This is a genomic window from Mycobacterium tilburgii (genome assembly GCF_902168065.1).
Taxonomy (GTDB): domain Bacteria; phylum Actinomycetota; class Actinomycetes; order Mycobacteriales; family Mycobacteriaceae; genus Mycobacterium; species Mycobacterium tilburgii.
Genome location: NZ_LR655695.1, coordinates 1 through 57671, shown reverse-complemented (window position 1 = coordinate 57671; position 57671 = coordinate 1). Strand labels below are relative to the sequence as shown.

Annotated in this window: 32 protein-coding genes, 1 tRNA gene, 3 rRNA genes and 24 pseudogenes (1 of these 60 running past the window's edge); 45 read left to right on the top strand and 15 right to left on the bottom strand. The window is 65.1% G+C overall.

Annotation, left to right across the window (positions count from 1 at the left end; all coding sequences use genetic code 11):
• The 11 genes from FQ389_RS04620 to FQ389_RS04570 form a co-directional block, all read left to right on the top strand.
• Window positions 1–730, top strand: partial view of a glycosyltransferase family 4 protein gene (locus tag FQ389_RS04620; RefSeq protein ID WP_144206190.1) — the 3' portion only. 488 nt of this gene lie to the left of the window's left edge; only the last 730 of its 1218 coding nucleotides appear in the window; its start codon lies off the left edge, out of view; it ends in the stop codon at window positions 728–730.
• A 226-nt stretch (window positions 731–956) separates the two neighbouring features.
• The gene (locus tag FQ389_RS04615) at window positions 957–1433 is read left to right on the top strand and encodes an ATP synthase subunit I (protein ID WP_144206189.1); all 477 of its coding nucleotides are present in this window, start codon (window positions 957–959) and stop codon (window positions 1431–1433) included.
• Between the two features lies 1 nt (window position 1434).
• Window positions 1435–2184, top strand: a complete 750-nt coding sequence (atpB, locus tag FQ389_RS04610) for a F0F1 ATP synthase subunit A (protein ID WP_407662757.1) — start codon at window positions 1435–1437, stop codon at window positions 2182–2184.
• A 95-nt stretch (window positions 2185–2279) separates the two neighbouring features.
• Window positions 2280–2525, top strand: coding sequence for a F0F1 ATP synthase subunit C (locus tag FQ389_RS04605; protein WP_090609504.1), 246 nt, complete (start codon window positions 2280–2282; stop codon window positions 2523–2525).
• Between the two features lie 9 nt (window positions 2526–2534).
• Window positions 2535–3044, top strand: a complete 510-nt coding sequence (locus FQ389_RS04600; RefSeq protein ID WP_144206187.1) for a F0F1 ATP synthase subunit B — start codon at window positions 2535–2537, stop codon at window positions 3042–3044.
• 6 nt (window positions 3045–3050) lie between these two features.
• Window positions 3051–4391, top strand: a complete 1341-nt coding sequence (locus FQ389_RS04595) for a F0F1 ATP synthase subunit B/delta (RefSeq protein ID WP_144206186.1) — start codon at window positions 3051–3053, stop codon at window positions 4389–4391.
• Between the two features lie 52 nt (window positions 4392–4443).
• Complete coding sequence (gene atpA, locus FQ389_RS04590) at window positions 4444–6096, top strand: F0F1 ATP synthase subunit alpha (RefSeq protein WP_144206185.1); 1653 nt, start codon at window positions 4444–4446, stop codon at window positions 6094–6096.
• Window positions 6097–6102: 6 nt separating this feature from the next.
• Window positions 6103–7011 carry a F0F1 ATP synthase subunit gamma gene (locus FQ389_RS04585; protein ID WP_144206184.1) on the top strand — a complete coding sequence of 303 codons (909 nt, stop codon included), beginning with the start codon at window positions 6103–6105 and terminating at the stop codon, window positions 7009–7011.
• A gap of 31 nt (window positions 7012–7042) precedes the next feature.
• Window positions 7043–8494 (top strand): F0F1 ATP synthase subunit beta, encoded by a 1452-nt coding sequence (gene atpD, locus FQ389_RS04580; protein ID WP_144206183.1) that lies wholly within the window; start codon window positions 7043–7045, stop codon window positions 8492–8494.
• A gap of 29 nt (window positions 8495–8523) precedes the next feature.
• On the top strand, window positions 8524–8889 hold the full coding sequence (locus tag FQ389_RS04575; RefSeq protein ID WP_144206182.1) for a F0F1 ATP synthase subunit epsilon: 366 nt from the start codon (window positions 8524–8526) through the stop codon (window positions 8887–8889).
• A gap of 16 nt (window positions 8890–8905) precedes the next feature.
• Window positions 8906–9349 (top strand): DUF2550 domain-containing protein, encoded by a 444-nt coding sequence (locus FQ389_RS04570; RefSeq protein ID WP_144206181.1) that lies wholly within the window; start codon window positions 8906–8908, stop codon window positions 9347–9349.
• 32 nt (window positions 9350–9381) lie between these two features.
• On the opposite strand, the pseudogene FQ389_RS04565 reads toward FQ389_RS04570, so the two are convergent.
• Window positions 9382–9954, bottom strand: a pseudogene (locus tag FQ389_RS04565) (cob(I)yrinic acid a,c-diamide adenosyltransferase).
• A gap of 70 nt (window positions 9955–10024) precedes the next feature.
• Here FQ389_RS04565 and murA point away from each other — a divergent pair.
• The 4 genes from murA to rrf all read left to right on the top strand — a co-directional run bounded on the left by murA (window position 10025) and on the right by rrf (window position 16796).
• On the top strand, window positions 10025–11278 hold the full coding sequence (gene murA, locus FQ389_RS04560; RefSeq protein WP_144206180.1) for a UDP-N-acetylglucosamine 1-carboxyvinyltransferase: 1254 nt from the start codon (window positions 10025–10027) through the stop codon (window positions 11276–11278).
• A gap of 406 nt (window positions 11279–11684) precedes the next feature.
• Window positions 11685–13203, top strand: a 16S ribosomal RNA gene (locus FQ389_RS04555).
• A gap of 282 nt (window positions 13204–13485) precedes the next feature.
• Window positions 13486–16574: ribosomal RNA gene (locus FQ389_RS04550) — 23S ribosomal RNA — on the top strand.
• 110 nt (window positions 16575–16684) lie between these two features.
• Window positions 16685–16796, top strand: a 5S ribosomal RNA gene (gene rrf / locus FQ389_RS04545).
• Together the 16S, 23S and 5S rRNA genes form the textbook arrangement of a ribosomal RNA operon.
• Window positions 16797–16843: 47 nt before the next feature.
• On the opposite strand, the gene FQ389_RS04540 is transcribed toward rrf, so the two are convergent.
• The 3 genes and pseudogenes from FQ389_RS04540 to FQ389_RS04525 all read right to left on the bottom strand — a co-directional run.
• Window positions 16844–17335 carry a methylated-DNA--[protein]-cysteine S-methyltransferase gene (locus tag FQ389_RS04540; protein ID WP_144206221.1) on the bottom strand — a complete coding sequence of 164 codons (492 nt, stop codon included), beginning with the start codon at window positions 17333–17335 and terminating at the stop codon, window positions 16844–16846.
• A pseudogene (locus FQ389_RS04535) lies at window positions 17332–18817 on the bottom strand (AlkA N-terminal domain-containing protein). Before FQ389_RS04535 ends, FQ389_RS04540 begins: the two are co-directional and overlap by 4 nt.
• A 584-nt stretch (window positions 18818–19401) precedes the next feature.
• A pseudogene (locus FQ389_RS04525) lies at window positions 19402–20252 on the bottom strand (HAMP domain-containing protein); the annotation flags it as partial.
• A 35-nt stretch (window positions 20253–20287) separates the two neighbouring features.
• On the opposite strand from FQ389_RS04525, the gene nucS reads away from it, so the two are divergent.
• Complete coding sequence (gene nucS, locus FQ389_RS04520) at window positions 20288–20959, top strand: endonuclease NucS (RefSeq protein ID WP_144206179.1); 672 nt, start codon at window positions 20288–20290, stop codon at window positions 20957–20959.
• A 22-nt stretch (window positions 20960–20981) separates the two neighbouring features.
• Window positions 20982–21289 (top strand): annotated as a pseudogene (locus FQ389_RS19040) (hypothetical protein).
• A gap of 11 nt (window positions 21290–21300) precedes the next feature.
• On the opposite strand, the pseudogene mce reads toward FQ389_RS19040, so the two are convergent.
• Window positions 21301–21766: pseudogene (gene mce, locus FQ389_RS04510) on the bottom strand (methylmalonyl-CoA epimerase).
• Between the two features lie 78 nt (window positions 21767–21844).
• Here mce and FQ389_RS04505 point away from each other — a divergent pair.
• Window positions 21845–23038 (top strand): acetyl-CoA C-acetyltransferase, encoded by a 1194-nt coding sequence (locus tag FQ389_RS04505; RefSeq protein WP_144206178.1) that lies wholly within the window; start codon window positions 21845–21847, stop codon window positions 23036–23038.
• A gap of 175 nt (window positions 23039–23213) precedes the next feature.
• Complete coding sequence (locus FQ389_RS04500) at window positions 23214–24119, top strand: tetratricopeptide repeat protein (RefSeq protein WP_144206177.1); 906 nt, start codon at window positions 23214–23216, stop codon at window positions 24117–24119.
• 34 nt (window positions 24120–24153) lie between these two features.
• Here the strand turns inward: FQ389_RS04500 and glgB are convergent, their stop codons facing one another.
• Together glgB and FQ389_RS04490 are read right to left on the bottom strand one after the other, a co-directional pair.
• Window positions 24154–26358 carry a 1,4-alpha-glucan branching protein GlgB gene (gene glgB, locus FQ389_RS04495; protein WP_144206176.1) on the bottom strand — a complete coding sequence of 735 codons (2205 nt, stop codon included), beginning with the start codon at window positions 26356–26358 and terminating at the stop codon, window positions 24154–24156.
• 23 nt (window positions 26359–26381) lie between these two features.
• On the bottom strand, window positions 26382–28472 hold the full coding sequence (locus FQ389_RS04490) for an alpha-1,4-glucan--maltose-1-phosphate maltosyltransferase (protein WP_260860490.1): 2091 nt from the start codon (window positions 28470–28472) through the stop codon (window positions 26382–26384).
• Window positions 28473–28700: 228 nt separating this feature from the next.
• Between FQ389_RS04490 and glgP the strand changes: the two genes are divergently transcribed.
• Window positions 28701–31316, top strand: a complete 2616-nt coding sequence (gene glgP, locus FQ389_RS04485) for an alpha-glucan family phosphorylase (protein ID WP_144206174.1) — start codon at window positions 28701–28703, stop codon at window positions 31314–31316.
• 1 nt (window position 31317) lies between these two features.
• Here the strand turns inward: glgP and FQ389_RS04480 are convergent.
• Together FQ389_RS04480 and FQ389_RS04475 are read right to left on the bottom strand one after the other, a co-directional pair.
• Window positions 31318–33301: pseudogene (locus tag FQ389_RS04480) on the bottom strand (ATP-dependent DNA helicase).
• Between the two features lie 91 nt (window positions 33302–33392).
• Complete coding sequence (locus tag FQ389_RS04475) at window positions 33393–34700, bottom strand: nicotinate phosphoribosyltransferase (RefSeq protein ID WP_144206173.1); 1308 nt, start codon at window positions 34698–34700, stop codon at window positions 33393–33395.
• A 56-nt stretch (window positions 34701–34756) separates the two neighbouring features.
• Here FQ389_RS04475 and clpS point away from each other — a divergent pair.
• From clpS to rph, 10 genes and pseudogenes are all read left to right on the top strand, one after another.
• Window positions 34757–35057 (top strand): annotated as a pseudogene (clpS, locus tag FQ389_RS19035) (ATP-dependent Clp protease adapter ClpS).
• Window positions 35058–35081: 24 nt separating this feature from the next.
• Window positions 35082–35670 (top strand): annotated as a pseudogene (aosR, locus tag FQ389_RS04465) (oxidative stress transcriptional regulator AosR).
• 22 nt (window positions 35671–35692) lie between these two features.
• Window positions 35693–36621 (top strand): annotated as a pseudogene (locus FQ389_RS04460) (P1 family peptidase).
• Between the two features lie 78 nt (window positions 36622–36699).
• A pseudogene (locus FQ389_RS17720) lies at window positions 36700–37034 on the top strand (Mov34/MPN/PAD-1 family protein).
• Between the two features lie 21 nt (window positions 37035–37055).
• Window positions 37056–37322 (top strand): annotated as a pseudogene (locus FQ389_RS19030) (MoaD/ThiS family protein); the annotation flags it as partial.
• A pseudogene (locus tag FQ389_RS21550) lies at window positions 37312–38016 on the top strand (PLP-dependent cysteine synthase family protein); the annotation flags it as partial. The pseudogenes FQ389_RS19030 and FQ389_RS21550, both read left to right, overlap by 11 nt.
• Window positions 38013–38465: pseudogene (locus tag FQ389_RS04440) on the top strand (rhomboid family intramembrane serine protease); the annotation flags it as partial. The pseudogenes FQ389_RS21550 and FQ389_RS04440, both read left to right, overlap by 4 nt.
• Before the next feature lie 11 nt (window positions 38466–38476).
• Window positions 38477–39292, top strand: a complete 816-nt coding sequence (gene murI, locus FQ389_RS04435) for a glutamate racemase (protein ID WP_144206169.1) — start codon at window positions 38477–38479, stop codon at window positions 39290–39292.
• 71 nt (window positions 39293–39363) lie between these two features.
• Window positions 39364–40149 (top strand): cyclic nucleotide-degrading phosphodiesterase, encoded by a 786-nt coding sequence (locus tag FQ389_RS04430; RefSeq protein ID WP_144206168.1) that lies wholly within the window; start codon window positions 39364–39366, stop codon window positions 40147–40149.
• 59 nt (window positions 40150–40208) lie between these two features.
• Entirely contained in the window at window positions 40209–40985 is a 777-nt protein-coding gene (rph, locus tag FQ389_RS04425) for a ribonuclease PH (RefSeq protein WP_144206167.1), read from the top strand.
• 11 nt (window positions 40986–40996) lie between these two features.
• Here rph and FQ389_RS04420 read toward each other — a convergent pair.
• Window positions 40997–41432: pseudogene (locus FQ389_RS04420) on the bottom strand (nitroreductase family deazaflavin-dependent oxidoreductase).
• 95 nt (window positions 41433–41527) lie between these two features.
• On the opposite strand from FQ389_RS04420, the gene FQ389_RS04415 reads away from it, so the two are divergent.
• Complete coding sequence (locus FQ389_RS04415; RefSeq protein ID WP_144206166.1) at window positions 41528–42133, top strand: non-canonical purine NTP pyrophosphatase; 606 nt, start codon at window positions 41528–41530, stop codon at window positions 42131–42133.
• Here the strand turns inward: FQ389_RS04415 and FQ389_RS04410 are convergent.
• Window positions 42130–42468: a DUF3817 domain-containing protein gene (locus FQ389_RS04410; protein WP_144206165.1), complete on the bottom strand. Its 339-nt coding sequence runs from the start codon at window positions 42466–42468 to the stop codon at window positions 42130–42132. The two genes, FQ389_RS04415 and FQ389_RS04410, sit on opposite strands and share 4 nt — an antisense overlap.
• Window positions 42465–42857: a hypothetical protein gene (locus FQ389_RS04405; RefSeq protein WP_144206164.1), complete on the bottom strand. Its 393-nt coding sequence runs from the start codon at window positions 42855–42857 to the stop codon at window positions 42465–42467. The genes FQ389_RS04410 and FQ389_RS04405 overlap by 4 nt, the downstream gene beginning before the upstream one ends.
• Window positions 42858–43114: 257 nt before the next feature.
• On the opposite strand from FQ389_RS04405, the pseudogene FQ389_RS19025 reads away from it, so the two are divergent.
• The 6 genes and pseudogenes from FQ389_RS19025 to FQ389_RS19020 form a co-directional block, all read left to right on the top strand.
• Window positions 43115–43346: pseudogene (locus tag FQ389_RS19025) on the top strand (long-chain-fatty acid--ACP ligase MbtM); the annotation flags it as partial.
• Between the two features lie 23 nt (window positions 43347–43369).
• Window positions 43370–43799: pseudogene (locus tag FQ389_RS04395) on the top strand (acyl-CoA dehydrogenase); the annotation flags it as partial.
• Between the two features lie 132 nt (window positions 43800–43931).
• Window positions 43932–44013 (top strand) — tRNA-Leu (locus FQ389_RS04390).
• A 93-nt stretch (window positions 44014–44106) separates the two neighbouring features.
• Window positions 44107–46681 (top strand): annotated as a pseudogene (locus FQ389_RS04385) (ABC transporter ATP-binding protein/permease).
• A pseudogene (locus tag FQ389_RS04380) lies at window positions 46678–47894 on the top strand (ATP-binding cassette domain-containing protein); the annotation flags it as partial. The pseudogenes FQ389_RS04385 and FQ389_RS04380, both read left to right, overlap by 4 nt.
• A pseudogene (locus tag FQ389_RS19020) lies at window positions 47871–48814 on the top strand (phosphotransferase family protein). The pseudogenes FQ389_RS04380 and FQ389_RS19020, both read left to right, overlap by 24 nt.
• A 3-nt stretch (window positions 48815–48817) precedes the next feature.
• On the opposite strand, the gene FQ389_RS04370 reads toward FQ389_RS19020, so the two are convergent.
• Window positions 48818–50668: a fatty acyl-AMP ligase gene (locus FQ389_RS04370; protein ID WP_144206162.1), complete on the bottom strand. Its 1851-nt coding sequence runs from the start codon at window positions 50666–50668 to the stop codon at window positions 48818–48820.
• A gap of 62 nt (window positions 50669–50730) precedes the next feature.
• Here FQ389_RS04370 and FQ389_RS23060 point away from each other — a divergent pair.
• Both FQ389_RS23060 and FQ389_RS04365 read left to right on the top strand, forming a co-directional pair.
• A pseudogene (locus tag FQ389_RS23060) lies at window positions 50731–50905 on the top strand (DUF7064 domain-containing protein); the annotation flags it as partial.
• Window positions 50875–51328, top strand: a pseudogene (locus tag FQ389_RS04365) (gluconokinase); the annotation flags it as partial. The pseudogenes FQ389_RS23060 and FQ389_RS04365, both read left to right, overlap by 31 nt.
• Before the next feature lie 65 nt (window positions 51329–51393).
• On the opposite strand, the pseudogene FQ389_RS04360 reads toward FQ389_RS04365, so the two are convergent.
• Window positions 51394–52173, bottom strand: a pseudogene (locus tag FQ389_RS04360) (DoxX family protein).
• Window positions 52174–52250: 77 nt separating this feature from the next.
• On the opposite strand from FQ389_RS04360, the gene pncA reads away from it, so the two are divergent.
• The 4 genes and pseudogenes from pncA (at window position 52251) to FQ389_RS19015 (ending at window position 54348) form a co-directional block, all read left to right on the top strand.
• Window positions 52251–52811, top strand: a complete 561-nt coding sequence (gene pncA, locus FQ389_RS04355; protein WP_144206161.1) for a pyrazinamidase PncA — start codon at window positions 52251–52253, stop codon at window positions 52809–52811.
• A pseudogene (locus FQ389_RS04350) lies at window positions 52811–53579 on the top strand (nuclear transport factor 2 family protein). Before pncA ends, FQ389_RS04350 begins: the two are co-directional and overlap by 1 nt.
• 327 nt (window positions 53580–53906) lie before the next feature.
• Window positions 53907–54179 (top strand): hypothetical protein, encoded by a 273-nt coding sequence (locus tag FQ389_RS04345; protein WP_144206160.1) that lies wholly within the window; start codon window positions 53907–53909, stop codon window positions 54177–54179.
• Window positions 54180–54216: 37 nt separating this feature from the next.
• Window positions 54217–54348, top strand: a complete 132-nt coding sequence (locus FQ389_RS19015) for a hypothetical protein (protein WP_260860489.1) — start codon at window positions 54217–54219, stop codon at window positions 54346–54348.
• Here FQ389_RS19015 and FQ389_RS04340 read toward each other — a convergent pair.
• Window positions 54345–54702 (bottom strand): annotated as a pseudogene (locus tag FQ389_RS04340) (DoxX family protein). The gene FQ389_RS19015 and the pseudogene FQ389_RS04340 sit on opposite strands and share 4 nt — an antisense overlap.
• A gap of 779 nt (window positions 54703–55481) precedes the next feature.
• On the opposite strand from FQ389_RS04340, the gene FQ389_RS04330 reads away from it, so the two are divergent.
• Together FQ389_RS04330 and FQ389_RS04325 are read left to right on the top strand one after the other, a co-directional pair.
• Complete coding sequence (locus FQ389_RS04330) at window positions 55482–56810, top strand: ABC transporter substrate-binding protein (protein ID WP_144206159.1); 1329 nt, start codon at window positions 55482–55484, stop codon at window positions 56808–56810.
• A partial coding sequence (locus FQ389_RS04325) for a carbohydrate ABC transporter permease (protein WP_144206158.1) occupies window positions 56807–57671 on the top strand: 865 nt, incomplete at its 3' end. The genes FQ389_RS04330 and FQ389_RS04325, both read left to right, overlap by 4 nt.

The window sequence follows — 57671 nt, the reverse complement described above, 5'->3', positions numbered from 1 at the left end:
CCCGTTCGGGGGGGTGGGCACCATCGTGCTGGATCAAGCGTCGTCGATCCTGCTCACGCTGGCCCTGACGGTTTCGATCGTCAACGCGATGAACTTCGTCGACGGGCTCGACGGACTGGCCGCCGGGTTGGGCCTCATCACCGCGATGGCAATCTGCGTTTTCTCCGTCGGATTGCTGCGCGACCACGGCGGCGACGTTCTGTTCTATCCGCCCGCCGTGATCTCGGTCGTGCTGGCCGGGGCGTGTTTGGGTTTCCTGCCGCACAACTTTCACAAGGCCAAGATCTTCATGGGCGACTCCGGATCGATGCTGATCGGATTGATGCTGGCGGCCGCATCCACCACCGCGGCCGGCCCGATCTCGCAAAACGCCTACGGCGCCCGCGACGTCTTTGCCTTGTTGTCACCGTTCCTGCTGGTCGTCGCCGTGATGTTCGTGCCGATGCTCGATCTGTTGCTGGCCATCGTCCGGCGCACCCGGGCGGGCCGCAGCGCGTTCAGCCCCGACAAGATGCATTTGCATCACCGGTTGCTGCAGATCGGTCATTCGCACCGCCGAGTGGTGCTGCTGATCTATCTGTGGGTGGGCATCGTTGCCTTCGGCGCCGCCGGCACGATCTTTTTCAACCCGCGCGACACCGGCGCGGTGATGCTCGGCGCGATCGTCGTCGCCGGGGTTGCGACAGCAATCCCGCTTTTGCGGCGGCGCGACTACTACGACGCGGAGTAGTAGTACCGCTGACATTGTGGTACGGTGCTGCTAGAACCCTAAAAAGAATCTTGAGGGTTGCTCGCCAATCGGGGTTGCCAGATCGTTTACCGGCAGCATCGATTGACGACCGAGCGAGGGAGCTACCCCTTAAAGTGATTCGGTTGTGACGTGCGATACGCTCGGCGGGCCACCGATCAGTCGGTCGGAAAATTCCCGCTCCATCAATCCGGATTGAGGTGCTGCAGTGACGACACCAGCGCAGGACGCGCCGTTGGTGTTTCCCTCTGTTGCTTTCCGTCCAATCCGGCTCCTTGCGATCAGCGCCATCATCACCGCGATGGCGATCGCCGCTGCGGGATTCGCCGGTCACCTGATGGTCGGGGTCTTCTTCGGTGTCGGGTTGCTCCTGGGTTTGCTCAACGCGCTACTGGTGCGTCGCTCGGTGGCATCGATCACCGCGAAAGAGCATCCGCTGAAAAGTTCGATGGCGATCAACTCGGCAACCCGGCTCGCGATCATCACCGTAATCGGTCTGATCATCGCCTACATTTTCCGGCCCGCCGGCCTGGGCGTGGTGTTCGGCCTGGCACTCTTTCAGGTGGTGCTGGTGCTGTCGACCGCGCTGCCGGTATGGAAAAAGCTGCGCGCCGGCGATGGGGCGGAGCCGGTAAGCGCGCACACCCCGGAAGGCACGGCAAAAGGGAACAGCGACGATGACTGACATGTCGTTTTTGACTGAAGGCACGATCGAGGTCGGCAAGCACAGCCACGCCACCTGGTTCGGGCTGACCGTCAACACCGACACGATCCTGTCGACCGCGATCGCCGCGGTCATCGTGATCGCCCTGGCCTTCTTCCTCCGCGCAAAGATCACTTCCACCGGTGTGCCCAGCGGCGTTCAGTTGTTCTGGGAGGCGATCACCGTCCAGATGCGCGATCAAATCGAGAGCGCCGTGGGGATGCGCATCGCCCCCTGCGTGCTGCCGCTGGCCGTCACCATCTTCGTGTTCATCCTGATCTCCAACTGGCTGTCGGTGCTGCCGCTGCAGTACACCGACGCGTCCGGGCACACCACCGAGCTGCTGAAATCGGCGGCCGCGGACATCAATTACGTGCTGGCACTGGCCTTGTTCGTGTTCGTCTGCTATCACGTGGCCGGCATCTGGCGCCGTGGCATCGTCGGACACCCGGTGGCGGTGCTGAAGGGTCACGTGGCGTTCCTGGCACCGATCAACCTGGTCGAAGAACTCGCCAAGCCGATCTCGTTGTCGCTCCGACTTTTCGGCAACATCTTCGCCGGTGGCATCCTGGTCGCGCTGATCGCGCTGTTCCCGGCGTACATCATGTGGGCGCCCAACGCGATCTGGAAATCCTTCGACTTGTTCGTCGGTGCGATCCAAGCGTTCATCTTCTCCATCTTGACCATCTTGTACTTCAGCCAGGCCATGGAGATCGAGGAACACCATGACTGAAATCCGCATCAATCGGCCCACGAATCTGCTCGAGCCACACACCATTACAGGAACCTGGTAGACCCCTACCAGATATAAGGAGGATAAGAATGGCCCTGGACCCCCAAGTAGCTGCCGCTGCTCTTATCGGCGGTGGAATCATTATGGGCGGTGGCGCGATCGGTGCCGGTATCGGTGACGGTATTGCCGGTAACGCGCTTGTTGCGGGCATCGCCCGGCAGCCGGAGGCACAAGGCCGGTTGTTCACGCCGTTCTTCATCACTGTCGGTCTGGTTGAGGCGGCCTACTTCATCAATCTGGCCTTCATGGCGCTGTTCGTATTCGCAACCCCTGTCGGCTAGTTCGCTGTGATGGGAGATGCGAGCCGCAGCGTTCTGGCATCCAGCCAGTTAGCAGCAGAGGGGGGCAACAACTTCCTTGTCCCGAACGGCACGTTCTTTTTCGTGCTGGCGATCTTCCTGATCGTGCTGATCCTGATCGGCACGATCGTCGTCCCGCCGGTCATGAAGGTGCTGCGCGAACGCGACGCGATGGTCGCCAAGACCGCCGCCGACACGAGGAGGGCGAACGAGCAATTCGAGGCCTCCGAGGCGGACTACGAAAACGCCATGCGGGAAGCCCGTGTTCAGGCGTCAGCCCTACGGGACAACGTCCGCGCGGAAGGTCGCAGGGTCGTCGAAAACGCACGCACCAGGGCCGAGCAGCAGGTCGCATCGACGGTGCAGAAGACCGTCGAGCAATTAAAGCGGGAAAGGGATGCCGTGGAGCTGGATCTGCGTGCCAATGTGGCTTCCATGTCAGCGACCTTGGCCAGTCGCGTCCTCGGTGTCGACGTCACAACCACTGCCGCAACAAGGTAACTATCAATGTCGACGTTTATCGGGCAGCTGATCGGGTCCGCAGCCATCGTGTTCCTGGTGGTGCGTTATGTCGTACCGCAGGTACGCAATTTGATGACGGCACGCCAAAACACCGTGCGCCAGCAGTTGGAGGATGCGGCGAAGGCCGCCGACCGATTGACGGAATCGACCGCGGCGCACAGTAAGGCGATCCAAGCCGCCGAATCGGAAGCCAAACAGTTGGTCAAAGAGGCCCAAACCGCCGCTGAGCGCATCACCGAGCAACTGGCTGCCCAGGCCGAAATCGAGTCGGCACGCATCATCGGGCAGGGATCGCGGCAGGTCAAACTGCTGCGCACGCAGCTGACCCGACAGCTGCGCCTGGAGCTGGGACAAGAATCTGTGCGTCAGGCAACGGAATTAGTGCGCAATTACGTCGCCGACCCCGACCAACAGGCGTCCACCGTCGATCGTTTTCTGGACGAACTCGACGAGATGGCACCGGCATCGGCCGACGTCCAATACCCGCTGCGCTCCAAGCTGCGTTCGTCGAGCCGGATGGCGCTGGCCAACCTCACCGAAAAATTCCGCGACGTCGCCAAAGACCTTGACGCGAAAGCGCTTTCCACGCTGTCGGCCGAACTGGTGTCGGTAGGACGGCTGTTGGGGCAAGAAGCGGTCGTGACCCGGTACCTGACCGTGCCGGCCGAAGACGCGTCACCGCGAGTGCGGCTGATCAGGAGCCTGGTGTCGGACAAAGTCGGGGACGACGCGCTCGGGATGCTGCGAGTGGCCGTCTCGGAGCGTTGGTCGGCCAACAATGACCTGATCGATGCGATCGAGCACGTGTCGCGACAGGCCCTGCTCGAGATCGCCGAACGCGACTGCACGGTCGACGAGGTCGAAGACCAGCTGTTCCGATTTTCCCGCGTTCTCGACGCCCAGCCCCGTCTCGCCATTCTATTGGGCGACTACGTCGTTCCGGCCGAGCAGCGGATGACCTTGCTGCGCAACGTACTCGAGAGCGCGAGCGCCACGGTCAACCCGATCGTGCTGGCACTGCTGAGCCAGACCATCGAGCTGTTGCGCGGTCAGTCTGCCGAGGAAGCCGTCCAGTTTCTGGCCGAAGTTGTGGTGGCCCGCCGCGGTGAGGTCATCGCCCAAGTCAGCGCGGCGGCAGAGCTCAGCGCCGCCCAGCGCACTCGCCTCACCGAGGTCCTTGGTCGCATATACGGGCATCCGGTCACCGTGCACCTGCAGGTCGACCCTGAGCTACTCGGTGGGCTGCTGATCTCCGTGGCCGACGAGGTGATCGACGGGACGCTCTCGTCGCGCCTCGCCGCGGCCGAGGCGCAAGTGCCCGAGTGACCACCAACCCGATCCCCGCGAACGACAGAATCAAGTAGGAAGACGAAAAGCCATGGCCGAGTTGACAATCTCCGCTGATGACATCCAGAGCGCAATCGAGGAGTACGTAAGCTCTTTTACTTCCGACACCTCCCGCGAAGAGGTCGGCACCGTCGTGGACGCCGGAGACGGCATCGCGCATGTCGATGGCCTGCCGGGGGTCATGACCCAGGAGCTGCTCGGATTTGGCGGCGGCATCCTGGGTGTCGCGCTCAACCTCGACGAGCACGGCGTCGGCGCGGTGATCCTCGGTGACTTCGAGAAGATCGAAGAAGGCCAACAGGTCAAGCGCACCGGTGAAGTCCTCTCAGTGCCCGTCGGCGACGCTTTCCTGGGCCGGGTGGTGAACCCGCTGGGTGAGCCCATCGACGGCCAGGGCGACATCGAGACCGACACTCGCCGTGCGCTAGAGATCCAGGCCCCGTCGGTGGTGCAGCGGCAAAGCGTCAGCGAGCCACTGCAGACCGGCATCAAGGCCATCGACGCCATGACCCCGATCGGCCGTGGCCAGCGTCAGCTGATCATCGGCGACCGCAAGACCGGCAAGACCGCGGTGTGCGTCGACACGATCCTCAACCAGCGCAAAAACTGGGAGACCGGCGATCCCAAGAAGCAGGTGCGCTGCGTCTATGTGGCGGTCGGGCAGAAGGGGACCACGATCGCTTCCGTCCGCCGCGCGCTGGAAGAGGGTGGGGCGATGGATTACACCACCATCGTGGCCGCACCGGCGTCCGACTCGGCCGGCTTCAAATGGCTTGCGCCGTACACGGGTTCGGCGATCGCCCAGCACTGGATGTACGACGGCAAGCACGTGCTGATCGTCTTCGACGACCTGTCCAAGCAAGCCGAGGCGTACCGCGCGATCTCGCTGCTGCTGCGCCGTCCGCCGGGTCGCGAGGCCTACCCGGGCGACGTGTTCTATCTGCACTCGCGGCTGCTGGAGCGCTGCGCGAAGCTGTCCGACGAGCTCGGCGGCGGTTCGATCACCGGCCTGCCGATCATCGAGACCAAGGCCAACGACATCTCGGCCTACATCCCCACCAACGTCATCTCGATCACCGACGGGCAGTGCTTCTTGGAGTCCGACCTGTTCAACCAAGGCGTGCGGCCGGCCATCAACGTCGGTGTCTCGGTGTCCCGGGTCGGTGGTGCCGCACAGATCAAGGCCATGAAGGAGGTCGCCGGTTCGCTGCGGCTCGACCTGTCCCAGTATCGCGAGCTGGAGGGGTTCGCCGCTTTCGCTTCCGACCTGGACGCCACCTCCAAGGCGCAGCTGGACCGCGGTGCGCGGCTGGTGGAGCTGCTCAAGCAGCCGCAGTACCAGCCGCTTCCCGTTGAGGAGCAAGTGGTTTCGATCTTCCTGGGCACGGGCGGCCACCTGGACTCGGTGCCCGTCGAGGACGTCAGCCGCTTCGAGTCGGAGTTGCTGGATCACATGCGGGCCTCGGAGGGGAGCCTGCTGGCCGGAATCCGGGACAGCGGAAAGCTTTCCGAAGAGGCCCAGGCGCAACTCGAAGACATCATCAGCAAGTTCAAGAAGGGTTTCGTCGCCAGCGATGGCGGATCGGTGGTCCCGGACGAGCATGTCGAGGCGCTCGACGAAGACGACTTGGCCAAGGAGTCGGTCAAGGTCAAGAAGCCGGCGCCTGAAGACAAGAAAAAGTAAGACTCGATGGCTGCCACACTTCGTGAATTGCGCGGACGGATCCGCTCCGCCGGTGCGATAAAGAAGATCACCAAAGCCCAAGAGCTGATTGCGACCTCGCGTATCGGAAAGGCCCAGGCCCGGCTACATGCCGCCCGCCCATACACCGAAGAGGTCACCAACATGTTGACCACGCTGTCCAGCGAGGCGGCGTTGGATCACCCGTTGCTCGTCGAACGGCCGGAACCGAAGCGGGCCGCCGTGCTTGTGGTGTCCTCGGACCGCGGTCTGTGTGGCGCCTACAATTCCAGCGTCTTCCGTCGCGCCGAGGAGCTGTTCTCCCTGCTGCGGGAGGAAGGCAAGACCCCGGTGCTGTACGTCGTTGGTCGTAAGGCGTTGGCCTACTACAGCTTCAGAAACTGGACCATTACCGAATCCTGGACTGGTTTCTCCGAACAGCCCACGGCCGAGAAGGCCGCCGAGGTGGCGTCCACCCTGGTCGACACGTTCATCCCCGGCAGCAAAGGCGCCCAGGAGGGATCAGACGAGGCGGGCGTCGACGAATTGCACATCGTCTACACCGAATTCAAGTCGATGTTGTCCCAGGCAACGACTGCCCACCGGATGGCGCCGATGGTGGTGGAGTACACCGGCGAGCCCGAGACACTACACACCCTGTACTCGTTCGAGCCGGATGCGACGACTCTGTTCGACGCCCTGTTGCCGAGGTATGTGACCACCCGGGTGTACACGGCGCTGCTCGAGTCCGCGGCATCGGAGCTGGCGTCGCGCCGGCGGGCGATGAAGTCGGCCACCGACAACGCCGACGACCTGATCAAGGCATTGACGCTCATGGCGAACTGCGAGCGGCAGGCCCAGATCACCCAAGCGATCAGTGAAATCGTCGGCGGCGCAAACGCGCTCGCGGACGCCTGAGCCAGATAGCACCACGAGGAAGCGAAGAAAAATGACTGCGACTGCCGAAAAGAGCACCAAGTCGACAAGCGCCGACACCAGCGGCCGCGTGGTACGGATCACCGGGCCGGTCGTCGACGTCGAGTTCCCGCGCGGCTCCGTCCCGGAGTTGTTCAACGCGCTGCACGCCGAGATCACCTTCGAGGAGCTCAAGAAGACGCTCACGCTCGAGGTCGCCCAGCACCTCGGCGACAACCTGGTGCGCACCATCTCGCTGCAGCCCACCGACGGCCTGGTACGCGGTGTAGAGGTCACCGACACCGGTGCCTCGATCTCGGTGCCGGTCGGCCAGGAAGTCAAGGGGCACGTCTTCAACGCCCTCGGCCACTGCCTGGACAAGCCGGGCTACGGCGACGACTTCGAGCACTGGTCGATTCACCGCAAGCCACCGGCGTTCGAAGAGCTGGAACCGCGGACCGAGATGCTCGAGACCGGCCTGAAGGTCGTCGACCTGCTCACCCCGTACGTGCGCGGCGGCAAGATCGCACTGTTCGGCGGTGCCGGCGTGGGCAAGACGGTGCTCATCCAGGAGATGATCAACCGTATTGCCCGTAACTTTGGTGGTACGTCGGTGTTCGCTGGCGTGGGGGAGCGCACTCGTGAGGGCAACGACCTGTGGGTCGAGCTTCAGGAAGCCAACGTGCTCAAGGACACGGCGCTGGTGTTCGGTCAGATGGACGAGCCGCCCGGTACCCGTATGCGGGTGGCGCTGTCCGCGCTGACCATGGCGGAGTGGTTCCGTGACGAGGCCGGCCAGGACGTGTTGTTGTTCATCGACAACATCTTCCGGTTCACCCAGGCCGGGTCCGAGGTTTCGACGCTGCTCGGCCGTATGCCGTCGGCGGTGGGTTACCAGCCCACTCTGGCAGACGAGATGGGCGAGCTGCAGGAGCGCATCACTTCGACGCGAGGCAAGTCGATCACCTCCATGCAGGCGGTCTACGTGCCCGCCGACGACTACACCGACCCGGCACCGGCGACCACGTTCGCGCACCTGGACGCCACCACCGAGCTGTCGCGTTCGGTGTTCTCCAAGGGCATCTTCCCGGCGGTGGACCCGCTGGCCTCCAGCTCGACCATCCTCGACCCCAGCGTCGTCGGCGACGAACACTACCGGGTGGCGCAAGAGGTCATCCGAATCCTGCAGCGGTACGAGGACCTTCAAGACATCATCGCGATCCTCGGGATCGACGAGCTGTCGGAAGAGGACAAGCAACTGGTCAACCGAGCCCGGCGCATCGAGCGATTCCTGTCGCAGAACATGATGGCGGCCGAGCAGTTCACCGGGCAGCCCGGCTCGACCGTCCCGCTCAAAGAGACCATCGAGTCGTTCGATCGTCTGACCAAGGGTGAGTTCGACCACGTGCCCGAGCAGGCGTTCTTCCTGATCGGTGGTCTTGACGACCTGGCCAAGAAGGCCGAGAGTCTTGGCGCCAAGCTCTAGCTTGCGGTGGTACCGAAAGGGTTTGTGGCATGGCTGAATTGAACGTCGAAATCGTCGCTGTCGATCGCAAGATCTGGTCGGGCGAGGCAACGTTCGTGTTCACCCGCACCATCGTGGGTGAGATCGGTATCCTGCCGGGGCACATTCCGTTGGTGGCACAGTTGGTCGACGACGCCATGGTGCGGGTCGAACGGGAAGGACAAAACGACCTACGGGTCGCGGTCGACGGCGGGTTCCTGTCGGTGACCGAGGAGGGCGTCACCGTTCTCGCCGAATCCGCGGAGTTCGAGTCGGAGATCAACGAGGCCGCCGCGCGGCAGGACGCCGAATCCGACGACCCCCGTATCGCCGTTCGCGGCCGTGCGAGACTGCGCGCCGTCGGCGCGATCGACTAGCAGCTCGGGCAAGGCGATGAGCGCGCCCATGATCGCCATGGTCGTGCTCGTCGTCGTGCTGGGTGCGGCGGTTCTCGGGTTGAGTTATCGGCTGTGGAAACTGCGCCAGGGGGGAACCGCCGCAATCATGCGGGATTTCCCCGCGGTGGGCGGTCACGGGTGGCGGCATGGCGTGATCCGGTACCGGGGTGGGGAAGCGGCCTTCTACCGGCTGTCCAGCCTGCGCCTGTGGCCCGACCGCCGATTGAGCCGTCGCGGTGTCGAGATCGTGGCCCGCCGCGCACCCCGCGGCGACGAGTTTGACATCATGACCGATGAGATCGTGGTGCTGGAGCTGCGCGATACCACGCAGGAACGCAGGACCGGCTACGAGATCGCCCTCGATCAAGGTGCGTTGACGGCGTTCTTGTCGTGGCTGGAATCGCGTCCGTCACCGCGGGCACGCCGTCGCAGCTTCTGACCAAAAGCGTGCCTGCTCAACCGATTAACGCGTCAGTCGGCGGCGCCGTCGGCCGGCTTCCACAGCACATCGCCGTCGGGGTTGGCTGCGCGCGACAGGATAAAAAGCAGATCCGACAGCCGGTTCAGGTATTTCGCCGGCAGCGCATTGACGGTCCGGCGCGGAATCCACGGCCGCCCAAGCGGATCGCTCGGCCCGGCGCATCACCGTGCGCGCCATGTGCAGTAGGGTCGAAAGCGGCGAACCTCCCGGCAGCACAAAAGAATTCAGCGGCGGCAGCGGCTCGTTATATTTGTCACACCAACCTTCGAGGCGGTCGATGCAGGGCTGGGTGACGCGCAGGGGGATACTTCGGGTTCTCGACGACCGGGGTGGACAGGTCGGCGCCGGCGTCGAACAAATCGTTTTGAACCTGTCGCAGTACCGCCGTGATCTCGTGATCGGGCCGGCCCGGCGATGGCGACGCCGATCGCGGAGTTGGCCTCGTCACAATCGGCGTAGGCGACCAGGCGAGGGTCGTTCTTGGAGACTCGCGAGAAGTCGCTCAGCCCTGCGGCTCCGTCATCACCGGTCCGGGTGTAGATGCGGGTCAGATGCACTGTCATGACCAAACCGTACTCGGCCAACAGCCTTAGCTGACTGACAAGCCGATAGCGTTTCACTAGACTGTCACGGGTGGCTGAGCGATTCGTGGTGACCGGAGGCAACCGGTTGTCCGGCGAAGTCGCAGTGGGGGGCGCCAAGAACAGCGTGCTCAAGCTGATGGCTGCGACCCTGTTGGCCGAAGGCACCAGCACCATCACCAACTGTCCGGACATCCTCGATGTGCCGTTGATGGCCGAGGTGCTGCGGGGCCTGGGTGCCACGGTCGAGCTCGACGGCGACGTCGCCCGGATCACCTCACCCGACGAACCCAAGTACGACGCCGACTTTGCTGCCGTGCGCCAGTTCCGGGCTTCGGTGTGTGTGCTGGGCCCGTTGGTCGGCCGATGCAAAAAGGCCCGGGTCGCGCTGCCCGGCGGCGACGCGATCGGGTCGCGCCCGCTGGACATGCACCAAGCGGGCCTGCGGCAGCTGGGCGCGACGTGCAACATCAAGCACGGATGCGTCGTCGCGCACGCGGATACGTTGCGCGGCGCGGAGATTCAGTTGGAGTTCCCGTCGGTGGGGGCTACCGAGAACATCTTGATGGCGGCCGTCGTGGCGAAGGGGGTCACCACCATCCACAACGCGGCGCGCGAACCCGACGTCGTCGACCTGTGCACGATGCTCAACCAGATGGGTGCCCGGATCGAAGGCGCCGGTTCGCCGACCATGACCATCGCCGGGGTCGACCGGCTCTATCCCACCGAACACCGGGTGATCGGCGACCGCATCGTGGCCGCGACCTGGGGGATCGCCGCCGCCATCACGCGCGGGGACATCTCGGTGACCGGAATCGATCCGTCGCACCTGCAAGTGGTGCTGCACAAGCTGCACGACGCGGGCGCCACCGTCACCCAGACCGACAACAGTTTCCGGGTCAGCCAGTACGAGCGTCCGAAGGCGATGAACGTTGCCACACTGCCGTTTCCCGGTTTCCCGACGGATTTGCAGCCTATGGCGATCGCGCTGGCCTCGATCTCCGACGGCACCTCGATGATCACCGAGAACGTGTTCGAGGCGCGGTTTCGATTCGTCGAAGAAATGATCCGGCTCGGCGCCGGCGCGCGTACCGACGGGCATCACGCCGTCGTGCGTGGGCTGCCCCAATTGTCCAGTGCGCCGGTGTGGTGTTCGGATATCCGCGCCGGCGCCGGACTGGTGTTGGCGGGCCTCGTGGCCGATGGTGACACCGAGGTTCACGACGTCTTTCACATCGATCGCGGCTACCCGTTGTTCGTCGAAAACCTGGCGATTTTGGGAGCGCAGATCGAGCGGGTACAGTAACCAAAGCCAGTGCCCCACAGGCGCGGTCGCCACTCCAAGGAGACCGAGACCGGGGCTCGACTCCCTCGCCGGATTGGTACTAGACCGACACGGCTGTCCTCGCAGCGATCACCTCGATCGCAAAAACTGAGGGTTGACGACTCCGCCGGATTTGTATTAGACTAGCACGGTTACTTCCTAAGAGGGTGAAAACAAGCTATAGAGTGTTGGTTGAGAACTCAATAGTGTGTTTGGTGTTTTTGTTTGTTGTTGTTTGGCCATACTTTTAACACTCCCCGTGTGTGGGTATGGTCATTTTTGATGCCAGTTAATTGTTTTGATACCAGTTAATTGGTGGTGTTTTTATTTTAGTAGGTCAGGTTATCTCTGATTCGAAAATCACCTCAGTTTTATCGAGGAGGGTTTTTGTTTGGAGAGTTTGATCCTGGCTCAGGACGAACGCTGGCGGCGTGCTTAACACATGCAAGTCGAACGGAAAGATCCCTTCGGGGATACTCGAGTGGCGAACGGGTGAGTAACACGTGGGTAATCTGCCCTGCACTTCGGGATAAGCCTGGGAAACTGGGTCTAATACCGGATATGACCACGAAGCGCATGCCTTGTGGTGGAAAGCTTTTGCGGTGTGGGATGGGCCCGCGGCCTATCAGCTTGTTGGTGGGGTGACGGCCTACCAAGGCGACGACGGGTAGCCGGCCTGAGAGGGTGTCCGGCCACACTGGGACTGAGATACGGCCCAGACTCCTACGGGAGGCAGCAGTGGGGAATATTGCACAATGGGCGCAAGCCTGATGCAGCGACGCCGCGTGGGGGATGACGGCCTTCGGGTTGTAAACCTCTTTCAGCAGGGACGAAGCGCAAGTGACGGTACCTGCAGAAGAAGCACCGGCCAACTACGTGCCAGCAGCCGCGGTAATACGTAGGGTGCGAGCGTTGTCCGGAATTACTGGGCGTAAAGAGCTCGTAGGTGGTTTGTCGCGTTGTTCGTGAAAACCGGGGGCTTAACTCTCGGCTTGCGGGCGATACGGGCAAACTGGAGTACTGCAGGGGAGACTGGAATTCCTGGTGTAGCGGTGGAATGCGCAGATATCAGGAGGAACACCGGTGGCGAAGGCGGGTCTCTGGGCAGTAACTGACGCTGAGGAGCGAAAGCGTGGGGAGCGAACAGGATTAGATACCCTGGTAGTCCACGCCGTAAACGGTGGGTACTAGGTGTGGGTTTCCTTCCTTGGAATCCGTGCCGTAGCTAACGCATTAAGTACCCCGCCTGGGGAGTACGGTCGCAAGGCTAAAACTCAAAGGAATTGACGGGGGCCCGCACAAGCGGCGGAGCATGTGGATTAATTCGATGCAACGCGAAGAACCTTACCTGGGTTTGACATGCACAGGACGCCGGCAGAGATGCTCGGTTCCCTTGTGGCCTGTGTGCAGGTGGTGCATGGCTGTCGTCAGCTCGTGTCGTGAGATGTTGGGTTAAGTCCCGCAACGAGCGCAACCCTTGTCTCATGTTGCCAGCGGGTAATGCCGGGGACTCGTGAGAGACTGCCGGGGTCAACTCGGAGGAAGGTGGGGATGACGTCAAGTCATCATGCCCCTTATGTCCAGGGCTTCACACATGCTACAATGGCCGGTACAAAGGGCTGCGATGCCGCAAGGCTAAGCGAATCCTTTAAAGCCGGTCTCAGTTCGGATCGGGGTCTGCAACTCGACCCCGTGAAGTCGGAGTCGCTAGTAATCGCAGATCAGCAACGCTGCGGTGAATACGTTCCCGGGCCTTGTACACACCGCCCGTCACGTCATGAAAGTCGGTAACACCCGAAGCCAGTGGCCTAACCGTTTGGAGGGAGCTGTCGAAGGTGGGATCGGCGATTGGGACGAAGTCGTAACAAGGTAGCCGTACCGGAAGGTGCGGCTGGATCACCTCCTTTCTAAGGAGCACCACGAGAAACACCCCAATTGGTGGGGTGTGGGCCGTGAGGGGGTTCTCGTCTGTAGTGGACGAGGGCCGGGTGCACAACAACAGGCAATCGCCAGACACACTATTGGGCCCTGAGACAACACTCGGCCGGCTTGGTCGACGGGGTGTCCCTCCATCTTGGTGGTGGGGTGTGGTGTTTGAGTATTGGATAGTGGTTGCGAGCATCTAAATGAACGCGTCGCCGGCAACGGTTACGTGTTCGTTTTGTGTAATTTTTCTTTTGGTTTTGTGTTCGTAAGTGTTTAAGGGCACATGGTGGATGCCTTGGCATCGAGAGCCGATGAAGGACGTGGGAGGCTGCGATATGCCTCGGGGAGCTGTCAACCGAGCGTTGATCCGAGGATCTCCGAATGGGGAAACCTAGCACGAGTTATGTCGTGTTACCCGTATCTGAATATATAGGGTGCGGGAGGGAACGCGGGGAAGTGAAACATCTCAGTACCCGTAGGAAGAGAAAACAAAAGTGATTCCGCTAGTAGTGGCGAGCGAACGTGGAACATGGCTAAACCGCACGCATGCGATACCGGGTAGGGGTTGTGTGTGCGGGGTTGTGGGAATGATACGTCTCAGTTCTACCTGGCTGAGGAACAGTCAAAAAGTGTCGTGGTTAGCGGAAATGGCCTGGGATGGTCTGCCGCAGACGGTGAGAGCCCGGTACGCGAAAATCCGGCACCTGTCTTGTATCAACTCCCGAGTAGCAGCGGGCTCGTGGAATCTGCTGTGAATCTGCCGGGACCACCCGGTAAGCCTAAATACTTCTCGATGACCGATAGCGGATTAGTACCGTGAGGGAATGGTGAAAAGTACCCCGGGAGGGGAGTGAAATAGTACCTGAAACCGTGTGCCTACAATCCGTCAGAGCCTCCTTGTGGGGTGATGGCGTGCCTTTTGAAGAATGAGCCTGCGAGTCAGGGACATGTCGCAAGGTTAACCCGTGTGGGGTAGCCGCAGCGAAAGCGAGTCTGAATAGGGCGCTTGAGTGGCATGTTCTGGACCCGAAGCGGAGTGATCTACCCATGGCCAGGGTGAAGCGCGGGTAAGACCGCGTGGAGGCCCGAACCCACTTAGGTTGAAGACTGAGGGGATGAGCTGTGGGTAGGGGTGAAAGGCCAATCAAACTCCGTGATAGCTGGTTCTCCCCGAAATGCATTTAGGTGCAGCGTTACGTGTTTCACCACGGAGGTAGAGCTACTGGATGGTTGATGGGCCCTACTAGGTTACTGACGTCAGCCAAACTCCGAATGCCGTGGTGTATAGCGTGGCAGTGAGACGGCGGGGGATAAGCTCCGTGCGTCGAGAGGGAAACAGCCCAGATCGCCGACTAAGGCCCCTAAGCGTGTGCTAAGTGGAAAAGGATGTGGAGTCGCAGAGACAACCAGGAGGTTGGCTTAGAAGCAGCCACCCTTGAAAGAGTGCGTAATAGCTCACTGGTCAAGTGATTGTGCGCCGATAATGTAGCGGGACTCAAGTACACCGCCGAAGTCGCGGCAACCGCAAGGTTGGGTAGGGGAGCGTCCCCCATGCAGTGAAGCTGTCGGGTAACCGATGGTGGAGTTTGGGGGAGTGAGAATGCAGGCATGAGTAGCGATAAGGCAAGTGAGAACCTTGCCCGCCGAAAGACCAAGGGTTCCTGGGCCAGGCCAGTCCGCCCAGGGTGAGTCGGGACCTAAGGCGAGGCCGACAGGCGTAGTCGATGGACAACGGGTTGATATTCCCGTACCCGTGTATGAGCGTCCCCGACGAATCCATTCTGCTAACCACCCAAATGGTGGTCTATCAATCCCATCGGGGTGCGAGGATCACTGGCTGCGTGGGACCCGGGTGGGTAGTAGTCAAGCAATGGGGTGACGCAGGAAGGTAGCCGTACCAGTCAGTGGTAATACTGGGGCAAGCCCGTAGGGAGAGCGATAGGCAAATCCGTCGCTCATGTTCCTGAGAGGTGATGCATAGCCGATTGAGGCGAATTTCGGTGATCCTCAGCTGCCAAGAAAAGCCTCTAGCGAGCGCATGCATGGCCCGTACCCCAAACCAACACAGGTGGTCAGGTAGAGAATACCAAGGCGTACGAGATAACTATGGTTAAGGAACTCGGCAAAATGCCCCCGTAACCTCGGGAGAAGGGGGGCCGGCTTATCGTGAACAGCCTTGCGCTGGGAGCGGGAACCGGCCGCAGAAACCAGTGGGAAGCGACTGTTTACTAAAAACACAGGTCCGTGCGAAGTCGCAAGACGATGTATACGGACTGACGCCTGCCCGGTGCTGGAAGGTTAAGAGGACCCGTTAACTCGTAAGGGTGAAGCGGAGAATTTAAGCCCCAGTAAACGGCGGTGGTAACTATAACCATCCTAAGGTAGCGAAATTCCTTGTCGGGTAAGTTCCGACCTGCACGAATGGCGTAACGACTTCCCAACTGTCTCAACCATAGACTCGGCGAAATTGCACTACGAGTAAAGATGCTCGTTACGCGCGGCAGGACGAAAAGACCCCGGGACCTTCACTACAACTTGGTATTGGTGTTCGGTACTGTTTGTGTAGGATAGGTGGGAGACTGTGAAGCTCGGACGCCAGTTCGAGTGGAGTCGTTGTTGAAATACCACTCTGACCGTATTGGACACCTAACTTCGAACCCTTATCGGGTTCAGGGACAGTGCCTGGCGGGTAGTTTAACTGGGGCGGTTGCCTCCTAAAATGTAACGGAGGCGCCCAAAGGTTCCCTCAACCTGGACGGCAATCAGGTGTTGAGTGTAAATGCACAAGGGAGCTTGACTGCGAGACCTACAAGTCAAGCAGGGACGAAAGTCGGGATTAGTGATCCGGCACCCCCGAGTGGGAGGGGTGTCGCTCAACGGATAAAAGGTACCCCGGGGATAACAGGCTGATCTTCCCCAAGAGTCCATATCGACGGGATGGTTTGGCACCTCGATGTCGGCTCGTCGCATCCTGGGGCTGGAGCAGGTCCCAAGGGTTGGGCTGTTCGCCCATTAAAGCGGCACGCGAGCTGGGTTTAGAACGTCGTGAGACAGTTCGGTCTCTATCCGCCGCGCGCGTCAGAAACTTGAGGAAACCTGTCCCTAGTACGAGAGGACCGGGACGGACGAACCTCTAGTACACCAGTTGTCCCACCAGGGGCACTGCTGGATAGCTACGTTCGGACAGGATAACCGCTGAAAGCATCTAAGCGGGAAACCTTCTCCAAGATCAGGTTTCTCACCCTTATTAGAGGGATAAGGCCCCCCGCAGACCACGGGATTGATAGGTCAGACCTGGAAGCTCAGCAATGAGTGCAGGGAACTGGCACTAACCGGCCGAAAACTTACCAACACAACTCGCAACCACTATGCTTTTCGCAACTTGATTGTCTTGATTGTCGCGCAGTATATCACATCCCCCACCAGAACAACTAATGAATATAGTGTTCCGTATATCAGAGTTACGGCGGCCACAGCGACAGGGAAACGCCCGGTCCCATTCCGAACCCGGAAGCTAAGCCTGTCAGCGCCAATGATACTGCCCTTCGGGTGGAAAAGTAGGACACCGCCGAAACATATGCAAAAACATCCCCTGCAAGGGGGGTGTTTTTGCATTCTCGGTTAATCGAAAAGAGTCAAATTTTGGCGCTGTTTTTCCAATTCCAGCAGCGTCCGCTTTCGGCCGAGGCCACCACCGAATCCGGTAAGGCTGCCATTCGCGCCGATGACCCGATGACACGGAACGACAATCGCGATCGGATTGTGTCCGTTGGCCAATCCCACCGCCCGAGTGGCGCCGGGTGCGCCGATCTGCGCGGCGATCTCGCCATAGGAGCGGGTTTCCCCGTACGGAATGGTGAGCAGCGCATGCCACACTCGCCGCTGAAATTCGGTGCCGCGCAAATCGAGTTCGACGTCGAAATGCGTTAATTCGCCGGCGAAATATGCCGTGAGCTGATCGGCGGCCTTCTCGAATGCCTTCGGGTCCTGTGACCAATCGGCCCGGCTGGGTTCGTAGGTCTGATCAACCATTCGAAGGTTCGTCAAGACGTCGTCGTAGCCGGCCAGGGTCAGCAGGCCGATCGGGCTGTCGACGGTGCGGTACTGGATCATGCGACCTCCTGTGGCGGCCAGTGGTTTACCGGATGCTTGACGGGTGGTCCACAGGTGCTGTGGTGGCATACGCGCGCCAGGGCCGCCAATTTGCGCTGTATTCCATCAGTTTCCGCTGATTCGCCGGCAAGCTCAACCCTTGGGCGGCCAGTTGCAATCCCAGCTGGCCGGGAAGGCGTTCGGATCACCAAGCCCCACGCATCGCGATGACCTCGGCGGTCCACGGGCCGACGCCCGGCAACGTCAGCAGTTGGCACCGGGCCCGGCCCCAATCGCTGCCGACGTCCAGCACCACGCTGCTGTCGATGAGCCCCTCGATCAGCGAGCTCAGGGTCCGCTGCGCCTTGGGCACCGCCAAGTGGACGGGATCGATCTCGGCCAGCTGCTCGACGACGGGAAAGGTATGCGTCAGTGCACCTTCGGGATCGGCGATCGGTTGTCCATACGCCCTCACCAGTCGACCGACGTGGGTGCGTGCGGCCTTCGTCGACACCTGCTGGCCCAGCACCGCGCGCACGGCCAATTCGGCCTCGTCGACCGTGCGAGGGATGCGTTGCACAGGGGTCTTGACCACCACGGGCTCCAGCAGCGGGTCGCGGCTGAGCGCATTGACAGTCGCCTCGGGATCTGCGTCGAGATCGAGCAGCCGGCGACACCGCGCGATCGCGGTGGTGAGATCGCGAAAGCCGTCGAGTACGAGCATGCAGCGGACGTGGTCGACCGGCCGGGGTCAACGCGACCAACGCATTGCCGCTGGGAAGCCGAAGGCTGCGCCGATAGGCCCCGTCGCGGACCTCCCTCGCATCCGGGTGCCGCGCCGGCCGCCAGGTGGCCGAAGACCCCCTCGTACGCGAACGGTCTCCGTACGGGCAGCCGAAGGCTCACCGTCCCAGGCGAACTCGTGGGTGACCCGGATCGGAACGCTGCTCGGCGGCGCAACTCGGTGGGGGTGTTTTCGAATACCAGGCGCACGGTGTCGTTGAATTGGCGAATGCTGGAGAACCCGGCGGCGAAGGCGACATCACAGAACGGCAAGGTCGGTCGTCTCGATCAGCAGCCGGGCCGTCTGGCTCCGTTGGGCTCGGGCCAGTGCGAGCGGCCCGGCCCCGACCTCGGCCTGCAACAGCCGCTCCAGCTGCCGGGTGGCGTACCCGAGGTGGGCTGCCAATCCGCTCACCCCGTCGCGGTCCACTGTGCCGTCGGCGATGAGCCGCATGACTCGCGCGACGACGTCGCCGCGCACATTCCACTCGGGCGACCTCGGCGACGCGTCGGGTCGACACCGTTTGCAGGCCCGGAAGCCGGCGCGTTGCGCGGCCGCCGCGGTCGGGTAAAACCGTACGTTGCGCGCGAACGGCGGGTGCACGGGGCAGCTGGGCTGGCAGTAGATCCCGGTGGTCAGGACCGCGGTGACGAACCAGCCGTCGAACCGGGCGTCCTTGGATTGGACGCCCGGTAGCAGCGTTCGAAGTCGTCGTGCACGCCTCCACAGTTACACCTGATCCCCGACAAGACTGGCGGAAATGCGACATGACCGTGGCGAGTCGGGGCTCGTGCCGTCAGAAAACGGCGTGGATTGAGTCGCAGGCCCCGGTTTGGCGGAGGCGGATTTGACGGCCGCTGCCAGACTTATCGCGTCGGCGACCCGCACCGCTTCGACTCCCAGGCACCCAGCCGATCCGACGATTGCCCGGCTCGAACATGGCCGCGGCCTTGGGCCCGGGACGTTTTGCACCGACGATCGGGTGTTCTTCGCTGAGCGCCCGACTGATCGAGCCGCCGGCCAGGTGCAGATGGTCATGAGACGCAGCAGATTCCAGCAGGGGATGCGGGCGGATTGCCCTATCCGGCAGGTAGTGTGGCTGCGCGGGCCGATCGCTGCTTGCGACCCGCAACGAATGCCCATCGACGCCAAGCGATTCCGTCAGCTGCTCGAGAGCCGCCGCCACATCCTCGTGCGGGGCGGTTAGGGGTCGGCGCCCACTTGCCGCGGTCGCGGACTGACATGGCCGAAGCGACCAAGTCTCGCGCGGCACGGGACAACGGTCGCGCCGAATTCCAGATCATTCTCGGACGCGTTCGCGCTCCCGCAGGCCGTCGACCATCGCGTTGAAGCCACGCTGCAGTTCGCCCAACTCGGTGCCGTCGAACACCACCAGGTCGCCGCGCAGGCCTCCTGCTCGACGCATTTGAGCGCCGCCCGCACCACCCTGCACCGGGGTCGCGGTCAGCCAGGACAGGATCCACATCAGCACGAAGCCAAAGATCAGCGTCACGCAGCAAACTCGGTGAACAGGTAGCACGCGGTGGCCACCAGGATGCCGCAGATGCTGACCGAGAAGCCCACGATCGGTATGAACAGCGTGTTGACCAGCCCATAGAGGATCGTCAACAGCGTCGTTCCCACTCCCCAGAGCACCAGCATCCCGATGGCGAGCCAGAACGGTACCAGGAAGGTGTTGCGTTCGTCGTCGAGGGTGGGCTCGCGCTCTTCGATCGCCCACCGCAGTGCGGTCACGGTCCGGCGCGTGATCCAGTAGGTGCCCAGCGCCAGCGCGACCGCGATGTACGCCGGCGCGACGGCAAACGTGATCCACCCCCCCGGCGCGTCGCTGAAGACGCTGGGCGAGGGCAACGCGACGGCCAGCAACAGCACCGCGACACCGATCCCGATCAGGTTCGCCGCGAGGATGAACACGGTGAGGATGGTCTGGATCCGCACCCGGCGACGGGCCTGGCTCTTGGTGACCCGGCCCAGCAAAAACGAGCCGTACGCCGGCGTCTCCGGCAGCCGGCCGCTCTGCCGAGTTACCGCCTCGAGCATCCGGCCCAAACGTTGGGCCAAAGTCTTGTTGGCCGACGTCCACTTGTTGGCCGACGTCCACTTGTTGGCCGACGCCGTCGTTTTCTCCGACATGCCTAATTTGTCGGCCACGCTCTAAGGTGAGTCGGGTGCGTTTAGTGATTGCTCAGTGCACCGTCGACTACGTTGGTCGCCTCACAGCGCATCTGCCGTCGGCACGCAGGCTGCTGCTGTTCAAGGCCGACGAATCGGTCAGCGTGCACGCCGACGACCACGCCTACAAACCGCTGAACTGGATGAGCCCACCCTGCTGGCTGACCGAGAAACTCAGCGGCGAGACGCCGGTGTGGGTCGTCGAGAACAAGGCGGGCGAACAACTGCGCATCGCGGTCGAGAAGATCGAGCACGACTCCAGCCACGAACTCGGTGTCGACCCCGGGCTGGTCAAGGACGGTGTCGAGGCACACCTGCAGGCGTTGCTCGCCGAACATATCCACTTGTTGGGTGAGAGCTACACGCTGGTGCGGCGCGAGTACATGACGGCGATCGGTCCGGTCGATCTGTTGTGCCGCGACGAATTGGGCAATTCGGTTGCGGTCGAGATCAAGCGGCGCGGCGAGATCGACGGGGTGGAGCAACTCACCCGGTACCTGGAATTGTTGAATCGCGACAGCGTCCTGGCCCCGGTCAAAGGCGTGTTCGCGGCGCAGCAGATTAAACCTCAGGCGCGAACTTTAGCCACCGACCGCGGAATACGTTGTCTGACATTGGATTACGACAAGATGCGGGGAATGGACAACGATGAGTACCGGCTGTTCTGACGCGCCGGACTAAACTCGTCGCATGGCTCGGCGTCGCACACCGCCCCGCCAGCAGCAACCGCCCGCGCTGTCGCCGGTACTGCAACGGGTGGAGATGGGGCCCGACCGGCACGAGTACGAAGTGCGCCCCGTTCGCGGCGGCATGCCGTCAAAACTTATCGCTGTACCGGATGTGACCACGAAATCCGTTCCGGCACTGCGCATCTTGTGGTGTGGCCGGCAGACTCGGCCGGGGGTGCTTCGCAAACTAGGGAAGCCGGCCGTCGGCACTGGCATACGCCGTGCTGGGCGAATCGGGCAAACCGTGGCCCGACCAGAAAGTGGTCGTGATCGGTGAGCGGCTAGAGGGCCGGCTCGACCAGCTCCATCAGCACGCCGCCGGCGTCCTTGGGGGGTGAAGTTGATCCGGGAGTTCGCTGTGCCGCGCCGCGGCGCCTCGTAGACCAGCCGAATGCCCTTCTCGCGCAGCTGCTCGCAAAGGGCGTCCAGATCGCTGACCCGAACCGCCATCTGCTGGATGCCCGGGCCGCGCTTGTCCAGGAACTTCGCGATTGCCGATGATTCGTCGATTGGCGCCATCAACTGGATCTGCGCGGTGCCCGGCTCGCCGTCCTGCACGGCGATCATGGCTTCGCGGATTCCCTGGTCCTCGTTGATCTCTTCGTGCACCAGAACCATGCCCAGCGTGTCGTGATACCAGGCGATGGCCGCATCGAGGTCGGCGAAGGCGATGCCGACGTGATCGACCGCAGTCATTAGCGAGGTGGCCAGGATCTGACGGGCGTCAACTTGATCGGTCGTCATCACATAACGGTAACCTGACGGCAAAGATCGCGCTTCCCGGGGAGGCCGCAACAGCCGTCCACCCGTCGCTAGGAGGTTGTTATGACGACATCGGTAATCGTTGCCGGAGCCCGGACACCGATAGGCAAGCTAATGGGTTCGCTGAAGGGCTTCAGCGCCACCGATCTGGGCGGTATCGCCATCAAGGGCGCCCTGGAAAAGGCCTTCCCTAATGTCGAGGCGCCCGGGTCGTTGGTCGAGTACGTGATCATGGGCCAGGTGCTGACCGCCGGCGCGGGTCAGATGCCCGCCCGCCAGTCGGCGGTCGCGGCCGGCATCGGCTGGGATGTTCCGGCCTTGTCCATCAATAAGATGTGCCTGTCCGGCATCGACGCGATCGCTCTCGCTGACCAGCTGATCCGGGCGGGCGAGTTCGACGTCGTGGTGGCCGGCGGTCAGGAGTCCATGACGAAGGCGCCCCACCTGCTGATGGGCAGCCGGGCCGGCTACAAATACGGGGACGTGACGGTGCTCGACCACATGGTCTACGACGGCCTACACGACGTGTTCACCGACCAACCGATGGGCGCCCTGACCGAACAACGCAACGACGTCGACAAGTTCACCCGACAGGAGCAAGACGAATATGCCGCCGCGTCGCATCAAAAGGCCGCCGCGGCGTGGAAGGACGGTGTCTTCACCGACGAGGTGGTGCCGGTGAATATCCCGCAGCGCAAAGGTGATCCGTTGCAGTTCTGCGAGGACGAGGGCATCCGGGCAAACACCACCCCCGAATCATTGGGCGGTCTCAAACCCGCGTTCCGCAAGGACGGCACCATCACCGCCGGTTCCGCATCGCAAATCTCCGACGGGGCCGCTGCGGTCGTAGTGATGCACAAGGCCAAGGCGCAGGAGCTGGGTTTGTCCTGGCTCGCCGAAATCGGTGCGCACGGTGTTGTCGCGGGGCCGGATTCGACCCTGCAGTCGCAGCCGGCCAACGCGATCAAGAAGGCCCTCGGTCGGGAGGGCATCTCGGTTGATCAGCTCGACGTCGTCGAGATCAACGAGGCGTTCGCGGCGGTGGCGCTGGCCTCCACACGCGCACTCGGTGTCGACTCGGGCATCGTCAACGTCAACGGCGGCGCCATCGCGGTCGGTCACCCGATCGGCATGTCGGGGGCTCGGATCACGATGCACGTGGCCCTGGAACTGGCGCGCCGCGGCAAGGGTTACGGAGTAGCGGCGCTGTGCGGTGCCGGCGGCCAGGGCGACGCCCTGATCCTGCGTGCCGGGTAACCGATTCTGACCACCGGTCAGCGTTGCTGGAATGGGGTCTAGGGGGGTCCGCTGTGATTTTGCTCTCATGAGTCGGCAACGCCTCCTGCTGTCTCCTCCGGAGGCCCATTTCCGGTTCCGGCAATGCCCGGAGCGGGGTGGCTCCCCGGTTGCCGCGCATGACAGACTTGTCGGCGTGACGCGTCCAAGATCTTCGATTGGTCCCGCGCTGGCTGGAGCGGTCGACCTGTCCGGTCTTAAGCAACGTGTTCAGCAGAGCTCCCCGACCGGCGGCTCCCCGGGAGCGGCGGGGCCGGGCACCACAGAGGTCAACGAGGCCAATTTCGAAGCGGAGGTGTTGATCCGCTCCGACGAGGTGCCCGTCGTCGTTGCCTTGTGGTCGCCGCGCAGCGAAGCCTGCGTGCAACTGGTCGACACGTTGTCCGCGCTGGCCGCCGAGGGCGGTGGAAAGTGGTCGTTGGCGACGGTGAATGCCGATGTCGCGCCGAGGGTGGCGCAGATTTTCGGTGTCGAGGCGGTTCCCACTGTCGTGGCCTTGGCCGCCGGCCAGCCGCTGTCCAGCTTCCAAGGCGTGCAGCCGGCCGACCAGCTGCGCCGCTGGGTGGACCAGCTGCTGTCAGCGACGGCCGGAAAGCTCAAGGGCGCAACGGGTTCTGAGGACGACGCGGAGGTCGCCCCCCAGTTGGCGCAGGCCCGCCAGCAGCTCGAGGCCGGCGATTTCGACGCGGCCAAGCAGTCCTATCAGGCGTGGCTGACCACCAACCCGGACAGCGTCGAGGGCAAGGCCGCGATCCGTCAGATCGGCTTCCTCACCCGCGCCACTGCGCAACGTCCCGACGCGGTGGCTGTCGCGGACGCGGCTCCCGGCGACATCGAAGCCGCCCTCGCGGCGGCCGACGTGCAAATCCTCAGCCAGGATGTGACCGCGGCGTTCGACCGGCTGATTGCCTTGGTGCGCAGCACATCTGGCGATGAGCGCACCAGGGCTCGTACCCGCTTGATCGAGTTGTTCGAGTTGTTCGATCCCGCCGATCCCGAGGTGGTGGCCGGCCGGCGGAACCTCGCCAACGCGTTGTACTAGTCGCCTCCGCGTGCTGCTACGCGGGTAGGTCGGTTTACTCGGGCTCCAGCCAGAGGGCCGAATTGGGCGGCAACACCAACAGTGCCGACGCGGGACGGCCATGCCACGGGTCCTCGGTGGCGTCCACCCCGCCGAGGTTGCCGATCCCCGAACCGTTGTAGTCGGTCGCGTCGGTGTTGAGCACCTCGCGCCAGCGGCCCGCGCTGGGCAGGCCGAGTCGATAGCCGCTGTGCTCGGACCCCGCGAAATTGAACACGCACGCCATCACGGAGCCGTCCGTACCATAGCGCAGGAAGCTCAGCACGTTGTTACCCGAGTCGTTGGCGTCGATCCAAGAATAGCCGTCGGGGATGGTGTCCTGACTCCAGAGCGCGAGACGGCTGCGATAGATGGAGTTGATGTCGCGCACGAACCGCAGCACCCCGTTGGAGAAGCCCTGCTCGTCGAGCTGCCACCAGTCCAGCCCGCGCTGCTCCGACCACTCGGCCCGCTGCCCGAATTCCTGTCCCATGAACAGCAATTGCTTGCCGGGGTGGGCCCACTGGTAGGCGAGCAGGCTGCGAAGCCCGGCCGCCTTCACATGATCGTTGCCCGGCATGCGACTCCACAGCGTGCCCTTGCCGTGAACCACCTCGTCATGGCTGATCGGCAGCACGTAGTTCTCGCTGAACGCGTACAACATCGAGAACGTCATCTCGTGGTGGTGGTAGCTGCGGTAGATCGGGTCGCGGCTGATGTAGTCGAGCGTGTCGTGCATCCAGCCCATGTTCCACTTCATCGAAAAACCCAGGCCGCCAAGGTTCGTCGGCCGGGTCACGCCGGGCCACGAGGTGGATTCCTCGGCGATCGTGACGATGCCCGGAGCGGCCTTGTGGGCGGTGGCGTTCAGCTCCTGCAGGAACTGCACCGCTTCCAGGTTTTCCCGGCCGCCGTAGATGTTCGGTGTCCAGCTGCCGTCGGGGCGCGAATAATCCAGATACAGGATCGACGCCACGGCGTCCACCCGTAGCCCGTCGACGTGGAATTCCTCGAGCCAGAACAGCGCGTTGGCCACCAGGAAGTTGCGGACCTCGCGGCGGCCGAAGTCGAAAACATAAGTGCCCCAGTCGAGTTGCTCGCCGCGTTTGGGGTCAGAGTGTTCGTAGAGCGGGGTGCCGTCGAACCGGCCCAGCGCCCAGGCGTCCTTGGGGAAGTGCGCGGGTACCCAGTCGACGATGACGCCGATGCCGGCCCGGTGCAGTGCATCTACGAACGCCCGGAACTCGTCGGGAGTGCCGAATCGCGACGTCGGCGCGTAGTACGACGTGACCTGGTAGCCCCAGGACCCAGCGAATGGGTGCTCGGCGACGGGCAGCAGTTCGACGTGAGTGAAGCCCTGCCCGACAACGTAATTCGTCAGTTCCTCAGCGAGCTGGCGATAGTTGAGGCCGGGACGCCAGGAACCGAGATGGACCTCGTAGGTGCTCATCGGCTCGAAGACCGGATTGAGCTGCGCCCGCCGGGTCATCCACTCGCCGTCGGTCCAGGTGTAGGAACTCTGCGTCACGCGTGATGCGGTGTGGTGCGGCACTTCGGTGGCGAAGGCCATCGGGTCCGCTCGTTCGGTGACGACGTCGTCGGCGCCATGCACGCGGAACTTGTACAGCCCGTCCGCCGGGAACCCGGGCCAAAACAGCTCCCACACGCCGCTGGAGCCGAGCACCCGCATCGGCGCCTCGTTGCCAGTCCAGCCGTTGAACTCGCCGATCAGGTTGACGCCCTTGGCGTTGGGTGCCCAGACCGCGAACGACACGCCTTTGACGACGCCGTCGGCGGTGGTGAACGAACGATGATGAGCGCCAAGCACTTCCCATAGCCGCTCATGGCGGCCCTCGGAGAACAGGTGCAGGTCGATTTCGCCGAGCGTGGGCAGGAAGCGGTAGGGATCGGCGGTGACGAAGGCGCTGGTGACGTAATCCACCCGGAGCCGGTAGTCGATCAGGTTCGTGAACGGCAACGCCACGGCGAACAGGCCCGACTCGACATGGCGCAATGGGTGTTCGTCGTCCCCAACGAGCGCGACCACTTCCCGCGCATGCGGGCGGTAGGCGCGGATGACCGTGTGGTCGCCGTACTCATGCGCACCCAGGATACTGTGCGGATTGTAGTGGGTGCCCGACAGCAGGCGGGCCAGGTCACCCGGGTCCGGCGCGAGGTGTGTCCTGGCGATTTGTTCGGTTTGGCTCTCGGCTCGACTCATGCTTGCTTCCCCTCTCGGGCCCTCTACTTCCTGCGCAGCAACGTGTTTCGCGACTCCGGCGGTATGAGGGGCATGTTGATGATGTGGGCGACCGCCTGCCCGGGGTCGAGCCGAACGTAATTCGACTGCCCCCACTGGAATTCCTGGCCGGTAATCTCATCGCGCACCCAGAACCGCTCATAGGGCTCCATACCCAATGCTGCCATGTCTAACCACAGCGTTGCTTCCTCGGGGCTGAACGCGTTGAGCGTCACCACCACCAGCACGCAGTCTCCTGTGGCCGGGTCGAACTTGCTGTACGCCAGCATCGCGTCGTTGTCGACGTCGTGGAAGTGGATGGTGCGCAGCTGTTGCAGGGCGGGGTGCAGTCGGCGAATCTGGTTGAGCTGCTTTATGAACGGCTCGAGTGATCTGCCTTCGGCGAGGGCACCGGCGAAATCGCGCGGACGAAGTTCGTACTTCTCCGAGTCGAAATATTCCTCGTCGCCCTCCCGCACCGCCCGGTGTTCGAACAGCTCGTAGCCCGAGTAGACGCCCCAGGCCGGCCCCATCGTCGCGGCGAGCACCGCGCGGATGGCGAACATTCCGGGGCCGTTGTGCTGCAGGATCGCGTGCAGAATGTCCGGGGTGTTCACGAACAGGTTCGGGCGCCGGAAGTCGGCGAGCACGGCGATGTCGTTGCCGAACTCGGTAAGCTCCCATTTGGCGGTCCGCCAGGTGAAGTAGCTGTACGACTGAGTGAAACCGAGTTTGGCCAGGCCGTACTGCCGGACCGGCGGGGTGAACGCCTCGGACAGGAAAAGCACGTCGGGATCGGCGTCCTTGACCTGGCCGATCAGCCATTCCCACAATTTCGGCGGTTTGGTGTGCGGGTTGTCCACTCGAAAGAACTTGACGCCGTGGTCGATCCAGTGCCGGACCACCCGCAGCACCTCGTCGTAGAGGTTGGCGGGGTCGTTGTCGAAGTTCAGCGGATAGATGTCCTGGTACTTCTTCGGCGGGTTTTCCGCGTAGGCGATGGTGCCGTCCGGCAACTCGGTGAACCACTGCCGATGGTCGCGCGCCCACGGGTGATCCGGCGCGCACTGCAGCGCCAGATCCAGCGCGACTTCCAGCCCCAGCTCACGCGCGGCGGCCACGAAGTCGTCGAAGTCGTCGATGGTGCCGAGGTCGGGGTGAACGGCGTCGTGGCCGCCCTCGTCACTGCCGATCGCCCAGGGCGAACCCACATCGCCGGGCGCGGCGGTAGGGGAGTTGTTGCGCCCCTTGCGGTGCACCTTACCGATCGGATGAATGGGAGGCAGATACACGACGTCGAATCCCATGTCGGCGATGCGCGGAAGTTGCGCCGCCGCCGTCGCGAGGGTACCGTGCACGGGTTTTCCATCGGCGTCCCAGCCTCCGGTCGACCGGGGAAACATCTCGTACCACGCACCGAAGCGGGCCAGCGGCCGATCGACCCAGACGCCGTGATGCTCGCCGCGGGTTACGATGTCGCGCAACGGGTAAACGACCAGCAGCTCCTCGATTTCCGGCGCCAGCGCCAGCGCAGCACGGGTCACCGGATCGCCGGGCGCCCGCAGGGCTACGGCCGCCGCCAGTAACGGCTCGCGGACGGCGCGCGGCACGCCGGTCGCGGCGCGCTCGAACAAGTCCGCGCCGACCAGCAGGTCGTTGCTCAGTTCCTTTTCGCCCTGACCGGCGTTCAGTTTGGCGACCAGTCCGTGCCGCCAGGTGTGAATCGGATCGCCCCAACCGTCCACCCGGAAGCTCCACAGCCCGACCCGGTCGGGCGTGAACTGGCCATGGAAGACGTACGGTTCCGGACCCATCGTCATCGGCAGCTTCAGCGGTTTGACTCGCTCGCTGGCCTTCGGCCCGGGCAGGGACGCCAGCTTTTCGGGCGCCTGCACCGCGGTGATTTGCCGCGTGTCGGTGACCTGCGGGTAGCGCGGACCCAGATAGCGAACCACCAGCGTCGCGGCGACGGCGTCGTGCCCCTCACGCCACACCGCCGCGCGCACCGGCACCGTCTCGCCAACCACCGCCTTGGCGGGGTACGTGCCGCAGGAGACTACCGGCTGAACGTCATCGATCTCGACACGACCGGGCACCACCACTCCGTTCCGTCCGATTGGGTGCTGGCAAACCGCGGATTGTGCTGCACGCGGCGTGCCTTTCGTCTGGAGAAACTTCGTTTCGTGGGGAAATTCCTGTTCGGGGCCGCGTCTTTGCGGCCCCGATATCTACCCGTACCCAGCCTAGTGTCTGGTCACACCCGCGTGACGGCGAACGGTCGACGTCGGATGCGAGCTCGGCGATCCGCAGTAAGGTAGTCATGCGTGAAAGCCCTCCGTCGCTTTACCGTCCGCGCCCATCTGCCCGAGCGTCTCGCCGCACTCGAACGGTTGTCCATCAATCTGCGGTGGTCCTGGGACAAACCGACGCAGGACCTGTTTGCCAGCATCGACTCCGACTTGTGGGCGCGCTGTGGCAACGATCCGGTGGCGTTGTTGGGGGAGGTCAACCCCGCTCGCCTCGACGAGCTGGCGATCGACGACGACTTTCTGCGGTGGCTCGACGAGTTGTCCGCCGAGTTGAACGACTACCTGAGCCAGCCGCGGTGGTACCAGCAACAGCAGGACGCCGGCGTCTCCATGCCGACCGGGATCGCGTACTTCTCGATGGAGTTCGGTGTCGCCGAGGTGCTGCCCAACTACTCCGGTGGCCTGGGCATCCTGGCAGGCGACCACCTCAAGTCGGCGTCCGATCTGGGTATACCGCTGATCGCGGTCGGCCTGTACTACAGGTCCGGCTACTTCCGGCAGTCGCTGACCGCCGAGGGCTGGCAGCATGAGACCTATCCCTCGCTGGACCCGCAGGGGCTGCCGCTGCGGCTGCTCACCGACGCCACCGGGGCGCCCGCCTTGGTTGAGCTGACGCTGCCCGACGCGGCGCGCTTGTCCGCGCGAATCTGGGTAGCCCAAGTGGGGCGGGTTCCGCTGCTGCTGCTGGATTCCGACGTCCCCGAGAATGAACACGAACTGCGCAACGTCACCGACCGGTTGTACGGCGGCGATCAGGAACACCGGATGCGGCAGGAGATCTTGGCCGGCATCGGCGGGGTGCGGGCGATTCGCGCGTTCACCGCCATCGAAGGTCTGCCGGCTCCCGAGGTGTTCCACATGAACGAGGGACACGCCGGGTTTCTCGGCGTGGAACGCATCCGCGAGCTGATGACCGACGCCGGCCTGGATTTCGAGACCGCCCTGACGGTGGTGCGGTCCAGCACGGTGTTCACCACGCACACGCCGGTGCCCGCCGGTATCGACCGTTTCCCGGTCGAGATGGTGCGGCGCTATTTCGACGACCACCTGAGCGAGAATTCCAAGGAGCGGATGCCGGCGTTGCTGCCGGGGGTGCCGATCGAGCGGGTGCTCGCGCTCGGCGCCGAGGACGACCCGACAAAATTCAACATGGCGCACATGGGGTTGCGGCTGGCGCAACGGGCGAACGGTGTTTCGCTGCTGCACGGCCGGGTCAGCCGGGCCATGTTCAACGAGCTGTGGCCGGGATTCGACCGTGCCGAGGTGCCGATCGGGTCGATCACCAACGGCGTGCACGCGCGGACCTGGGCGGCGCCGCAGTGGTTGCAGCTGGGCCGTGAGCTGGTCGGGCCGGACGACGCGGCATTTAGCGATCCGGGTGTGTGGCTGCGACTGCGTGAAGTCGACGCTGGGCATCTGTGGTGGATCCGCTCGCAGCTGAGGTCGCTGTTGGTGGACGACGTCCGACGCCGGCTGCGCCGCTCGTGGCTCGAACGTGGCGCGTCGGACGCTGAATTAGGTTGGATCGCAACAGCATTAGATCCCAATGTGCTCACCGTCGGCTTCGCGCGACGGGTGCCGACCTACAAGCGGCTGACGCTGATGCTCAGCGACCCCGACCGGCTGGAACGACTGCTGCTCGACGAGGAGCGACCGATCCAGCTGATCGTCGCCGGAAAGTCACACCCCGCCGACGACGGTGGCAAGGCCCTGATCCAGCAGGTGGTTCGGTTTGCGGACCGGCCCGAGGTGCGCCACCGCATCGCGTTCCTGCCTGACTACGACATGTCCATGGCCCGGCTGCTGTATTGGGGTTGCGATGTCTGGCTCAACAACCCGCTGCGGCCGCTGGAGGCGTGCGGCACGTCGGGCATGAAGAGCGCGCTCAACGGGGGGTTGAACCTGTCCATCCGCGACGGCTGGTGGGACGAGTGGTATGACGGCGAAAACGGTTGGGAGATACCGTCGGCCGACGGCGTCAATGACGAGTCGCGTCGCGACGAGCTGGAGTCCAGCGCCCTGTACGGTCTGCTCGAGCAGGCGGTGGCGCCGAAGTTCTACGAGCGCGGCGAACAGGGCGTGCCGCCACGCTGGATCGAGATGGTGCGGCACACCCTGCAGGCGCTCGGGCCGAAGGTGCTCGCCTCCCGCATGGTGCGCGACTACGTCGAGCAGTACTACGCGCCGGCGGCCCAATCCCTGCGCAACACCATCACCGACGCGGGCGAAGGTCCTTTCAGCGCGGCCCGCGAGCTCGCCGACTACCGGCGACGCGCCGAACGGGCGTGGCCCAAGGTGCAGATCACCGACGTCGATTCCACCGGTCTGCCCGACGCGCCGGTGCTGGGCTCGAAGCTCACCCTCACGGCAACGGTGCAACTGGCCGGCCTGACGCCCGACGAGGTCACCGTGGAGGCGGTGGTGGGCAAGGTCGATGACGCCGACGCGCTGATGGATCCGGTCACCGTCGAAATGTCCTACACCGGCGCCGCCGACAACGGCAACCAGGTGTTCTCGACCACGACCTCGCTGCCGGTCGCCGGCTCGGTCGGATACACCGTGCGGGTGCTGCCGCATCACCCGATGTTGGCGTCCGCCAGCGAACTCGGCCTGGTCGCGCTGGCCCGATAGGTCAGGCCGTCGGCCCGTCGGGAGCGGTCCGCAGCCGCTGCAGCGCGGCACGGACCTGGGCGGCATCGGTGGTCTGCCAGAACGGCGGCAGCGACGCGCGCAGGTAGCCGCCTTAACCGGCGGTAACCATCCGCCGCCACCACGCCGCGGTCGGTCACCCGGCACAGCAGCCGCCCCGAACCCTGGGCGAGCAGCAGCGCCGCGTGGCTGGCCGCGACAGCCATGAAGCCGTTGCCGCCGCGGGCCGCGACCGCGCGTTGCCGAGCACTCAGCAGCGGGTCGTCGGGCCGCGGGAACGGAATCCGGTCAATCAACACCAGCGACAGCGACGGGCCGGGCACGTCGACGCCCTGCCACAGCGACAGCGACAGCGTGCCGAACAGTGCCGTCTCCGGGGCATCGCTGAACTGCTCCACCAACGCCGAGGTGCTGTCGTCGCCCTGACACAGCACCGGCGTGGCCAGCCGCTCGCGCATGGCCTCGGTCGCGGCCCGAGCGGCGCGCATCGACGAGAACAGCCCCAGCGTGCGCTCGCCGGTCGCGGTGATCAGTTCGGCGATCTCGGTCAGCTGCTCGGCCGACCCGGTGCCGTCCCGGCCCGGCGGCTGCAGATGCTTGGCCACGTACAGGATGCCGACCTTGGTGGTGTGGAATGGCGAGCCCGCGCCAGGACGGGTACTCGATGCTGTCGTCCGGCCCGGTCAAACCCCAGGCCGAGGCCATCGCGTCGAACGACCCGTCGACGGTCAGGGTGGCGGAGGGTCAACACGGTCGTAGCTTGCGAAAATACTTGATAGCGCAGCAGGCCCGCCACCGTCAGTGGCGCGACCCGCAGCACGGGCCGTGGCGAGCCTCGATTGTCTTCATGGTCGAGCCAGACCACATCGGTGCGATCGGGGATTGCGGGCCCGAACGACGTCAGCATCCGCGACGTGGTATCGGTGATTTCGGTCAGTGCCGCAACGGCTTCCGCGCGCGGCGGCCTTGGCGTCGCTGGTGGTGTCGATGTTCGACCGCGCCGCGCCGGCCACGTCGCGCAGTGCGGTCAGGTAGGTCGCCAGCTCGGCGTCGAGGCTGTCGATGCGCCCGGGGGTGGTGTCATGGATCGTCGCGGCGAAGTTGGCCGTCGTCGCCTCCAGCCGCGTGACGAGCTCGGGATTGACCAGTCGGGCGATCCGCCGGGTGGCGACACCCAGGGTTGTTGCCGTCAACTCCTCGGTGGCCACCGAGGTCACCCGGTTGACCAGCTCGTGTGCCTCGTCGACCACCAGTAGCGAATGTTCGGGCAGCACCGTCAATTCGGCGACGGCGTCGATGGCCAGCAGGGCGTGATTGGTCACGACGATATCGGAAACACCGGCCCGGGCGCGGGCGCGTTTAGAGAAGCACTCCGAGACGAACGGGCAGCTGGACACGCCGAGGCATTCCCGCGCGGACACGCTGACTTGCGCCCAGGAGCGTTCCGGCACACCGGGTTTGAGGTCGTCTCGGTCGCCCGAGTCGGTGGTCGAGGCCCAGGCGGTGAGCCGCTGCACGTCGCGGCCCAGCGCGCTGGCGGCCATCGGATTGAAGAGTTCCTCTTGTGGGCGATCCCCGTCGAGATCCGGATCCTCGCTGGCGCCGTTATGAATTTTGTTCAGGCACAGTTAGTTTCGTCGTACCTTCAGCAACGCTAATCGCGGCCGGCGGGGCAGCGCATCGGCAAGTTAATAGGCCAGCCGCGGCAGGTCGCGGTTGACGAGTTGGCGCTGCAAGGCGATCGTCGCCGTCGACACCACGACCGGCGACTCGTCGGTGATCGCGTGCACGATCGCGGGGATCAGATACGCCAACGACTTTCCGGTTCCGGTACCGGCTTGCACGGCGAGGTGTTCACCCGTTTCGAAAGCGCGCGCGAACGCAGCGGCCATCCCCTGCTGGCCGCTGCGTTCGCTGCCGCCGAGCGTGGCCACCGCGATGGCCAGCAGCTCGGGCACGGACTTCACATCCGCGGCGGTGACGTCCGGCGTGATGACTCCTTGCTTCGGCCCGAATTCGGCTGGGTGCCGGATAGCTCCAAGTTAGCCGAATCGGGCGTCAAACCGGAACGTGCACGGTCGGAATCGCGGGGTCACCGTGCGCCAGTTTCAACCCTTCCCATGGCAGGCTGTGCAGCCCGGCGGCCACCAGCTCCCGCGCGGCAGTCAGCGCCGCGGCGCCCGTCTCGGTTACCACCTCGCCGTCGCGGACCAGCGGCACGGTCAGCACCCGGAACGGTTCGGTCATCGACGGCGGCCGGCCGGCCGGATGCACCACCTCTTCGGTGATCGTGCCGGTGGGCCGGGACAGTCGCAGCGCCTCCTTGTGGCCGCCCTGGGATTCCTTGTGGCTGCTGCGTTTCTGCACCGGGATGCCGTCCACCTCCACCAGCTTGTAGACCATCCCCGCGGTCGGAGCACCCGACCCGGTGACCACCGATGTGCCGGCGCCGTAACTGTCCACCGGTTCGGCGCGCAGCGCGGCGATGGAGAATTCGTCGAGGTCGCCGGAGACCACGATGCGGGTGCCGGTGGCGCCCAGCCGGTCGAGTTGTTCACGCACTTGGCGCGCCAGCACCCCGAGCTCGCCGGAGTCCAGCCGCACCGCCTCCAGGGGAGCCCCACCGGCGGCCACCGCGTTGGCCACCCCGGTCGTCACGTCGTAGGTGTCCACCAGCAGCGTGGTCCCCACGCCGAGTACGTCGACCTGGGCTCGGAACGCGGCCAGCTCGTCGGGTCCCGCCTCGTCGGTGTGCAGCATCGTGAAGGCGTGCGCGGCCGTGCCCTCGGCCGGCACCCCGTAGCGCCGTTGCGCCTCGAGGTTCGATGACGCGGCGAAACCGGCGATGTAGGCCGCGCGGGCCGCGGCGACGGCGGCGCGTTCGTGGGTCCGTCGCGAACCCATCTCGATCAGTGGTCGCCCGCCAGCCGCACTGACCATGCGCGCCGCCGCCGACGCGACCGCCGAGTCGTGATTGAAGATCGACAACGCCAGCGTTTCGAGCACCACGCATTCGGCGAAGCTGCCGCGCACCGTCAGCACCGGAGAACCCGGGAAATACAGCTCGCCCTCCGCGTAACCGTCGATGTCGCCGCGGAACCGGAAATCGCGCAGAAAACACACCGTGGCGGGGTCGAGGAAGCCGGCCAATAACCGGCAGGCGTCATCATCGAACCTGAACTGCGGCAACGCTTCCAGCAAACGCCCGGTTCCGGCCACCACGCCGTAGCGCCGGCCCTCGGGGAGCCGGCGGGCGAATAATTTGAAGGTGGTCCGACGCTCGGCGGCGCCGTCCCGCAGCGCCGCGGCCAGCATCGTCAACTCATACTTGTCGGTCAACAGCCCAGCGGTGGCAGGCTCGTTCATTCCGCAACGGTAACGTTTTCCGGAGCGACACCGATCTCTCGCTATCCAGCGAGGCCATGGCTGTTGCGTCAGCACCCACCAAACCCGGGACCACAGGGCAGCGTGAGTCCTATCCGGTAGAGGTCACGCCAGTTCCTGGGTCACAGTCGTCTGGGACGACCCGGTCAATTTGATGACCTATGTGACGTATTCCAGAAGCTGTTCGGCTACAGCGAGCAGTACGCGACCAAGTTGGTGCTGCAGGTGCACAACGAAGGCAAGGCGGTGGTGTCGGCTGGAAGCTGGGAGTCCATGGAGGCCGACGTGTCCAAGCTGCATGCCGACGGTCTCTGGGCGACGTTGCAGCAAGACCGATGAGGTTCGAGGACACCGGGAAGTCTTGTGCGTAAATGGAAACGGGGCGATACCGCCGACGGACCCCGTTTTCGTTCCTCGTTGGCCCCGCATGAAGCGGACCTGCTGAACAATCTCGTCACCGCGATGATGGGTTTGCTCGACGAGCACGAATCCTACTCGTCTGCAGACGAACTCGTAGATATCACCGGCATCAAGACCGGACACTCCGAGTCTCCCCCCGACCCGACACTGCGCCGGCTGCTGCCCGACTTCTACCGGCCACAGGAAGGCGCCGGCTCGGGAACCGAGACGCCCGAAGGACTCAACGCCGCACTGCGCGGTCTGCACGAGCCGGAGATCATCGACGCCAAACGTGGTGCAGCACAAGAACTGTTGGACACCGTGCCGGGTGGCGGCGGAGGGTTCGAGCTGACCGAAGAGCAGGCGAACGCGTGGGTGTCGGCCGTCAACGACGTCCGGCTGGCGCTGGGCTTCATGCTCGACATCGGGCCTGGACGGGCCGGAACGGCTGCCCGCCGACCACCCGATGGCCACGCATTTCGATGTGTACCAATGGCTGACCGTGCTGCAGGAATATCTGGTGCTGGCGTTGATGGGCAAGCCCGCAGGATGACGCGCTCACCGACGTCGGCGGCATCCGGGTTGGCTGCTACCAGCGGCGGACCCCGAAGCGGCGCTGGGCGTCGGGTGGGCCACCGGCGTCACCGTTGTGCTGACACCTCCAGGCACCGTCGGAGCCGTGGATTGCCGCGGCGGCGCCCCGGGCACCTGCGAGACTGACCTGCTCGACCCGGCCAACACGGTCCGGTTCATCGACGCGGTGGTGCTGGCCGGCGGCAGCGCGTACGGGTTGGCGGCCGCTGACGGCGTCATGAGCTGGCTGGAGGACCGCGGCCGCGGCGTGGCGCTGACCCGGCGACGTGGTGCCGATCGTGCCGGGTGCGGTGATCTTCGACCTGCCGGTCGGCGTCTGGAATTGCCGGCCGACGGCGGAGTTCGGTTACGCCGCGTGTGAGACCGCCGGCACCGAGGTGGCGGTCGGCACGGTTGGTGCGGGGGTGGGGGCGCGGACCGGCGTGCTCAAGGGCGGCGTCGGGACGTCGTCGACGGTCCTGCCCTCAGGGGTCACGGTCGGCGCCGTGGTCATCGTGAACTGCGCCGGCGACGTCGTCGACCGCAACACCGGTCTGCCGTGGATGGCTGAACTGGTGCAGGAGTTCGGGCTGAGGTCACCGCCGCGCGACCAGATCGACGCGCTCGGGCAGCTGGCGCGCGACAAACCGCAACCGCTGAACACGACCATCGCGGTGGTGGCCACCGACGCGGCGTTGAGCTCGACGGCGACACCGTCTTCGCGTTGGCCACTGGCGCCGTCGAGGTACCACCGCCGGCGGATGCGCTCGCCGGGATGGCCCCGGAGACGCGCCTGGTCGCGGAGGTGGGCGCCGCCGCCGACTGCCTGGCCCGCGCCGCGCTGGGCGGCGTGCTGGCGGCCGAATCGATCGCGGGGATCCCGACCTACCGGGGTGCGGTGCCGGGCGCGTTCGCGCGAGGGAGCGACTGACGTGCTGGTGATCCGGGCCGATCTCCTCGACGCGATCGTGGCCACGCGCGCCGTGACCACCCGGATGAGGCGTGCGGCATCCTGGCCGGCCCCGAAGGGTCCGATCGTCCCGAACGCCACGTCCCGATGACCAACGCGGAACGCTCGCCGACGTTTTCCGCTTCGACTCCCAGGAGCAGCTCCGCGTGTGGCAGGCGATGGAAAAGTCGGGCGACGCCGCCGTCGTCATCTACCACTCCCACACCGCGACCGAGGCCTACCCGAGCCGCACCGACGTGCAACTGGCCGGCGAGCCGGCCGCGCACTACGTGCTGGTGTCCACCCGCGACCCGGACCGCGACGAGGTCCGTAGCTACCGCATCGTCGACGGTGAGGTCGTCGAAGAGCCCATCAACATTGTCGAGCAGTACTGATTCCTCCGAAAGAGGGCACTCGTGACCGTCACTGTCTCCGTCCCGACCATCCTGCATCCCCACACCGGCGGCGAGAAGCGCGTTTCGGCAACCGGGCAGACCTTGGCCGCCGTGAGCAGCGACCTGGAAACCCACTACGCGGGCATCTCCAAGCGGTTGATCGATGATGGCAAGCTGCACCGCTTCGTCAACATTTACCTCAACGACGACGTGCGCTTCTCCGGCGGATTGGACACCGCGGTCGCCGACGGCGACTCGATCACCATCCTGCCTGCCGGCGATGGCGGCGCTGCTGAAAGACTACCGGCTGATCTGCGTGCTGCCGGAGAACACGTCGGCGGAGCGGCGTCAGCTGCTCGAGCTCTACGGCGCGCAGATCATCTTCTCGCCGGCCGAGGGCGGCTCCAACACTGCCTGTGGCCACGGCCAAAGAGCTGGCCGTGGCCAATCCCCTCGTGGGTGATGCTGTACCAGTACGGCAACCCCGCCAACACCGACGCGCACCATAACGGCACCGGCCCCGAGCTGCTGGCCGACCTCCCCGCGATCACCCACTTCGTCACGGGTCTGGGCACCACGGGCACGCTGATGGGCACCGGCCGGTTTCTGCGGTCGAAGGTGCCCGGCGTCAAGATCGTGGCCGCCGAGCCCCGCTACGGCGAGGGCGTGTACGCGCTGCGCAACATCGACGATGGATTGTCCCGGAGCTCTACGACCCCGAGGTGTTGACGACCCGTTACTCGGTGGGCTCGCTGGACGCCGTCCGGCGGACCCGGGAGCTGGTGGACTCCGAAGGCATCTTCGCGGGCATCTCGACCGGCGCGGTGCTGCACGCCGTCCTAGGCCTGGCCGGCAAGGCGCTCGCGGTCGGCAACCGCGCCGACATTGCCTTCGTGGTCGCCGACGCCGGCTGGAAGTACCTGTCTACCGCGGTAGCCTGGACGACACCGAGAACGTGTTAGAAGGGCAGCTGTGGGCATGAGCAGGCCGAGCGGATATCCCGCCGTGCCGGAGCCGAAGAAGCGGCCGGGGTGGATGATCGGCGGCGCCACGGTGCTGTGCTTTGTGGCGCTGCTGTGGGTCATCGAGCTGTGGGACAGCCTGACCGATCATCGCCTCGACAACAACGGCATCCGACCGCTGGAGACCGACGGCCTGTGGGGCATCCTCGTCGTGCCATTACTCCACGCGAACTGGGGTCACCTGATAGCCAACACCGTTCCCGCTTTGGTGCTCGGATTCCTGATGGCGCTCGCCGGCTTGGCAAGGTTCATCGCCGCCACGGTCATCGTCTGGATCCTGGGTGGCTTCGGCACCTGGCAGATCATCGTCGGCATCATCGTGCTGTTCGTCTACGGCAGCGTCATGTTCGGTATGCTGCCCGGCGCTCCCGGCGTGTCTTGGCAGGGCCACCTGTGTGGCGTCATCGCCCGGTTGACCACATGAGCTCACCCATGGCGCCCGTCGGGGTCTTCGACTCCGGCGTCGGCGGGCTGACGGTGGCCTGCGCGATCATCGACCAGCTGCCCGACGAGGACATCGTCTACGTTGGCGACACCGGGAACGGTCCCTATGGCCCGCTCACCATCCCCGAGGTCCGCGCGCACGCGCTGGCCATCGGCGACGACCTGGTCGGGCGCGGGGTCAAGGCCTTGGTGATCGCCTGCAATACGGCCTCGGCCGCGTGCTTGCGCGATGCCCGCGAACGGTACGACGTGCCGGTGGTCGAGGTGATCCTGCCCGCGGTGCGCCGCGCGGTCGCGACCACCCGCACCGGGCGCATCGGTGTCATCGGAACCCAGGCGACCATCGCCTCGCGCGCCTACCAGGACGCGTTCGTCGCCGCCCGTGACACCGAGATCACCGCCGTGGCCTGCCCACGCTTCGTCGACTTCGTCGAACGCGGGGTCACCAGCGGACGTCAGGTGCTGGGGCTCGCGGAGGGTTATCTGGAGCCGCTGCAGCGCGCCGAGGTCGACACGCTGGTGCTCGGCTGCACGCACTACCCGCTGCTCTCCGGGTTGATTCAGCTGGCGATGGGCGACAATGTGACGCTGGTCTCGAGCGCCGAGGAAACGGCGAAAGAAGTGCTGCGGGTGCTCACCGAGCGGGATTTGCTGCGCCCCCATGACGCCGCTCCCGCGACGCGCGTCTTCGAAGCTACGGGCGACCCCGAAGCCTTCACCAAATTGGCGGCGCGGTTCCTGGGGCCCGCGGTCGGTGGAGTCCGGTCGGTGCACCACTCACCCGTCGGCTAGCCCGTGGGGAGATTCTCATCACATCAATGCGTTAATATTTTTCTCATGGGCGTTCCGGGCATGGCACAGTAGTGTCCGTGCGAATAACCGTGCTCGGCTGCTCCGGCAGCGTGGTGGGTCCGGATTCGCCTGCGTCGGGATATTTGCTTCGCGCCCCCGACACCCCGCCTCTGGTTCTCGACTTCGGCGGGGGTGTGCTAGGGGCTCTGCAGCGCTATGCGGACCCGGTATCGGTGCATGTGCTGTTGTCTCATCTGCACGCCGACCACTGCCTGGACATACCGGGTCTGTTTGTGTGGCGGCGTTACCACCCTTCGGCCCGTCCGGTCGGCAAGGCCATGCTGTACGGCCCGAGCGACACCTGGTCTCGGTTGGGCGCCGCGTCTTCGCCGTACGGCGGTGAGATCGACGATTGCTCGGACATTTTCGATGTCCACCACTGGGTCGACGGCGAACCGGTCGCCATCGGTTCGCTCAATGTGACGCCGCGGGTGGTGGCACACCCCACCGAGTCGTACGGCCTGCGCATCACCGACGCCGGGGGGGCGTCATTCGTCTACAGTGGCGACACCGGGGTTTGCGACCAGCTCGTGGATCTGGCGCGCGATGCCGACGTGTTCCTCTGCGAGGCGTCCTGGACGCACGCGCCGGGTCGCCCGCCGGCCCTGCACTTGTCGGGCACCGAAGCCGGCCGGACCGCGGCCGCGGCCGGTGTTCGCGAGCTGTTGCTCACGCATATCCCGCCGTGGACGTCGCGCGAGGACGTGATCAGCGAGGCCAAGGCCGAGTTCGACGGCCCGGTGCACGCGGTGGTGTGCGGCGAGACGTTCGACGTGCGGCATTCCGAGCGAGTCTGATTCCACCGGCCCGCTGCCTGCCGCCCCGCCGGGCCGGGTTGAGTGGCTAGGGTGATTGGGTGTCAAGGCGAGAAGACGGTCGCAACGACGACGAGCTTCGTCCAGTGGTCATCACCCGCGGCTTCACCGAAAACCCCGCGGGTTCGGTGCTGATCGCGTTCGGGCAAACCAAAGTCCTGTGCACCGCCAGCGTCACCGAGGGGGTGCCGCGCTGGCGCAAGGGATCGGGCCTGGGCTGGCTGACCGCGGAGTACGCGATGCTGCCGTCGGCGACCCACACCCGGTCCGACCGTGAATCGGTGCGGGGCCGGTTGTCGGGACGCACCCAAGAGATCAGCCGGCTGGTCGGCCGGTCGCTGCGTGCGTGCATCGACCTGACGGCGTTGGGGGAGAACACAATCGCCGTCGACTGTGATGTGCTACAGGCCGACGGGGGCACCCGCACCGCGGCGATCACGGGTGCCTATGTGGCGCTGGCCGACGCGGTGACCTACCTGGCGGCGGCGGGCAAGCTGTCGGACCCGCGACCGTTGTCCTGCGCCATCGCCGCGGTCAGCGTCGGCGTGGTCGACGGCAGGATCCGGGTGGACCTGCCGTACGAGGAGGATTCGCGCGCCGAGGTCGACATGAACGTCGTCGCTACCGACACCGGAACGCTGGTCGAGATCCAGGGCACCGGTGAGGGTGCGACTTTCCCACGCTCGACGCTGGACAAGCTGCTCGACATGGCACTCGGGGCGTGCGACACGCTGTTCGCCGCCCAGAGTGCGGCGCTGGAGGCGCCCTACCCGGGCGTGCTTCCGGACGGGCCGCCGCCAAAGGCCTTCGGTAGCTGACCGGACCCGGCTCACTCCACGACGAAGACGGGGATTGTCCGCTCGGTGAGCGACTGCAGGTGGGTGTAGTTGGGGTAGGCCTCAATGCCCCTGCGCCACCACGTTTCTCGCTCTTCCCCGAAGACCTCCCGAGCGGTGCCTTCGAAGACCCGCTCACAGTCCTGCACCGAGACGTCGGCGTTGGCCCGCAGATTCGCGACTCACGCCGGGTCCTTGGGGGCTCCTCCGGTCGAGCCGATCATCGCGTACTGCCCGTTGTGCTCCACCTGCATCAGCGGGACATACCGCTTCAGGCCCGTCTTTGCCCCGGTCACGGTGAACAAAGACGATCGGGCGGTTCGTCAGCCGCTCGTCGGCTTCGCCAATCCCTTCCGTGGTGCCCTGTGCCGGAATTCGTTCGGTGTGTTCGCGCACCCAATCGGTGGTGCTGAATGCGGTTTCGGCCATGAGCGGGAAAACATCCGGGCGTCCCGTCGCATTCCCGCCCCCGAAATCTCGCCGACGAAACGGGTACACATGAGCCGAACATTCGGGGGCGATCGGTGACTCGACTGCTGGTCGCTAGCCGCAACCCCAAGAAGCTGGCCGAATTGCGCCGGGTGCTCGACGGCGCCGGCTTGTCGGCGCTGACCCTAGTATCCCTGGACGACGTCGCGGCTTTCGACGAGGCGCCGGAAACCGGTGCGACGTTTGAGGACAACGCGTTGGCCAAAGCGCGCGACGGGTTCGCCGCGACGGGGTTGGCCACGATGGCTGACGACTCCGGTTTGGAGGTGGCCGCGCTCAACGCCATGCCGGGCGTGCTGTCGGCGCGCTGGGCAGGTACTCACGGCGACAATGCCGCCAACACCGCGCTGCTGCTGGCTCAGTTGCGGGATGTGCCCGACGAGCGCCGTGCGGCGGCGTTCGTGTCGGCCTGCGCGCTGGTCTCGGCGAACGGAGAAGTCGTCGTCCGGGGCGAATGGCCGGGCATGATCGCCCGTGAGCCGCGCGGTGACGGCGGGTTCGGCTATGACCCGGTGTTCGTTCCCGACGGCGATGCCCGCACCGCGGCGCAACTGAGCCCGCACGAGAAGGACGCGGCTTCACATCGCGGCCGCGCACTGGCCCTACTGCTGCCTGCCCTGCGGGAGCTGGCCCGCGCCTAGAGCCCGAACCGGGCCTTGATGTCCTTGGTCTGGAAATGCTCGACGATGATGCCCGCCAACGGGATCGTGCCGGCCAGCAGCACGCCGATCGTCTTGCCGATCGGCCAGCGCACCTTGATCGCCAAGTTGAATGCCGTGAGCACGTAGATGAAATACACCCAGCCGTGCACCACCTCGATCCACCGGATTTCATGATGGAACGCGAGATGCGAGACGATCTCGTAGCACAGGGCGATCAGCCACAGACCCGTCGTCCACGCCATGGTCCGGTAGCCGAGGAAGGCAGGGCGGATCCGGTCGGCGGATACCGCTCCGGAGGGCTCGGGTGTGGTCATGCGGTGCTCCTGTTCTGTTTTTCGGCGTCTGCGGCGGCGAGCTGGGCCAGGTAAGCGTTGTACTCCCGCAGCGTGGGATCGTCGGGCGGTGGCGGTGCGGGCTTGGGCCGTTCGGGAAGCAACCCGGCCGGGATCTCGGTGGCCGCGCCGGTGTGGCGCGGCTGCGGCGGAGCCTCTTCGTAGCGGACGAAGTTGCGGTAGGCGTAGAGGCAAAACCATGCGAACAGCGGCCACTGCAGGGCGTAGCTGAGGTTCTGGAGGGTGCCGGACGGCGACTGGAAACGGGTCCATTGCCACCAGCCCAGGGCCAGGCAGTTGCAGGCCGCGACGATTGCCAGCACGATCAACGCGGGCCGGTGATGGCGCCAATGATGGGGCTGACTGGACACCCCTCGACGGTACCGCGAGGCTCGAGCGCTAATAGCAGCGACGGGCTCACGTGGCGAAATTCGCTGTTAAATAGGCTAGCCTACCTTTACTAGCAATATGTATGGTCGGTCCGTTGCACCCATTGGAATTACGGTCTAGGATTTGGTGACGGCGGCGCGCACCACCCGATCGGCCTCGGGACTGTCCCGGGCCGAAACCGTCAACCATGCCGTTCTGCAGGGCACGGCGGGATCACCGTTGATCTCGGCGCCCTGCGGGTGGCGAACCGGTCGACTGCAAGGGATTCGGACGCTTCGCCGAAGCGATGGCGCCGTTTAGGTTCGACGCGGGGGCGCTCGCCCCGTGCTATAGCCTCGCCGAGTCCACCTGCGCGGTGACCCTGCCCGCCCCCGGCGGCGGACTGCCGTTCGCCACCGTCGCGGACGACGGTTTCCCAGCACGACTACGCCGTGCTGGGAAACGCGATGCTGGACATGGAGATTCGGGTGTTGGCTCGAGCTGGTGGACTGACGTGACCACGATAGGCCACACCGTCTTCGACGCTGACCACCGCGCTTTTCTCGGCGAGGTCTGCGACGAGCGCGTCACAGTGGGACAACGGAAGACGAAGCGCAGCAACGCTTTCCACGGTAAATGATCGAATATCTGTGGGCCGGTGGTGTCTTCGCCGCCATGTGGACGGACCGGACCCAGCCCGATGTCGGCAAGCTCGTCGAACTCGCGCTTGCGTAGGGTCGGCTGTCCTCCGCCGGGATCGGGGTGGGGGGTGAGCCTGCACGACTCGACCATCGCGATGCTGCGCCGGTTCGGCAAGTCCGATTACCTCAACGAGATTTGCGAGCGAGCGAGCGATTCGCGGTGAGGCGGTGCTGTGCGTCGGCGCCTCCGAGGAATCCGGCGGCTCGGATTTGCGGATCGTTGACACCAAAGGCCGATCACGCCGCCCCCAGGCCCCGGTCGACCAGCGTCAGATCCGTGGTGGCCGCGTGCCGAGCAACGCCCAGGTCTGACGGTCGCGCTGCCGTGCTGGCAGCCGGATTCGCGGCCCGGGCGTTAAGATCGCAGGGCCCCAGGCGCGAGTGGCGGAATTGGTAGACGCGCTGGATTTAGGTTCCAGTGTCTTCGGACGTGGGGGTTCGAATCCCCCCTTGCGCACCCTCACCCTCGACCCGCTCCCGACCATCAGACATGGTTAGGCAACCTTAGTCGAGGCGTGGCGGAGCTCTCCGCCGCCGGAGAGGACCGTTGATGGCACGCGGGTTCCAGGGCGCGATACTGCGCGGGTTCGGGGCACGCGATCACCTCGCAACGGTGCTCGAAACCGTGCGGGTCGCACCACATTTCGTGCGGATTTGGATGGAATCGGCGACGCAGTTCGAAGATGCCGAGGCCGAGCCCGCGGCGTGGCTGCGGTTCTGGTTTCCGGACCCGGACGGGTCGGACACCGAGTTCCAGCGCGCCTACACGATCGCCGAGGCCGACGTGTCCACCGGCCGTTTCGCGGTCGACGTCGTGCTGCACGAGCCGGCCGGTCCGGCGTCGAGCTGGGCACGCACGGTCGAGCCCGGCTCCACGATCGCGGTCATGTCGCTGATGGGCGCGTCGCGGTTCGACCGATCCAAAGAGCAACCAGGCCGGTTACCTGTTGATCGGCGACTCGGCTTCGATACCGGGGATGAACGGGATCATCGGCACGGTTCCCGATGACGTCCCGATCGAGATGTACTTCGAACAGTACGACTACCACGACACCGCCCTCCCGATCGCCGCGGTATCCGCGGCTGCGGGTGCATTGGGTCGCTCGCCGCGACGACAGTTCGCTGGCCGAGGCGATCGAGGCGCGGGACTGGTCGGACTGGTATGCCTGGGCCACCCCTGAGGCCGCGACACTGAAGAACGTCCGCAAGCGATTGCGTGATGCATTCGGGTTCCCCAAGTCCGAGGTGCACGCGCAGGCGTATTGGAGCGCCAGCCGCGAGATGGACACCAGCCGCGGTGGCGAGGAGAAGACCATCCCCGGCGAAGGGGAAACCGTTGCGGCCCAGGCAGAGACACCAATGCCGGTACCGACGCCGGCCACCGAGGTCCCGGCCAATCGCGGTCGGTGGTGTGCTCAGGCCGCCGGCCGGCTGCTCGCGCCGATGCGGTCGGCGCTGGTCGTCTCCGGTGTGCTGCAGGCCGTGATCACGCTCGTGCAGCTCGCCCCGTTCGTGCTGCTGGTGGAGTTGGCGCGGCTGCTGGTGTCCGGCGCCGACGCCACCCGGCTGTGGCATGTCGGTACCGCCGCCGTCGCGTTGCTGGGGTTGGGCACGGTGCTCGGTACCGCTCTGACCCCGTGGCTTCACGTGATCGACGCGCGCTTCGCGAGCGACCTGCGTTCGCGGCTGCTGAGCAAGCTCTCCCGCCTTCACCGCCCGCGGATCGGGCTCGATCAAGCAGCTGGCGCCGATGACACGCTCTCGCTGCACTATCTGTTCACCCACGCGATTCGTACGCGGTCAACGCGGTCGTCGCCCCGGTGCTGATCTACCTGTTCACCGTCGACTGGCGGGTGGCCCTGGGTCCTGTTCGGGCCGGTGCTGGTCTATCTGCTGATGACCTCGGTGTTGACCATTCAATCCGGCCCGCGGATCGTGCAGGCGCAGGCCGAACGCATGAAACGGCGAAACCGGTGCCTACCTCGAAGGTCAGCCAGTGATCCGGTCTTCGGGGGTGCCGCGGCGTTTAGCTTCCGGCACCAGTTGGACGAGTACGTCGCGTTCCTGGTGGCTGGTAGCGCCCGCTGGCCGGCAAGAAAACCGCGATGGATCTGGCCACCCCTGCCGTCCACCTTCCTGTGGCTGATCACACTCGCCGGCACCTTGCTGGTCGTCTCGCACCGTATGGATGCGGTTGACCTGTTGCCATTCTTATTGCTGGGAACCACCTTCGGGGTCCGGCTGCTTGGCATCGCGTACGGACTCGGCGGCATCCGCAGCGGGCTGCTGGCCGCCCGGCGTCTGCAAAACACGCTCGACGAAACAGAACTCGCGGTGCACGAGCGGCCGGCCCGCCCGGACGACGCGGCGACGGTGGCGTTCGACCGCGTGAGCTTCAGCTACCGCCGGGGCGTGCCGGTGATTCAGGACGTATTACTGGAATCGCGTCCCGGCACGGTGACCGCGCTTGTAGGCCCCGTCCGGATCCGGCAAGTCGACGCTGGCCGCGCTGCTGGTACGGTTCCACGATGTGAAGCAGGGAGAGATTTATGTTGGGGGACAAGACATCCGGTAGCTGACCGCCGACGAGCTCTACTCCCGGGTGGGGTTTGTGCTACAGGAGACTCAGCTCGTGCACGGCACGATCGCCGAGAACATCGCGCTGGCTGTCCCGGACGCCACCCTAGAACAGATTCAGGCCGCGGCGCGCCAGGCGCAGATTCATGATCGGGTGTTGCGGCTGCCGAGCGGCTACGACACGATGCTGGGCGCCGCCGCCGCACTCTCTGGAGAGCGGCAACTTCTCACCATCGCCCGCGCCATCCTGGCCGACACTCCCATCCTGATCCTGGACGAGGCCACGGCGTTTGCCGATCCTGAATAGGAATACCTTGTGCAACAAGCGCTTAACCGACCGACCCGCGATCGTACCGTGCTGGTGATCGCGCATCGGCTGCACACCATCCACACGGGCTGACCAGATCCTGGTGCTCGAGCACGTCCGCATCGCCGAACGGGGCACCCACGAGGAGCTGCTAGCCGCCGACGGACGGTATCGCCGGTTGTGGGACACCGGCCGGGGCAAGCCCGTCGTCGCCACCACAGCGGCCGAGGGCGCGCGATGATCCGCACCTGGATGAGCCTCTGGTGCCGCAGGACCGGCGCGCCAGGGTACGCGGTTACGCGGCCCTCGCGCTCGTCTCGGTCGTAATCCTCGCGGTGGGCGCCGTGTTGCTGGTCCCGCTGGTGGGTGCGCTGTTCAGCGCCGCACCGCGCTGGTCTGGCTCAGCGTCGCGACCGTGGCCGGATGGGTCGTCGACGCGGCGACCGCTCGGATCGGCTTCGATCGGTTTCGCGGTGCTGGATCACTCGCAAGACGATGTGGTTGAACGTCTTTCGGCGATCCGGCTGGACTGGTTCACGGCCGACAACACCGCGATGTCGCGCCAGGCCATCGCCGCGACCGGACCCGAACTCGTCGGCCTGGTGGTCAACTTGCTGACACCGCTGAGTGCCGCGGTGCTGCTGCCCAGCGGTCATCGCCCTGGCCGCGCAGCACACCGCGACGACGCGGCTGCTCGCCATGCAGATCCCGGGCCAGCTGTTGTTCAGCGTCGCCAGCCAGCCCGCGCTGATCGCGCTGTCCGGCGTCACCACGGTGCTGACCGTGAACGGCAGCTCACAGTGGCCGAGGCGGTCGCCCTGATCGTCGTGATCGCCCGCTACCTCGAGCCGTTCACCACGGTCAGCGAGTTGGCTCCGGCGCTGGAGAGCACCCGCGCCACGCTGGACCGGATCCGGGGCGTGTTCACCGCGCCGGCCGTGGTCTGCGGATCCGCCGGCCTGCCCGGCACCACCGGCGCCGCGCGCATCGAGTTCGACGACGTGGCCTTAGGTTACGACGGCACCGGCACGCCGGTGCTGGACGGCGTCAGTTTCGTCCTGCAGCCCGGAACCACGACGGCGATCGTCGGGCCGTCGGGCTTCGGAAAGAGCACCATCTTGGCGCTGATCGTCGGCCTGCACCAACCGGCCCGCGGTCGTGTCGTTATCGACGGCGTGGACGCCGGCACGCTCAGCTCAGACGCGCGCCGGGTGACCAGCAGCGCCGTCTTCCAGCACCCTTACCTGTTCCACGGCAGCATCCGCGACAACGTCGTAGCCGGGAACCCCGGCGCCGGCGAGGACCAGTTCGGCCGGGCCGTCGCATTGGCCCCGGGTCGACGAGCTGTCCGGCAGGTTGCCCGCCTCGCCGACACCGTCGTCGGCGAGGCGGGCTCGGCGCTGTCCGGCGGTGAACGGCAACGGGTCAGCATTGCGCGGGCGCTGCTCAAGCCACGGGATCCCGGCGATGTGACGCCAGAATGGTTGTCCGCGGCGCTGCGCGAACGCACGTCGGTCAAGGTGTCCGGAGTCGACGTGGTGATCATCGGCACCGGCCAAACCGGCGCGACGTATCGGGTGACCATGCATTATACCATGAATCCCGGTGAGCTGCCGGAGACCTTCGTGATCAAGCTGCTCGCCCAGGACGACACCGTGCGGGATCGTGTCGTGATCGGCTATCGCAGCGAATGTGCGTTTTACACCTCGGTGGCCGACCGGGTCCAAGTCCCGGCGCCGACGTGTTACTTCTGCCAGATCACCGATGATGCCATGGAGTACTCGTTGCTGCTCGCCGACCAGGCGCCGGCGGTGCAAGGCGATCAGATCGCGGGCTGCGGCGCGCAGGAGGCGCGGCTTTCGGTGCGGGCACTGGCCGGGGGCTGCACGGGCCCAGTTGGTGCGACCCGGTCTGGCTGGACCTGCCCGGTTTGGCGTTTCCTCGCCTGGACGAAGCGGCGGCCAAGGGCTCGGCGATGTGGCGAAGATGAGCGCCGACATCGCCCTGGACAAGCTGGGTGATCGGATGAGTGCTGAAGATCGTGAAACATTCACTGCCACAATGGATCTGGTGACTCATTGGCTGGTCGCCGAGCGGGACCGGTTCGCGTTGCTGCACGACGGCTACTGGCTGGACAACCTGCTGTTCGACCCCGCACACACCCGGGTGAGCGACACACCCGGGCGAGCGTGGCTACGACCGCGAAACCTGTTGGCGATTACCGTCTCGGCATGCCACAGGCGCTGCTGATCTCGGCGCTCGGGTTCGCCTTCGCCACCAGCATCGAACGTGGCGACGACATGGTGCTCTCGCCATGCTAAGTTATGGCTGCCGGCACGTCCGCGAGCTGGGAACGCTGGAACTGCTCGGTTGATAACTACCGGTTGAACCGGCCCGCGAGGTACTCCGCCCGACAGGCATTGCGGGCCAGTTTGCCGCTGGTGGTGCGGGGAATCGTGCCGGCGGCCACCAGCCGGATGTCGGCGAGCTGAACCTGATGCTCGCGCGACACCGCCGCGCGCACGGTCGCCGCGATCGCCTCCGGATCGGCGCGCCCGACGCCCGCCGCGCGTTCGGCGACGACGACCAGCTGCTCGACCTGGCTGCCGCTTTGGCCGTCGGCCGGAACCGAGAACGCGGCGACGTAGCCGGACCGGATGGCCTTCGAGGAGTTGCTGACCGTGGTCTCGATGTCGTGGGGATAGTGATTCCGACCATCGATGATGATCAGGTCCTTGATCCGTCCCGTCAGGTATAGCTCGCCGTCGATGTAGACGCCGAGGTCGCCGGTGGCCAGCCAGTAGCAGTTGTCCGGCGCGCCTTCGGCGTGGCTGCCCTGCTCGAGCCGGGACTGCAGCTTGTTGGCGAACGTGCGTTGGGACTCTTCCCTGCGTCCGAAATATCCGCGGGCGACGTTGTTGCCGTGCAACCAGATCTCGCCGACGCTGCCGTCCGGCACTTCGCTGCCGTCCAGGCTGGCGATCACCGCCCAGAGGTCACGGAACGGGTGGCCACAGGAGACATAGGGGACCGCGTTCTTGGCATCCGGCTCGACGACCACCGCATGGCCGGCGGCCAGTTGGACACGGTCGAGGTAGACCGAATGTGCCGAGGCGTCCGGGGGGATGCTGGCCACACCCAGCGTCGCCTCGGCCATCCCGTAGGAGGGTTTGACGGCGGTCGCAGGTAGGCCATAGGGTGCGAACGCCTTGGTGAACTTTTCGATTGCCGCAATCGTGACTGGTTCGGAGCCGTTGAGGAGGCCGACGACATTGTGCAGGTCGATCGTGACACCGGCCGGGGGGAGTCCGCGCTCGGCGGTCAGCTCGTACGCGAAGTTGGGTGCGGCCGCGAACGTCGGACCGTTGGCGGCTTCCGCGCTGAGTTCTTTGATCCAGCGGAAAGGCCGGCGAACGAAGGCCATGGGGTCCAGTAGCGTCAGGTATTCGCCGCCGCATAACGCCGGGAACATGATCATGATCAGGCCCATGTCGTGGTAGAGCGGCAACCAGCTCACGCTGTGGGTGTTGCGGTGCAGATCGCCCGCCAGGATCATCTGCAGCACATTGGTGCAGACGGCGCGGTGGGTGACCTCGACGCCGGCAGGGCTGCGCGTCGACCCGGAGGTGTATTGCAGGTAGGCGATGTCGTCCGTGCCGATCGTGGGTTCGGTGAACATCGAGGCCAGCGATGCCGGTATCGCGTCGACGGCGATCAACCGGGGCCGGCCGACCACCGGATGCGCGCGCAGCGATTCCCGCACCGACTCGGCGGCTGCGGTGGTGGTCAGCACCAGCGCGGGGCGAGCGTCGGCCAGCACCGCCGTCAGCCGCTCGGTGTGGCCGGCCAGGGTCGGGGCGAACAGCGGCACCGCGATATTGCCGGCGTGCACGGCGGCAAAGAACGAGGCCACGTACTCGAGGCCCTGCGGTGCCAGGATCGCTACCCGGTCGCCGGGCTTGGTTACCTGCTGCAGCCGGGCGCCGATGGAGCGCACCTGGGTCCACAGGTCGTTCCAGCTCAGCTCGAGGACGCGACCATTCTGGTCTTTCGCGTAGTCGATGAACCGGTACGACGGGCGATCGCCGAATGCCGCCCGGTTCTGATCGAAGAACGACGTCAGCGTCAGCCCGTCCGGCAAAACGATATTGCCGTCGGCTGAAACGTAATCGTTGATGTCAGCCGCTAGTGGCTTAACAGCGTCTATCGACAACTGGGACCGTCCCATATTTAAAGAATAAGAGAGTTACTTAAGTGTTTTGCTCAATCGGGTAGGTGTGTCGCCGCGCACCCGGTGAGATCTCCAGCGACATCGACATCCGCGGCCACGCGCCGGTGGTGTTGACCGGTCCCGACGGACAGGTCAGCGAGTTCGTGCGTGCCTGGGTGCGCATTCGACACCAAGGACGGTCGCACCGGCGTCGGCTGGATGGAATGGAATCGCAACCTCGCGCCGCGGGCCTGAGCGCGGTGCCCGTCGTCGTGATGGGCGTCTCCGGAGCGGGCAAGTCGACGGTGGGTTCCGTTCTGGCGCAAAGACTTCAGGTGCCTTTCGTAGACGCAGACGACCTGCATCCGCCGGCGAACATCGCGAAGATGAGCGCAGGGCGAACCCCTGACCGACGACGACCGCCGGCCATGGCTGCAGCGCGTCGGGCAGTGGCTGGCCGATCACCGTGACGGCGGTGTGGTGAGTTGTTCCGCGCTCAAGCGTGCCTACCGCGACCAGCTGCGCTCGCAATGCCCGGCCGTCGAGTTCCTGCATCTCGCGGGTTCGATGCAGGCGATCAAGACTAGGCTGGCAAGCCAGTCCGGCCATTTCATGCCGGCGGCACTGCTGCAATCACAATTCGATGCGCTGGAGCCGTTGGGGCCCGACGAGTCCGGGTGTCACCCTGGCTATCGACGACGCCGCCGACACCATCGTCGACCACTTCCTGGGTCGCTGACGGATCACCAGGGCAGCTTGGCGCGCGGAGTCTTGGCCTGTGCGGCTACCCGCTCGCGAGCCGCGTTGGCGAGCTCCTCGCTGCGCTGGCGGGCCTTCTCCGTCTTCTCGGCCAGCTCTTCGGCGAGCTTCTCGCCGCGCTTGCGTGCCTTTTTCGCCAGTAAAGTGCTGCGCTCGGCGGCGATGCTGACCAGTTCGCGGCCCAGGTCCAGGGCGGCCTCGGCGTAGGGTGCGCCGCGTTCGGCGCCGACGTGCAGTCCGTGCGCGATCCGCTCGCCGAGGTCGGCGTCGAACGCGTCATCGGATCCCGGCAATGCCGAGGAGACCCGATCGGAGAGCCGCTCGGCGGCCCGTCGTCCGCGCCAACCCAGCGACGACTTTACCGCCGTATCGGCGGCCGCGATCATCAGGCCGCCGACCAGGCTGAGGTCTTTGAGGAATTCCCGCCTTAACGAGGCCTTGCGTTCCGGATCGGTCTCGGTCCAGAAGGAGTAGCTGCCGAAGTTCGCCGGCAGCACCGTGAAGGCAGCACCGCCGACGCGAGGCGAGGCAATTTACCGGTGGCGAGCAGAAACCCACCACCGATCTGCACGGCAGCCGTGATCTGCACGAAGGTCTGCTGATCGCTGGGAATGCTCCGGGCAACCGGATCCGGCAAGGCCCGCAGCCCCGTCCACCGCAGGTGCTGCGGCTTGGGCAGCTGACTTGGGATTGAGAAGGGATTCAACGCCTTGGCCGATGAATGCAACAGACAGCAGCGGCCGTGCAATTCTGCGGATCAACATGGCACGGGGGTTACCGGCGTGTCGGCAAACAAACCGCCTGACCCGTCGCCGCAGCTGACGGCGATATGGTGGAGCACGTGCGGGCGCTGATCATCGTCGACGTGCAAAACGACTTCTGCGCGGGCGGCTCGCTGGCCGTGGCCGGGGGCGCGGCAGTGGCCCGCGCGATCACCGACCATCTGGCCCTTGAGAAGGGTTATCGGCATGTCGTGGCGACCAAGGATTTCCACATCGACCCGGGCGATCATTTTTCGACTCTCCCGGATTTTTCGTCGTCCTGGCCGCCGCACTGCGTCGCCGGCACGCCCGGTGCGGACTTTCGGCCCGAACTCGACACCGGGCGGATCGAGGCGGTGTTTCACAAGGGTGCCTACTCGGCGGGGTACAGCGGCTTCGAGGGCACCGACGAGGACGGGACGTGGCTGCTGGACTGGCTGCGTCAGCGCGGGGTTGACGAGGTGGACATCGTCGGGATCACCACCGACCAGTGCGTGCGGCGAACGGCCGAGGACGCGGTGCGGCACGGTTTTGCAACCCGGGTCCTGGTCGATCTCACGGCCGCGACGGCACCGGACTCGGCTGGCCAAGCGCTGGCCGAAATGCGAAGTGCCGGAGTTCAATTGGTAGGCGAAAGCTGATGGCGCCGGCACCGAGTCGAGAAGCGCTGCTGACCGCGGTGGAGCGGTCGCCGCAGGCGGCAGCGGCACACGACCGCGCCGCCTGGGTCGCGCTGTTCACCGGGGGCGGCCGCATCGAAGATCCCGCGGGATCCCACCCACACGGCGGCCGGGCTCAGATCGAAGACTTCTTCGACACGTTCATCGGTCCACGCGACTTCACGTTCCATCGTGATCTCGACATCGTCTTCGGCACCGTCGTGTTGCGCGACCTCGAGCTCGAGGTGTCGATGGGATCTGCCGTCACGATGTATATCCCCGCGTTTCTGCGGTACGACCTTTGAGAAACCAACGGCTTCTGGCAGATTGCGCAGCTGAGGGCGTATTGGGAGCCGCCCGCCATGATGCTGCGGTTCCTGCGCACCGGACCCGGCGCGGCGTTGCCCGCCCTGCAGTTGTTGCGAGACCTGCTGAGTCATCAGGGGGCTGGGTGGCACTGCAGGTTTCCTGCGTGGCTTTCGCTGGCCCGGAGCGCGGCACAAGGCGAGGCTTCAGTCCTTCCTCGATGCCATCGCCGGCGGCGATACCGCTACTGCTGCGGGTGCGCTAGCACCTTCTGCGGCAATCACTTTGGGTGATTCCGAGCCACTCGATGTCGCCGAACTCGCAATCGAACTCGGCAGCGCGCGCCGGACCAAGATGATCGGCGCGGGTTCCGTGGTAGCCGTCTCACTGAATTCAAGTCACGGGCGCGGCATCTTGTTCGCCGACGTGGCGCGCCAAGGCTAAGTGATCAATCGCGTTCGCTATTTTCTGTATGATCGCGTGTCTTGTCCCGTTCCGGCCTGCGTTAGCCGCGGCCGCGCAGGTCATGGCCGCTTTCGCGGCTTTCCGCGCGGGCTGCCGCGTCTATCGCCGTAGGCCTGATCGGTGCCGTAGAAATAGCTGTCAAGGAACGGAGGAGAACGAATGAGTGTGGTGCGAAACGTCGGCGTCGGAGTGGCGATCACCGCCCTGTTGGCTGTGACAGCGGGCTGCGGCAAAGACGAGAAGCCCTCGTCCACGTCGTCGTAATCATCGACATCGACCTCCGCGGCGCCGTCGAGCTCGGCGCGCTTGGCCGACTACTCCCACCTGTTGATCTTGGCCGAGGACATCGGTGCTGACACCACCCTGGGCTTGCCGCAACAGAATCCCGGTGGCGTAGCCGGGGTGGCGGTTACCTTCAGAAACAATTCCAAAACCCACACCATCACCGACCTCCTCGTGGTCTTCACCGATGCGGCTGCGGCGGCCGGGGAGGCCAAGGACCGCCCCGCCGCGCTGAGCAAGTACGCCACCGACACGCCCCAGCCGTTCGAGGTCGGCACGAACGTGTCATCGTGGTAGGCCCGTCGCCGGATAACACCAAAGCCGTGACCTAAGTGTGTTCTCCGAAGGCAAGGTGGTTGTCGACCTCGAATTCGACAGCGCGCCCAACGACAACGCTCCACAGGACTTCGTACTCGACGTCGCCAAGAAGCAGGACGAGGCCGTCAAAACCCGAATGACCAGCTAGTAGCGCGTAGCGATCAGCAGCGCCAGTGACGCCACGAACAGGCACAGATACGCGCCGGGAAAGGCGATGTTGTACAGCACGTGTGCCCTGAGGTGAGTCACGACCGCGCCGACGAAGAACAACACCAAGCCGATCACGGCCCGCGAGCGTCAAGCCCGGCAGGCCCACCAGTCCTGCAAGCAGCCCCACCGCGCCGGCCAGCTTGGCGGATCCCAACGCCGGTAACCACGACCGGGGCACACCGACCTCGGACGAGTTCGCTAGGACGAATTGGGTGGGGATGAAGTCGGGAAGGGCAACCCCGGCAATGCTGATTACGGTGATCAGGGTGATCACAAGACATGCGGTGTGCATGGCGATCTGGCCTTTCGTTCTTTCAATTCAGTTGGCGTGCAACTATTTCCGCACCGGCGAGCCGGATGGCCCTGTCGTGCGGCGCGGTGCACAATCGATGCGGTCGTCTTGTTGACGACTGCGGTGCGGAAAAGGTGACGCTATGAGTGCAACCAGAAATCGGCCGGACTTCGCGGAGTTGGTGACGTGGTTCGAGGCCGACCGGCAGCATTTGCGAGCGGGTGGCGTTTCGGCTGTTCGGCACGCTCGCCGACGGTGCGGTGCAATCCGCTTGGCTGAAGGCCAGCAGCGCGGACGACCTCGGCAACGTCAACCTGACCCTCCTGATTCACCACGATCACCGCGCACGAGGCGTTCGATTAGCTTCGCGCGCGCAGCGACGCGTCGATCGGGCGCTGGTTCCCCCGGACGTGCCGGCGGAGTTGGCCGGAGCCCAGGCAGCTGAAAAGACTCGTCGATTTGCTCGGCGCGCGCAGGCCGGCGTCGTTGTGCTGATCGACGGGTGTCCGGCATCGCGATCGCGCCGCAGGGACGCGCGCAGATCCTGCTGCAGATCGATATCGGGGCGGACAATCGCATTCGCGGGATCGACATCATCGCCGATCCCGACCCGTTTGCGCAGGGCGATACTCACGCCGCCGGTTCCGGCGCACGCGGGCGTCATCGGGTATCAAGGACATGGACAAGTACATGGGCAGGGACACGGACAGGGAACCTGCACAGAGAGATGGAACAAGGTCGGCGGGGGCAGCCGACCTCCGGATGAAAACGGGAGCCGGATGCTCGATAGGCCGTTCGCACGGCGCACCCTCATGCGGGGCGCCGGCGTGCTCGCCGCCGCGGCGGTGGCGCCCTGGGCGAGCGGCTGTGCCCACGAGGACGACGACGCCCTGACGTTCTTCTTCGCCGCCAATCCGGACGAGGCCGCCGCCCGGATGCGCGTCGTCAACGAATTTCACCGGCAACATCCCGATATTAAGATCCATCCGGTGCTGTCAGGCCCGGGCGTGATGCAGCAATTGTCGACGTTTTGCGCCGGCGGCAAATGCCCCGACGTGCTGATGACCTGGGACCTGACCTACGCCGAACTCGCCGCCCGCAGAGTGCTGCTGGACCTGAACACGATGCTGGCGCAGGATACGGCCTTTGCCGCGCAGCTGAAGGCGGACAGCATCGCCGCGCTGTATGACACCTTCAACTACGACGGCGGCCAGTTCTCGCTGCCCGAGCAATGGTCCGGAAACTACCTGACCTACAACAAAGAACTGTTCGCCAAGGCCGGCGTGCCGGCGCCGCCGACCACGTGGGAAAACCCATGGAGCTTCGCCGAATTCGCGGACGCGGCAAGCGCGCTGACCCGTCGTGACCGATCCGGGCGGGTCACGCAGTGGGGCTTCGTCAACACCTGGATGTCCTACTATTCGGCCGGACTGTTCGCCATGAACAACGGTGTCTCCTGGTCCACCCCGCTGAAGCACCCCACGCACTTCAACTTCGACGAGCCCGCATACATGGAGGCCGTGCAGTTTTATGCCGATCTCGCCAACAAACGCAAGGTGGCACCGAACGCGTCCGAGGTGCAGTCGATGTCCACGCCGGATCTGTTCGCCAACGGCAAGGCCGCGATGGCGCTCGGCGGCCACTGGCGTTACCAGACCTTCATCCGGCCCCCGAACCTGCATTTCGATGTCGCATCCCTACCCATCGGCCCGGCACTGCCGAAGGGACATGCCGCGTGTTCGAACATCGGAACCACCGGGCTCGCGATTTCTGCGAGCAGCCGGTACAAGGAGCAGGCATGGGAATTCGTCAAGTTCGCGACCGGCCCGGTCGGGCAGGCGGTGACCGCCGCGACGTCCTTGTTCGTTCCGGTACTGCGATCCGCGCTGGGGTCGGATGGTTTCGCCAAGTCGCATGGCCGACTGGACAACTTGGGCATTCTCATTGACGGCCCGTGGCGCTCGCAGGGTCTTCCGGTGACACCGACCTGGGAAAAGATCGTTGCCCTGATGGACCGCAACATGGGTCCCGTCTTGCGCGGCGCTCAGCCCGCCACTTCGCTGGGTGGGTTGTCCGAAGCCGTCGACGAGGTGCTGCGTAACCCATGAGCGCAGCCAACAGAGCCGTCGGGCTCGCGCCCGCCACTGGGAAGCGACGCCCCAAGGGGCCATATCCGTCGCGGCGGCGGGCGTGGGCGGGACGGTTGTTCGTCGCTCCGAACCTCGCCGCGGTGTCGGTGTTCATGTTGTTCCCGCTCGGGTTCTCGCTGTACATGAGCCTTCAGCAGTGGGACGTGTTCCAGCCTCCAAAGTTCGTGGGCCTGAAGAACTTCGCGGATCTGTTCACCTCCGACCCGTTGTTCCTCATCGCCATCCGCAACACGGTCGTCTTCACGCTCGGAACGGTCATACCCACCGTCGTCATCAGCCTCGCCGTCGCCGCCGTGCTGAACCGGAAAGTAAAGGCCATCAGCATCGTTCGGACGATCGTCTTCATGCCGCTGGCCATCTCATCGGTGGTGATGGCGGTGGTGTGGCAATTCGTCTTCAACACCGACAACGGACTGCTCAACATCATGCTCGGCTGGGTCGGGCTGGGCCCGGTTCCATGGCTGGTCGATCCGAAGTGGGCGATGGCCTCGCTGTGCGTGGTCGCGGTGTGGCGAAGCGTGCCGTTCGCCACCGTCATCTTGTTGGCCGCGATGCAAGGCGTGCCCGAAACGGTCTACGAGGCCGCGAAAATCGACGGCGCCGGCGAGATACGCCAGTTCCTGTCGATCACGGTGCCGCTAATCCGCGGGTCGATGTCGTTCGTCGTCGTCATCTCAATCATCCACGCGTTTCAGGCGTTTGACGTGGTCTACGTGCTCAATGGGGCCAACGGCGGCCCGGAGACATCGACCTACGTGCTGGGCATCATGCTGTTCCAGCACGCCTTCTCGTTCCTGGAATTCGGGTATGCATCTGCCC

Excerpts from the sequence above, each read along its gene's own strand:
- atpB (WP_407662757.1), top strand. The coding sequence starts at position 1,435 with ATGTCGTTTTTGACTGAAGGCACGATCGAGGTCGGCAAGCACAGCCAC.
- FQ389_RS04370 (WP_144206162.1), bottom strand. The coding sequence starts at position 50,668 with ATGGGACGGTCCCAGTTGTCGATAGACGCTGTTAAGCCACTAGCGGCT.
- FQ389_RS04505 (WP_144206178.1), top strand. The coding sequence starts at position 21,845 with ATGACGACATCGGTAATCGTTGCCGGAGCCCGGACACCGATAGGCAAG.
- FQ389_RS04570 (WP_144206181.1), top strand. The coding sequence starts at position 8,906 with ATGAGCGCGCCCATGATCGCCATGGTCGTGCTCGTCGTCGTGCTGGGT.
- FQ389_RS04410 (WP_144206165.1), bottom strand. The coding sequence starts at position 42,468 with ATGACCACACCCGAGCCCTCCGGAGCGGTATCCGCCGACCGGATCCGC.
- FQ389_RS04540 (WP_144206221.1), bottom strand. The coding sequence starts at position 17,335 with ATGATCCAGTACCGCACCGTCGACAGCCCGATCGGCCTGCTGACCCTG.
- FQ389_RS04475 (WP_144206173.1), bottom strand. The coding sequence starts at position 34,700 with ATGAACGAGCCTGCCACCGCTGGGCTGTTGACCGACAAGTATGAGTTG.
- murI (WP_144206169.1), top strand. The coding sequence starts at position 38,477 with ATGAGCTCACCCATGGCGCCCGTCGGGGTCTTCGACTCCGGCGTCGGC.
- FQ389_RS04330 (WP_144206159.1), top strand. The coding sequence starts at position 55,482 with ATGCTCGATAGGCCGTTCGCACGGCGCACCCTCATGCGGGGCGCCGGC.
- FQ389_RS04600 (WP_144206187.1), top strand. The coding sequence starts at position 2,535 with ATGGGAGATGCGAGCCGCAGCGTTCTGGCATCCAGCCAGTTAGCAGCA.
- FQ389_RS04595 (WP_144206186.1), top strand. The coding sequence starts at position 3,051 with ATGTCGACGTTTATCGGGCAGCTGATCGGGTCCGCAGCCATCGTGTTC.
- FQ389_RS04585 (WP_144206184.1), top strand. The coding sequence starts at position 6,103 with ATGGCTGCCACACTTCGTGAATTGCGCGGACGGATCCGCTCCGCCGGT.
- atpA (WP_144206185.1), top strand. The coding sequence starts at position 4,444 with ATGGCCGAGTTGACAATCTCCGCTGATGACATCCAGAGCGCAATCGAG.
- FQ389_RS04575 (WP_144206182.1), top strand. The coding sequence starts at position 8,524 with ATGGCTGAATTGAACGTCGAAATCGTCGCTGTCGATCGCAAGATCTGG.
- atpD (WP_144206183.1), top strand. The coding sequence starts at position 7,043 with ATGACTGCGACTGCCGAAAAGAGCACCAAGTCGACAAGCGCCGACACC.
- glgB (WP_144206176.1), bottom strand. The coding sequence starts at position 26,358 with ATGAGTCGAGCCGAGAGCCAAACCGAACAAATCGCCAGGACACACCTC.